We start from the raw sequence: 57,671 nt of genomic DNA on the forward strand, positions 1-57,671 counted from the left end.
CAAGGGCGCGCTGAGTCCCACGCCACCGGGAAAAGCGTCATACAGATAGAGAGTCGGGATAAACGGCGCGTGCGGGTCCTGCACTTCCTCGCCCCACCCCGTATGCACGCGTGCATGCCCCGAGCTGTCCGGCACCGCGAACCACGCGCCGTCGCCGCTGCCCACCGCCTTCTGCAGATCGCGCCCCTCGGCCATCACCGCCACGGTGGCGACGGTATGCAGCGCGGTGGAGGCGGCGAGAAAACCGTCGAGCGCGTCCTGGCGCCGCTCGAACGCATCGTCCAGCGTGCGCTGCGCCAAGGCCCACCACACCGAAGTCGTGTGCAGTTCGCTGTCCGGCAGGTTGACGTTGCCGTAGCCGATGTTCTCGTGCGTGTAGTAGCGGATCTTCTTGTAGCCGGCGACGCGCCGCACCACGTGCACTTCGCCGTGATGGCATTCGCCGCGTCCGGAAGAAGACGAGTCGAACCGGTCCAGCACCTTCAGCCTGGTGTAGTCGATCGCATCCGTGTAGTAGTCGGCTTCGGTGCGCGTGACATAGGCCTTGCGCCCGGTCCAGTCCAGGCGCTCCACCTGGTACGGCACCGACTGCACCATATGGATGGCGCCTTCGTACAGCGTGAGCGGCGCCGCGCTGTAGTCGACCTCGGCGATGATGGTCTGGCGTCCGCCCGTGCGGTTGACCACCACGAAGTTGCCTTCCGCCACCGAGCGCAGCGACACCGCATTGGCCGGATAGCTGTCGGCGATCCACTCGAAGCGCTGGCCTTCGCGATGCAGCACGCCTTCTTCGGCCAGCACTTCCAGCCAGGGTTCCACCATCTGGCCGCCGAAGGCGTCGCCGGCGCGGAACGGCAGCTCGAACGCCGCGCAGCGGATATGGTCGAGCAGGATCAGCGGCTGGTCCTGGGCAATCCGCGCGTGCTCCGGCGAGGCGTCGCGGAAATATTCCGGATGGCGCACCAGGTACTGGTCCAGCGGCTCGCTCGATGCCACCAGGATGCCCAGCGAAGGCTGCTGGCGGCGGCCGGCGCGGCCGAAGCGCTGCCACGTCGCCGCCACCGAACCCGGATAGCCGTTGAGCACGGTGACGTCCAGCGCACCGATGTCGACGCCCAGCTCCAGCGCCGAGGTGCTGACGATGCCGTCCACTTCGCCCGCGCGCATGTCGCGCTCGGCCTGGCGGCGCTCGGTGGGCAGATAGCCGCCGCGGTAGGCGCGGATGCGCGGCCGCTTGCGCGGGTCGTGGTCGAACACGTCCTTCAGGTACTTGGTCAGCACCTCGACCATCAGCCGGCTCTGTGCGAACACCAGGGTCTTCAGCCCCGCGCGGATTGCCGTGCGCGCGATGCGGTTGGTCTGGCTGCGCGCCGAGGCGCGCAGGCCGAGATCCGCATTGAGCACCGGCGGATTCCACAGCAGCACGTGCTTGGGGCCGGTGGGCGCGCCGCTTTCCAGGATCGGCGTCACCGGCTGCTCGATCAGCGCCGCCGCATGCTCGGCCGGGTTGCCGATCGTCGCCGAGCACAGAATGAATTGCGGCGACACGCCGTAGAACGCACAGACCCGGCGCAGCCGCCGCAGCACATTGGCTACGTGCGAGCCGAATACGCCGCGATAGGTGTGCACCTCGTCGATCACCACATAGCGCAGGTTCTCGAAGAACTGCGCCCACTTGGTGTGATGCGGCAGGATGGCCTGGTGCAACATGTCCGGATTGCTCACAACCACGTCGCCATGCAGGCGGATGGCCTGGCGCGCATCGCCCGGCGTGTCGCCGTCGAAGGTGAAGGCGCGCACGCCCAGCTCGCCGGCCGCATTGAGTTCCAGCAGCTCGGCCACCTGGTCCTGGGCCAGCGCCTTGGTCGGGAACAGGTACAGCGCCTTGTTGCCCGCCGTCATCACCGAAGTCACCACCGGCAGGGTGAAGCACAGCGATTTGCCGGAGGCAGTGGGCGTGGCCACCACGATGTTTTCGCCGCGCGAGGTGGCCGCCCAGGCCCGGCCCTGGTGCTCGTACAGCCGGGCCACGCCGCGGGCGCGCAGCGCGGCGGCCAGCGGCGCGGGCAGGTCCTCGGGCAGCGGCACATAGCGGCCCTCCTTGCCCTCGACCACGAACTGGCCGGTGACGCGGTCGCCGTAGCGCTGGACCAGCCGCCCGGCCAGCTCCGCGCCGCTCAGCCGCAGCAGGCGCTGGTCGTCCTCGTCCACGATGGGGGCCGGCAAGGGGGCGCGCATGGATAGTCTCCGGGGAAAGCCGCCGCATTCGAATGCTTTCGCGTCTCACGGATTGAGACCGGCGCCGGAGACCAGGCCGACCGGGACTTGAAGGCGGCGAAGCGCCTGCGGCAGCATCGAATTCAAGCCACCGCCGCGGGTTGGGGTGAGCGCAGCGAACCCCAACGGACCCCGCCGGATCGCCAGCCGGCGCCACGTTGGGGTTCGCTGCGCTCACCCCAACCTGTGCCGCGTTTCGATGCATGCGCTTCAACCCCACCCCCGAGGAGTTTGCGATGAAGCTAGCTACCCACGTTGTCGCTTCGGCCATCCTGCTGCTGGCCACCCTGCCCGCCCTGGCGCAGCAGGATGGCCGCAAGCACATCGTCATCGGCCGCACGCCGGCGGAAGTGGCCAAGTCGCCGTGGAGCGATGCGGTGCTGGTCGGCAACACCTTGTATCTGTCCGGCTATATCGGCGTGGATGCGCATAACCAGGTGCCCAAGTCGGCGGAAGAGGAAACCCGGCTGGCCATGGAAGAACTCAAGCACACGGTGGAAGCCGCCGGCATGAGCATGGACGACATCGTCAAGATCGACGTGCTGTGCACCGACCTGAGCCTGTTTCCGCCATTCAATTCGGTCTATCGCACCTACTTCAAGAACGGTTTCCCGGCGCGTACTTTCACCGGCAGTTCCCAGCTGCTGCTGGGCGCGCATTTCGAAATCACCGGCGTGGCGATCAAGGCCGGGAAATAAGCCGCCGCGGCGGGCCGTCGACTTGACGCCCGCCGCAACCTTGGGCCACTTTCCGGCCATTGCATCGAAGCCAAGCCACTGCCACCATGCGCCGCGAGATCGCCATCGTCGTTTTTCCGGGATTCCAGCTGCTGGACGCGGCCGGCCCGGTGGCCGTGTTCGAGATGGCGGAACGCTTCCGGCCGGACAGCTATGCGATCAGCGTGCTTTCTCCCGGCGGCGGCGTGGTGCGCAGTTCGTCCGGCGTGAGCCTGGCGGCCACGCCGATCGAGCCCCGGCATTTCGACACGGTGATCGTCTCCGGCGGCAACCTGGCGCAGGTGGAGGAAAGCCACGCGGACATCGTCGCCTGCCTGGGCGCCGAAGCCTGGCGCCGCGTGGCGGGCGTCTGTTCCGGCGCGTTCTTCCTGGCCCAGGCCGGCCTGCTCGATGGCCGGCGCGCCACCACGCATTGGGCCGCCGCCGAGCGCTTCCGCCGGCTGTATCCGCAGGTGAAGCTGGATGCGGACCGCATGTTCGTCCGCGACGGCGAAGTGTGGACCTCGGCGGGCATCGCCGCCGGCATCGACCTGGCGCTGGCCCTGGTGGAAGACGACCTCGGCCCCGGCATCGCGCGGCGCACCGCCCAGCAGCTGGTGGTGCATCAACGGCGCCATGCAGGGCAATCGCAGTACTCGGTGCTGGTCGAACAAGGCGGCAAGACCGGCCGCTTCGGCGACCTGATCGGCTGGATGCGCAAGCGCCTGGCCGAGCCGATGACCGTGGAACGCCTGGCCGCGCGGGCCGCGATGAGCCCGCGCAACTTCGCCCGCGCCTTTACCGCGGAGATCGGCGCCACGCCTGCCAAGGTGGTGGAAGGCCTGCGCCTGGAAGCCGCGCGCGTCGCGGTCGAGACCAGCCATATGCAGCTGGACCATATCGCCGCTTCCACCGGCTTCGGCGATTCCAGCCGCATGCGCCGCGCCTTCGTGCGCAGCTTCGGCATGTCGCCGCAGTCGCTGCGCCGCAGCGCGGGCGCCTGAAAGCCGCTGGCGGTTTTTGTCCGGAAATTGTCCTTGCCGGTGCCGGCCGGACCGACCATAAAGAGCGCCACCGGGCGGCCCCGATAAGGCGGCGCGCCCGCAGCATCGCTCCATTCTTCGCCATGAGGTTCCGCATGCGCCCGACCCTGATCGCCTCGGCCTGCCTGCTGTCGGCAGGCCTTGCCCACGCCGCACCCGCACCGGCTCCGACCCGGCTCGACCATATCCTGCTGTGGGGGCACGGCATCGACCAGATCACCTCGGTAATGGCGGTGAAGCTGGGCTTCCAGGTCCGCCCCGGACGCGATCCCGACGGCGTCGCCAACCGCTATATCCGCCTGGCGGACAGCAGCTTTATCGAAATCCTCGGCATCACCAGGCCGAACCCCAAGTTCGATCCGGGCATGAAGGAAGACCAGGAAGCGCTGAAAGGCGGCCCTGGTTCGCGCGCCTTCGGTTTCCGCAGCTCCCGGCTCGACGCCATCCGCAGCACGCTGCAGGCCAAGCAATATGCGGTGACGCCGTTCTTCTCCGGCCCCGACAGCGCCAAGCCCGGCTGGCGGCTGTTCGCCTTCGACAAGGCGCCGCTGTCGAGCAATACCTTCTTTATCGATTACAAGGCTGATTACGCGCCGGATCAGTTCGACCCCGCCAATACCGCGGATTATCGGGTAACGCGCGAACACCCCAACGGCGCGCGCGAGCTTTCCTCGATCTGGCTGGTGTCGGCGGATGCGGATGCCGATCGCAAGCAACTGGAGAACATGGGCTTGGGCCATGCGGTGCCGGTGAAGCTGCCGGAGCTGGGTGCGAGGGGGTTCTGCGTGCCGGTGGGGCCGACGGCATTGCTGGCGTTGCAGCCGGATGGCGCCGGACTGGCGGCACAGGCGATGGCTGCGGGGCCGCGCATTCTCGGCGTCAGCTATGGGGTGACCGATCTTGGGCGTGCGCAGCGGTGGGTGGAGCGGGGGTATCAGCAGAAGCTGACGACGTATCGCGGCTTGTCTGGCGAGTCGGTGCTGGCGCCGACCGTGGACGATCTGGGCTTGTCGGTGGAATTCCATGCGCTGAAGCCGGGCGGTTCGCCCTGCCCGGCTGCGTAAGTCGTCCGGTGATCGGCGCCCCTGCGGGCGCCGGTCGATCACTCGCCCCTGGCCAGCAGCGCGGCCTTCGCCACCTTCGCGGTGTGGTGGTCGCCATCGTGGCTCCAGCCCGGCGGCATGATCAGGTACAGCAGCTTGTTGTGCAGCCCTGGCGCGCGCCACACGTCGCGGCCCAGCAGCCAGAATTCGCCGAGATAGGCATCGAGCACGCTGTAGCGCTTCACCGGCCGCGTGATGCCGTATTCGATCCGGATATCGTCGCGCGCATCCATGTAGGTGCCGAACACGCGGTCCCAGATCGGCAGCAGATTGCAGAAATTCGTATCCATGTAGAGCACGTTGCGCGCGTGGTGCACACGGTGATGCGAAGGCGTCAGCAGCACGCGATGCAGCGGGCCCAGCTTGCCCTTGGGCAGCACGTTCTCGCCCAGGTGGATCAGCTGGCCCCAGAAGCTGTCGATGATCATGATCAGGATCAGCAGCGGCGGGCTCACCCCCAGCAGCATGCAGATGCTGGTGCGTACGAAATCGGCGTACGGGCCTTCCAGAAAGATATGCGCGTAATTCACCGACAGGTTCATGGCCACCGGCGCGTGGTGCGTGGAATGCAGGCACCACAGCAGCCGCACCTTGTGCGCCAGGAAGTGATAGACGAAATGCGCCAGCTCCCACACCACATAGCCGTAAATCAGTCCGTACCAGGTCAAGCCCGCCTGGAAGGGCGCGAACCGGTTGAACAGGCCGATGCAGAAACCGACCATGGCGATGGTGAGAAAGCTGCCGATAAAACGGTTCAGCACCATCACCAGCAGCGGCACCTGGTAATCCTCGCGCCGGGTGCGGCGCAGGATCACGCCGCGCACCAGCTCGAACACCAGCAGCAGCGGGATGATCGGACCCAGCAGCTTGCCGAAGCCATCGACGGTGAGCAGGCTCCGGTAGTTGCCGGACGCAATCACGTCCAGCCAGGCGCCCAGGCCGAAGAAATCGGCCAGCTGATGGCGGATCCAGTCCAGGACAAGCATGCAGCCCCTCGGCGGTGACGGCGCAGGCGTCGATCGCACGCTAACTTGTCACGATCCAATCCTGCATACAAGCAAGCTGAGCACTCCACGCGCCGCCGCTGCGCGCGGTCCGCGGCGTTGCGGACCGCGCGGCGGCAGCGCTATCGTGCCGCCCTTTGCAGCGGGGCCCGCACGCGCGCGGCGCCTTCCTGCCCATCCGCATGGGAGCAAGCCATGAAGCGAGTCACCGGCATCGGCGGCATCTTCTTCAAAGCCAAGGATCCGAAGGCGCTCGGCGCCTGGTACAAGACCCATCTGGGCATCGAAGTGCAGGCTTGGGGCGGCGCCGCCTTTCGCTGGAAGGGACCGGACAATCCCGATGGCGGCGGCACCACGGCGTGGAGCCTGTTCGCCGCGGACACCGATCACTTCGCCCCGGGCCAGTCCTCTTTCATGATCAATTACCGCGTCGACGACCTGCATGCGCTGCTCGCCGCGCTGCGTGCCGAAGGCGTGCAGGTCGAGGACAAGGTGGACGAATCGGACTACGGCAAGTTCGGCTGGATCGTCGATCCGGAGGGCAACAAGGTGGAGTTGTGGGAACCGCCGGCCGGCATGTAGCTCTCGGTTTTTTTATTTTTTTAATCAATGCATTACAATAATAATTGAATGTAGTTTAGCCTGGTCGTGCAACCGCTCGTGCGCAAGGATGCGCGCCGCCCGTTCGTGGCGGTACTCAAGTCCGCCGCGCATCGGCCGATGCAGACTGCGTAGCCTGAGCAGGAACCCGAGTGAACGTCAGTTTCAGTTTGTCCGGCGCGATCGCGCCCTTCCCCGTCAAACCCGGCGGCGCCCCCACGGCGCAGGCCGCCAGCTCGCCGAAGAGCCATTCCGTCACCGCCACGCTCAGCGCCGCGACCTCCGGCACGCGCCCGTCGGCCAGCAAGAGCAACAGCGATTCGGACAGCGGCAGCATCACGGTGCAGACGCTGCGCAAGCAGCTCGAACGCCTGCAGAAGCAGCTCGCGCAGCAGGAACGCCAGCTGCGCTCGGCGGTGGCGCGCGACAAGGACAACGATCCGGCCAATGCGCCGCGCATCGCCGCGCTGCAGTCCGCCGTGGCCACCACCATGGGGCAGATCGCCGAGACGGTGGCCAGGCTGGCCGCGGCGATCATGGCCGAGAGCGGCAGCAGCAGCGGCGGGCTGGTCAGTTCGGCGGCCTGAGCGCCCCGCGCGCTCGCCCCGGCGGAAAAAACATAAGGCGGCATGGCCGATATCTGATAAGCCTTGGGCTTCGTCAGATGCCGGCGATGCGCGATGATCGGGCGCCTCGCCTTTCCCACTGAGGGGTTCGAACATGCCCGATGCTTACTCGTTGCCGCGCCGCCTTGGCCTTGCGCTCGCACTCACCCTGGCCTGCTCCCCGTTGCTTGCCGCGGATGCACCGCCGGTGGCGACCGTCGCCACCGGCCGCCTTGCCGGCATCCACGACGCGAAAACCGGCCTGAACGAGTTCAAGGGCATTCCCTACGCCGCGCCGCCCGTCGGCCCGCTGCGCTGGAAACCGCCGCAACCGGCGCTGGCATGGAAGGACGCACGCAAGGCCGACCGCTTCGGCCCGCGCTGCATGCAGCGCCCGATCTTCAGCGACATGGTGTTCCGCTCCGGCGGCATGAGCGAGGACTGCCTGTACCTCAACGTGTGGGCGCCCGCGAACGGTGCCGGCAAGAAGCTGCCGGTGCTGGTGTATTTCTACGGCGGCGGCTTCGTCGGCGGCGACGGCTCGGAGCCGCGCTACGACGGTGCGGCGCTGGCCCAGCGCGGCATCGTGACCGTCACGGTCAACTACCGCCTGGACGTGTTCGGCTTTCTTGCCACGCCGGAGCTGGCCGCCGAATCGCCGCAGCACGCCGCCGGCAACTATGGCCTGCTCGACCAGGCCGCGGCGCTGGCCTGGGTGAAGCAGAACATCGCCGCGTTCGGCGGCGATCCGGACCAGGTCACCATCGGCGGCGAGTCGGCTGGCTCCATGTCGGTGTCGGCGCTGATGGCATCACCGTTGTCGAAAGGCCTGATGCGCGGGGCGATCGGCGAAAGCGGTTCCGTGCTCGGCAATCTCGAACCGCGCCCGCTGGCGCAGACGCTGCAGGAAGGCAGCGCATTCGCGCGGCGCGTCAACGCAAGCTCGCTGCAGCAGTTGCGCAAAGCCAGCGCACAGTCGCTGCTCGATGCCGCCGGCCAGAAGGACGTGCCGGAGTTCGGCCCCACCGTCGACGGCTATTTCTTCCCTCGCTCGCCCACGGCCATCTATGCGGCCGGCGAGCAGACGCATATCCCGCTGCTGCTCGGCGCCAACTCGCAGGAAGGCAGCTACGTCAACCTGCTCGACAAGGCCGCGCCGGATCCGGCCCATTACCGTGCCGCGGTACAGAAGCAGTTCGGCGAACACGCCGATGCCGCGCTCAAGCTCTATCCCGGCACGAACGAGGCGCAGATCAAGGCCAATGGCACGGCGCTCGCGGGCGACAAGTTCATCGCCTACTCGACCTGGGCGTGGATGCGCGCCCATCGCCAGACTGGACGGGCGCCGGTGTTCTATTACTTCTTCAACCAGGCACGCCCGGCCAAGCGCGACGGCAGCGCCGGCCCGGATGCCGGCGCGGTGCACAGCGGCGAAATCGAGTACGCGCTGGGCAATCTGCCGGGCAATGCCGTGTATGCGTGGACGCAGACCGATCGCCAGGTCTCCGAAACCATGCAGGGCTATTGGGCGCAGTTCATCAAGACCGGCACGCCGAACGGTCCCGGCCTGCCGCACTGGCCGGCCGCGGCGGACAAGGATGGCGGCCTGCTGCGCCAGACCATCGGCGCGGACACGCGTACGCAGGTCGATCGCGATGCGGCGCGCTACGAGTTCCTGCAGCGCGCGCTGGCCGGCGAGCATCTCTAGGGTTGGGGTGAGCGCAGCGAGCCCCAACCCTGCGGCAAGCTGCGGTGCCTGTTGGGGTTCGCCTTTGGCTCACCCCAACCTACGGGTGCCGGATAGCGTCAAGGTATGCCCTGCCGTCCAGGGACGCAGGTTGGGGTGAGCGCAGCGAACCCCAACGTTGCGGCAAGCTGCGGTGCGTGTTGGGGTTCGCCTTTGGCTCACCCCAACCTACGGGCGGCGGAGGGAGTCTCAGTCCGCGTAGTCTTCCGCGTGGCTCACGTCGTCGGTCGGCCACCAATAGCGGCCGTTGTCAGCCGGCGACAGGTTGGTATTGCCGTCGCCGGGCCGCGCCTGGTAGACGTTGTTGCGCCACACCGATCCCTGCGCCGTGCCGCCCCACAGGCCGCCGTACACCGGACCCCACAGTTCCTTCAGCTCCGCCGAGAACACATTGCCGGTCACCGTGAGGTTGGTGGCGTTGTTCTTCACGCCGAAGCTCAGCGCATAGCCATAGCCCGACACATAGTTGTTGGTGAAGCTGATGCGGTCGTAGACGCCGTCGCCCTGCAGCGCCAGCGCATTGGTATTGCCCAGCGAGGCGATGGTGTTGTGGTCGATGATCATCGGCCCGCCGTCGCCCTCGCTCTGCGGCCCGATGCCGTCGTGGTGGTAGACGTTGTGCGAGGTGTCGGCCGCGTCGTGGATGTAGTTGTTGGTCCACGTCGACGGACGGTCCGGAAAGCCCGTGGTCATCTCCAGGCCCGCATTGCCCCAGATATCGTTGTGATCCATCGTCGCCACCGCTTCGTTCATGGTGGTGACCAGCTGCCAGGACTGCTTGAACGGCGTGCCGGGCGTGGTGTGCGAGGAGGACACCGTGCCGTCGTTGCCCGGCGGCAGCGCATAGGCGCTGGGCTTGAAGGTGGAATAGCGGAAGGTGACGCTGCTGGCCGCATACAGCTGCACCAGGTTGTCGTTCGGGCTCTTGCCCTCGAACAGGCAGCCGACGAAGGTGAGGTCGTCGCCGTAGATCACCACTTTCGAGGCCAGGAAGCGGGTGAAGGCGATCACGCTGTGATCCGGATAAGTGACGATGATCGGCTTGCTCGCGCTCATGCTCGCGGCGTAGTCGGTGAGGTGTCCCGGATACGCGCCCAGCCCCAGGCCGCCGGTATTCGCGGGCGTGTTGGCATAGCCGGTATTGGAGAAGTCGGGCCAGTAGCCGGAGCCGTCGTTGGGCCGCGCCGTGAGCGCGGTGGCGGCAGTGGCGTAGCGGCTCAGCGGATCGGAGCCGGGCGGCGCCGCATGCGCCGCGAAGGGTATCTGCGTCAGCAGAACGGCGGTGAACAGCTGGGAACAGGCAACGGTACGCGCTGAATGCATGGCTGATTCCTTGTGGACTTCAAGGTGGGAACACGGCGCGGCGAACAGCCGGCCTTGGATGAAGACTTCCAACCACGGATGTACGGCGCTTCGCGGCAAGCGGCTGCCGCGAAACTGATGACTGGACGAGACAGCGGCCTTGCCTGTGACAGGCAAGGCGATATGAGCGGTATGGATGGCCCCCGCGGGCTTCGTGAAGCCCGAGTCAAAATGACTATACACAGTGTATATGTTGGGCCGGGCGGCCTGGCTGTCGACGCGCTCACACATTCCGCGAAGCGCATTTTTCCGTCGATTACATCCGGGTGGTGGCAAGCGCCAGCTTCAATCCGAGGACGGCGAAACCCAGGGCAAACACGCGTCGCAACCACGTCGTCACTCGCGGGCGCTCGAGCACGTGCGCCCGCATGAAGGACGCGAACGCGCCATAGATCGCGAACACGATCAGGGTCATCAGCATGAAGGTGCCACCGAGTTGCAGCAGGCTGGCGACCGGCGATGCATCGTCCCTGGCCATGAACTGCGGCAGGAAGGCCAGGAAGAAGATCGGCAGCTTCGGGTTGAGCAGGTTCAGCAGGATCGCCGAGGCCACGATGCGCAATGGCGAGCGCGCGGCGGTGGCGTTATCAGGATCGAGCGCACTGCGATCCCGCCACGTGCGCCACGCCATGTACAGCAGATAAGCCGCGCCGGCGTACTTGAGCAGCTCGAACGTCACGGCGCTGGCCTTGAACACCGCCGCCAGGCCGCATACCGCGGCCGCCATATGCGGCACGATGCCCAGCGTGCAGCCGAGCGCGGCCAGCAGGCTGGCCCGCGTACCGCGCGACAGTCCGGTCGACACCGTGTAGAGCACGCCGGTGCCGGGCGATGCCACCACCAGCAATGAAGTGAGCAGGAATGCAACGCTCATGCAGCCTCTCCTTGAATGAGGGAGGCGCGACCATCGCAAAGGAAGCGCGGACGGTCTTGAAGAAAATTGCGTGGCTCAGCGCAGCGCGTCGCGGTAGCGCCCCGGCGTGATGCCGAACTGGCGCAGGAAGGCGCGGGTCAGATGGCTTTGATCGGCAAAGCCGGCGAGCTGCGCGGCTTCGGCCAAGGCATGGCCCTGGCGCAGGTAGCGGCGCGCCAGGCGCACGCGCCACTGGATGCGGTAAGCATGCGGCGTGGTGCCGACGTCGCGCAGAAAACCGCGGATCAGCTGGAAGCGGCTCACGTCGCACGCGGCCGCCAGCTCCGACAGCGAGGTCTCGGCAGCGGGCTCGGCGTCGATCCATTCCAAGGCACGCGCCACCGAGGGCGAAGCGCAGGCCAGCCGTGGCCCGCTGAGGCGATGCTGCTTCACCACCCGCACCAGGCAGGCCAGCAGGAGTTCGTCGGCGTGGCCGTCCGGCGATGGCAGCGCTTCCAGCAGCTGCGTCACTTGCTGCGCCAGGCCGCGGTCGTGCGCCACCGGCTGGAGCACGACGTCGCTGCCGCCGAATTCCGCTGCCAGCTCCCGCGCCACCAGCGCGGGCTCCAGATAGGCGATCCGCCAGCCGCGCGGCCCATCGATCGGCGCGCCGTCATGCACCTCGCCGGGATTGACCATGATCACGTCGCCCGCCACCGACTGCACCGCGCCGACCACGCTCCAGGACTTCTGCGCGCCCACGGTGATCACGCCGAGGCCGAATTGATCGTGGGCATGGCGGGGGAAGCTGTGCTCGCTGAGCAGGGACAGCGCTTCCACGCCGGGAAGGACGGAGCGGAGTTGCACTACCTGGTGGATTTTCTTCGGCACGAGGCGATCGGGCGCTGCGGCGATAGAACCTAAGCATAGGCTTTCTCGGCCCTCAGCTCACGGCTCTCCCCGGCGGGGAGAGGGGGATGGAGGGCGCGGCGAAAATCGAGCAAAGAGCTCGCGGCGCAGCCGCGGCGTTCCGCTTGCGCGCTTTTGCTCCGGCTCTTGATCCACCGGGTCCCCTTGGCGCCGGCGGTGAGGGCTGGACGAAAAGGCCCCGCAGGGGGCGGGGACACGATGTCCCCGCCTTTTTGATCAGGGCATGGATGCCCTGTCAAAAAGCCCGGCCAGCCCTCACGGACCCTCAGCAGCGCAGCTGCTGAGGGCGCCAAGCAGGGTGCCCTCTCTTTTTGGTTACTTTTTCTCTGGGCACGCAGAGAAAAAGTAACTCGCCCCGCGGCAGCGGGGCGAAACACTCGCCAAAGGCGAGACACCCAACCGTCAACGCAACAACCGAGCGACAAAGTCCCTGGATTCCAGCTTTCGCTGGAATGACGAGCGAGGCCTACGCCGGGATGACGAAGTTGAGACGATGAGGCAAGACCGTTGCTCACCCCAACCCTCTCTCCCACGGGGACTACCTTCGGGTCACCCGGAGGGGAGAGGGGGTACGACGTTCGCCCCTCAGATGGAATGCCGGTAAGGCTTCCCGGACTGGCAATCCTGCACGTCCTCCTGCGTCAGCCGCGCATACGGACGCAGGCTTTCCTCCTTGGCGACCATCACGTCCTGCGTCTGGCGCATCTTCTCCAGCGAGGCGCAGAACTGCGGCGAATGCGGGATCTTCTCGGCATCGGCCTCGATGCCTTTCGATGCGCCATCGGTGCCGTGGATCATCGAGCCGAACAGCAGCCGCGGCACCGCATACCTGGTCAGGCGCGAAGCGGCATCGAACGAGATGTCGATCACTTCCAGCGAGGCTTCGCGGTAATCGAGAACGGCCGCGCGCTGATCGGCGGTCAGCGCCAGCGGCTGCTTGTCGATGGTCACGCCGCCGGTCACGTCGATATAGGCCTTCGGCACGTCCTTGTCGCCGCGCAGTTCCAGCGGCTCCTGGTGCATCTTGATACGGTCCGCTTCCATATCGCGCCTGGCCGCGCCGGAACACCCCGCCAGCACGAGCGCGGCAACGGACAGCAGGAGGAGGGGACGAACTTCCATGGCGCACTCGCATCGGCAAGCAAGGCGCAGACGATAAAGACGCGCCGCACCGCCTGCCCCGTGCCAAAGGTCGCCCTCCCCCAGAAGTCAGGGCCGCGCCAGGGCCTCGGCCAGCGCCGTGCTCAGCGGCTTCATGTAGTAGCTGTCCGCCGGCACCGCGTGGACGCGCACGCCATGCTGCGCGAGTGTGTCGGCCACCACCGGCCCGACCGCGGCCACCACGACGCGCGACAAGGCCTCCTTCGACACGTCGGCGCCGGCCAGCCGGAACAAGCGCTCCACCTGCTGGATGCTGGTGAATGCGATGGCGTCGATCTCGCCCTGGCGCATGCCTTCGAGCATGGCCAGCACGTCGGCATCGTCGGCCGCATCGGCGTAGCGGTAAGGCGCCACCGGCAATACGTGTGCGCCCGCCTCGGCGAGAAACGCCATCAGCGGCGCATTCGGCTCGGTGCCGTACAGCTGCACGCCGACCTTGCGTCCGCGCAGATCCAGCTCGCGCAAGCAGGCGATCACGCCCGGGGTCGTCGCCGGTTCCGCCACCAGGCTGGGGCGCAAGCCCAGTTCGCGCAGCACGCGGCCCGGCTTGGGGCCCCGCGCGATGATCCGCACCCGGGCCAGGCGGGCGATAAAGCGCTCGCCCCACTCCGGTGCGTGCCGATCCAGCGCATCCAGCAAGCGGCTCAATCCTTCGCCGGTAAACAGCACCAGATCGTCGCAGGCGCCGTCGTTGAAGCGGCGCAGCCAGTCCAGCACCGGCGCTGGATCCGCGGCATCGCGGATCTCCACCAGCGGACAACGCAGCACGGTGGCGCCGCGGCGTTCGAGCAGCGTGGCGAAGACGTCCAGCGCGCGCGATTCCGGCACGGCGATGCGGCGTCCCGCCAAGGCCTGTTCGGGCGCCGCCATCAAGCCACTTCCATGCACGGCAGCGCCGCGGCGGTTTCTTCCGCCACCAGCGTGCCGAACCAGCTGTGTTTGCGCGCAAACGCGGCCACCTCGCCCACGATCAGCAAGGCCGGCGTGCCCACCGCATGCTCCCTCGCCAGCCTGGGCAGATCGCGCAGCACACCCGTCACCACGCGCTGCCGCGGCAGGCTGCCGTTCTCGATCAGGGCCACCGGGGTTTCCGGATCGCGCCCCCGCGCAAGCAGGCGCGCCGTCAGCATGCCGATCCGTTCCACGCCCATATAGACGGCCAAGGTCTGGCGCGGCTGGGCCAGCATGGCGTCGCTCAAGGTTTCCGCCGCATCCTTGCCGTGCGCCGTCACCAGGCACACCGACTGCGCCAGCTCGCGATGCGTCAGCGGGATGCCCGCATAAGCCGCGCAGGCCACGGCGGCGGTGATGCCGGGCACGATCTCGCAGTCGACGCCATGTTCGCGCAGAAAGGCCAGCTCTTCGCCGCCGCGGCCGAACACGAACGGATCGCCGCCTTTCAGCCGCACCACGCGCCGCCCGGCCAGCGCGTGCGCGAGCATCAGCTCATGCGTCCGTTCCTGCGGCACCTGGCGGCCACCGCAGCGCTTACCCACGTCGATGCGCTCGGCATCGCGCCGCGCCAGTGCCAGGATGTCGTCGCCGATCAGCTGGTCGTGCAGGATCACATCGGCCTGGCCCAGCGCACGCAGCGCCGCCAAGGTCAGCAGGCCGGGATCGCCTGGGCCGGCGCCGACCAGCGCGACGGAACCACGCGGCTGCACATCCTTATCGCCACTCAAGGCATCGAGCAGCACCCGCTCCGCCTCCTCGTGGCGCGCACGCCGCAGCAGCTTCAGCACCGGGCCGTCGTGCAGCCAGCCATAGAAGCCGCGGCGCTGCGCCAGATCGCCGTAGCGCCGCGCGATGCTGCCGCGATGGCGCTGCGCCAGCGCCACCAGCGAACCCAGCGCATGATCCAGCACGCGCTCCAGCATCTCGCGCACGCGGCTGGCCAAGGCCGGCGCGGCGCCGGCGGTGGAGATCGCCACCATCAGCGGCGCGCGGTCGATCACCGCCGGCACGTGGAAGCGCGACAGCACGGCATCGTCGACCACGTTGACCAGTATCCGCCGCGCCCCCGCATCGGCCGCGATCCGCGCATTGACCGCCTTGTCGCCGGTGGCCGCCACCACCAGCCACACCTCGTCGAGCCAGCCCGGCTCGTAGTCGCCGCGCAGCCATGCCACCGCGCCGTCCTGCGCCAGGCGCGCCAGCCCGGCATCGAGCTGCGGTGCTCCCACTCGCACCAACGCACCGGCCTCGCGCAAGGCGGCCACCTTGCGCCGCGCCACCGTGCCGCCGCCCACCACCAGCACCGGCAAGCCCTGCAGATCGGCAAACAACGGATACAGCTTCATCGGTACGCCCTCCAGCCGCATCCGTGCCCGCTCATGCCGCGGTAACCGCGCGCGTCTCGGCGATCAGCCGCCGCAACTCAGGAATACAGGACCCGCAATTGCCACCCGCACGCAGCTCGGCGGTGATCTGCGCCGGCAGGTCCATATCGTTCGCGCGGATCGCCTCGAGAATGGTGTTGCGCCCCACGCCGAAGCAGGAACACACCACCGGCCCGGGATCGCCGCCACCGCCCGGCGGCTCGCCCGACAACAGGGCCAGCCGGTCGGCTTCGTCCAGCCGCTCGCGCGCGAACAGCGAGGACAGCCATTGGCGCGACGGCAGGTGCGGTTGCGCCGCAAGGAACAGGCAGGACTCGATGCGGCCATCGCGCAGGTGCATGGCGCGGTATACGCCGGTCTCGCGATCCTCGAAGGCCAGCCAGTCCGCGCCGGTTTCATCCGCCCCCAGCCAGCCCTTCGCCCAGGCATCGCAATCGGCCGGCCGCTCGCGGTGCGCCAGTTCGTAGCGCAGAAAGCGGTCGCCGCGGATCAAGGTCCAATAGCTCAGCGCCGACGCCGGCAGCGCCTGCCGCGCCAGCGCAAAGCCATACCAGCGCACCGCGAACGGCTCGACCCGCACCGGCGTGTGCTTGAACTCCGGCTCGCCGGAGACCGGATCCACCGCCGGATTCACCACCCCGCCCACGCGCGCATCCGAAGCGAATTGATCGCTCCAGTGGATCGGCACGAACACCTGCCCCGCCAGGATGCCGCCGCCATGGCGCACCCGCCCCACCATCGCCCCCCAGCGCGAACTGACCCGTGCCAGCGTGCCTTCGCGCACGCCGCAGCGCAGCGCATCGTGCGGATGCATGTCGATAAAGGGTTCGCCGATATGGCCGTTGAGCCGCGGCGAGCGCGCGGTGCGCGTCATGGTGTGCCACTGGTCGCGGATGCGGCCGGTGTTGAGCACCAGCGGATACTCGCGGTCGACGGCATGCACCGGCGGACGCGAAGCCGTGGCGACGAAACGCGCGCGGCCATGGGCATGGCTGAAGCGGCCGTCCGAAAACAGGCGCGGCGTGCCCTCGCCCGCTTCCGTCACCGGCCACTGCACCGGCGCGAGCGTGTCGTAGGCTCGCCGATCGAGCCGCGCCAAGCTCCCAAGATGCAGGCGCCTGTACGCAGCCGGCACACCATCGGCGGCAGGCTCGCGGTTGCGGAAGGTCGTGAGCTGCGCATGCTCGACGAAAATCTCGTGCGGGTTGCCGAACTCGAAACCGCGCTCGAAACCCATCCGCCGCGCCACCTCGCACACCACGCGCCAATCCGCGCGCGCCTCGCCCGGCACCGGCAGGAACGGCCGCTGCCGCGAGATGCGCCGCTCCGAACTGGTCACCGTGCCGTCCTTCTCGCCCCAGCCCAGCGCCGGCAGCAGCACGTGGGCGAAGGCATTGGTGTCGGTGCGCTCGACGATGTCCGAGCACACCACCAGCTCGCAGCGCGCCAGCGCGGCGCGCACCTTGTCCGCCTCGGGCAGGCTTACCGCCGGATTGGTCGCCATGATCCACAGCGCCTTGATCCGCCCCTCGCCCACCGCATCGAACAGCTCCACCGCCTTCAGGCCCGGCTTGTCGGCCATGCGCGGCGACTGCCAGAACGCCTGCACGATATCCCGGTGCGCCGGTTCGCCCAGCTCCATATGCGCCGCCAGCATGTTGGCCAGGCCGCCGACTTCGCGCCCACCCATCGCATTGGGCTGTCCCGTGATGGAGAACGGCCCCATGCCCGGCCGGCCGATGCGCGCGGTGGCGAGATGGCAATTGATGATGGCGTTGACCTTGTCGGTGCCGCTGCTGGACTGGTTCACGCCCTGCGAAAACAGCGTCACCACCTTCTCGTGCCGCGCGAACAGGCGATAGAATGCCACCACGTCCGCCGCCTGCAGGCCGCACTGCTGCGCCACCTGGGCCGGGTCGCCCGCCTCCGCCTCGGCGGCCGCCAGCGCCGCATCGAAGCCTTCCGTATGCGCATCGATAAACGCGGGATCGATCACGCCATGGCGGAACAGAAACGACAGCAGGCCGTTGAACAGCCGCACGTCGGTGCCCGGGCGGATCGGCAGGTGCAGATCGGCGCCTTCGCAGGTGGCGGTAAAGCGCGGATCGATCACCACCACGCGCGGACCGTCGCGGCCGTCGCGCGCCTGCGTCACGCGCTGGAACAGCACCGGATGGCACCAGGCCGTATTGGAACCGACCAGCACCACCAGCTCGGCCTGCTCCAGGTCTTCATAGCAGCCCGGCACCACGTCCTCGCCAAACGCGCGCTTGTGGCCCGCCACCGCGGAGGACATGCACAGGCGCGAGTTGGTATCGATATTGGCCGTGCCCAGATAACCCTTGGCCAGCTTGTTGACGACGTAATAGTCCTCGGTCAGCAACTGCCCGGATACGTAGAACGCCACCGCGTCCGGACCGTGCTCCGCCACCACGCGCGAGAAGCCGTCCGCCACGCGCTGGATCGCTTCATCCCAGCCCGCACGGCGCACCACGCCATCCGCCTCGCGCAGCAGCGGATGCAGCAGCCGCCCTTCCATCCCGACCGTATCGCCCAGCGCCGAACCCTTGACGCACAAACGCCCGCGATTGGACGCATGCGCCGGATCGCCCGCCACCCGCGCCGCGCCGTCCGCGTCCACACTGGCCAGCACGCCGCAACCGACGCCGCAGTAGGGACAGGTGGTGCGTACCGCTTCGCTCATGTATCGCGCCGCTCCACCTGCACGTCCTCGCCCTGCCGCCGCACCGCCCAGGTGCGCACCGCCTGCTGCGGTTGCTCCAGGCATTCGCCGGTACGCAGGTCGAAGTGCTGCTTGTGGATCGGCGACGCCACCACCACGCGCTCGCCGAGGCTGCCGACCAGCCCGCGCGACAGCACCGCCGCGCCCGAGCAGGGATCGAGATTGTCGATCGCGTAGAGCTCCTCGCCGATGCGGAATACCGCCACCTGCTCGCTGCCCACCAGGGCGCAGACGCCGGTGGACGGCACGATGTCGCCGATGGCGCAGATGGACATCCAGCCTGCCTGTTCGCTCGTCATGGCCTCACTCCGTCTCCACCACCACGGGAATGCCGCGCAATGCGCGCTTCTCCTGCACCGTCGCCGGCCGGATCTGCCCGCGCTCCGGCACGAAGGCCACGCGGTCGTCGCCGGCTTCGCTGTTGACGAAGTGGCGGAAGCGTGCGCGCACCGCGGGATCGGTCACCGCACGCTTCCACTCGCAGGCATAGGTGTCGACCACCAGGGCCATTTCGGCTTCGAGTTCCGCGGCCAGGCCCAGCTTGTCGTGCACGACCACGTCGCGCAGATAGTCCATGCCGCCTTCCAGCCCATCGCGCCACACGCTGGTGCGCTGCAGGCGGTCGGCGGTGCGGATGTAGAACATCAGGAAGCGGTCGATATAGCGAACGAGGGTGGCCGTATCCAGGTCGCCCGCCAGCAGCTCGGCGTGCCGCGGCTTCATGCCGCCATTGCCGCAGACGTAGAGATTCCAGCCCTTCTCGGTGGCGATCACGCCCACGTCCTTGCTCTGCGCCTCGGCGCATTCGCGCGCGCAGCCGGACACGGCGAACTTCAGCTTGTGCGGCGAGCGCAGTCCCTTGTAGCGGTTTTCCAGGTCGATCGCGGTGCCCACCGAATCCTGCACGCCATAGCGGCACCAGGTGGAACCCACGCAGGACTTCACCGTGCGCACCGACTTGCCATAGGCATGGCCGGATTCGAAGCCCGCTTCGATCAGTTCCTCCCAGATCAGCGGCAGCTGCTCCAGCCGCGCGCCGAACAGATCCACGCGCTGGCCGCCGGTGAGCTTGGTGTACAGGCCGTACGACTTGGCGATGCGGCCAATGGCGATCAGTCCATCCGGCGTCACTTCGCCGCCGGCCATGCGCGGCACCACCGAATAGGTGCCGTCCTTCTGGATATTGGCCAGGAAGTAGTCGTTGGAATCCTGCAGCGAAGCGTGTTCCTGCTGCAGCACGAATTCGTTCCAGCACGAGGCCAGGATGCTGGCCGCCACCGGCTTGCAGATATCGCAACCCAGCCCCTGGCCATGGCGCGCCAGCAGTTCGTCGAAGCGGCGGATGCGCTCCACGCGCACCAGGTGGTACAGCTCCTGCCGCGAATACGCGAAGTGCTCGCATAGATGGCTGGTCACCGCCAGGCCCTGGCGCACCATCTCCGCCTTCATGATCTGGGTGACCAGCGGCACGCAGCCGCCGCAGGTGGTGCCGGCGCGCGTGGCCTCTTTCAAGGCGCCGATGCTGGTGGCGCCCTCGCCCACCGCCTTGCACAACTGCCCCTTGGATACGTTGTTGCACGAACACACCTGGGCCGAGGCCGGCAGCGCATCGACCGCCAGCCCCGGTTTCGCCTTGCTGTCCGACGCGGGCAGGATCAGCGATTCCGGCGCCTCCGGCAGCTCCATGCCGTTGAGCATCATCTGCAGCAAGGTGCCGTACTCGGCGGCATCGCCCACCAGCACGCCACCGAGCAGGCGCTTGCCGTCTTCCGATACCACCAGCCGCTTGTAGACCTGGCGGCGCTCGTCGCTGAACTGATAGCTGCGGCTGCCCGGCGTGGCGCCGTGCGCATCGCCGAGGCTGGCCACGTCCACGCCCATCAGTTTGAGCTTGGTCGACATGTCGGCGCCGGCGAACTCCGGCAGGTCGCGCGCTTCCTCGCGCGTCAGCAGGGCATGCAGATGCTTGGCCACCACGCGCGCCATCTCGTAGCCCGGCGCCACCAGGCCGAACACCTTGCCGCCCCATTGCGCGCATTCGCCGATGGCGTAGACGTCGCGGTCGCGCGTGCGGCAGAAGTTGTCGACCATGATGCCGCCGCGCTGGCCCACGCCCAGCTCGCATTGCCGCGCCAGTTCGTCGCGCGGGCGGATGCCGGCGGAGAACACGATCAGGTCGGTCTCCAGGGTGCTGCCGTCGGCGAACTTCATGGCGTGACGTGCGCTGGTACCGTCAATGATCTCCTGTGTGTTCTTGCCCGTATGCACCACCAGGCCGAGTTCCTCGATGGTCCGGTGCAGGATGCGCCCGCCACCGTCGTCCACCTGCACCGCCATCAGGCGCGGCGCGAATTCCACCACGTGCGTTTCCAGGCCCATGTCGCGCACGGCCTTGGCGCATTCCAGCCCCAGCAGGCCGCCGCCGACCACCACGCCACGTTTGGATTGCGCGCCCCATTCGGCCAGTTCGGCGAGGTCGTCGAGCGTGCGGTAGGTGAGGCAGCCGCGGCGGTCGTTGCCGGGGATCGGCGGCACGAACGGCGTGGACCCGGTGGCGAAGACCAGCTTGTCGTACGGAACGACGTCGCCGTCGGCGGTGGTGACCCGCTTGAAGGCGCGGTCGATGCGCGCCGCGCGCGTGGCCAGGCGCAGATGCAGGCCGGGATGATCGAAGAAGCCGGGCGCCACCAGCGACAGCTCGTCCGCGCTGCGGCCGGCGAAGTAGTCGGACAGGTGCACGCGGTCGTAGGCGGGCCGGCTTTCCTCGCACAGCACCGTGATGTCCAGGCCGGGCGTGCCCAGCGCCACCAGTTCCTCCAGCAGCTTGTGGCCGACCATGCCGTTGCCGATCACCACCAGTCTCGTCGTCATGCGCGTCGCCTCAGTCGATGGCCAGGGCCGGCGCCGGCGTATCCACCGGCCCTTGCCGCAATACCCGCTCCTCGGCCACGTGTTCGCGGCTGAAGCGCACGGCGAGCGCGCACAGCGAGCCGGCCAGCACGAAGCCGCCCAGGTACATGAAAGTGAGCTGCACCGAGCCCAGCGATTTCTGCAGGAAACCCGCCGCCACCGCGCCCACGTTGCCGCCGGCACCGACGATGCCGGCCACGCCGCCCAGCGCCTTGCGGTCAATAAAAGGCACCAGCGCATACGTCGCGCCGCAGGCCATATGAGTGAACAGGCCGAAGGCGAGCATCGCGGCCACCGCGGTGGCGGCGCCCTGCGCGCTGGAGAACCACAGCAGCCCGATGCCTTCGAAGAACATCAGCAGGCACAGCAGGCGTGCGCGCGCCGGCAGGCCGTGCCGGCGCACCAGCCGGTCGGAAGCGATGCCGCCCAGCGCTCGTGCGAACAGGGCGAGCAGGCCGAAGCCGCCGACGGCCAGCCCCGCATCGCGCAGGCTCAGCGAGAAACGATCCACGTAGTAGCTGGCGGCCACGCCATGCACGAACAGCTCGATGCCGAAGCAGCCGGCATAGGTGACGAACAGCAACCACACGCGATAGTTGCGCGCCGCCGCGCGGAACGCCGCCCAGCCGCCGGGCTTGCCGCCGTCGATGGCGATGCCGCGCGCGCGCAGCTGGCGATAGTCGCCTTGCGGGCTGTCCTGCGTGCAGCGCCAGTACAAGATGCCGACGACGACCATCAGCACGCCCGGCAGCAGCATCGCAAGACGCCACCCCAGGCCCTGCCCCACGCCCAGCGCCAGCACACCGGCCAGCACCCATGGCATCGCCGCCTGCGCCGCGCCACCGCCGGCGTTACCCCAACCGGCCGCCGCCGCATTCGCCGTGCCCACGACCTGCGGCGCGAACATCACCGAGGTGTGGTACTGCGTGATCACGAAGCTGGCGCCGATCATGCCGATCGCCAGGCGCATGACCAGCAGGGATGCGTAGTCGTGCACCAGCAGCATGCCGAACACCGGCAGCGAGCCGAGCAGCAGCAAACCGGTATACACGCGGCGCGGCCCGAAGCTGTCGCACAGCGGTCCGATCAGCAGCCGGCCGAAAATGGTGACCGCGACCGCGGCGATATTGATGTCCGCGACCTGGCCCGGACTCAGATGCAGCTCGCCGCGTATCAACGGCATCAGCGGCGCGACGGAAAACCACGCGAAGAAACACACGAAGAACGCCAGCCAGCTGAGATGGAACGCACGCATCTGCGGCGTCCGCCATTGCAGCAGCTCGATCCGAGTCGCCTTGCCCGACATGCGCTTTCCCCCGCAGAGAACGAACACGTTGTGCTGCTATGCAACACGTGTGCCATGGGAGAAAAGCGTTGGAATTGCGGTGTTTGCTGAAAAGCTGGCGGATTCAGGCGGCTATTTGTGCACCAAGTTCATTCGTGCATGGAGGGCTTGCACCAGTGCAGTGCAGCATGCACCACCGCCGTAGGTTGGGGTGAGCCGGAGGCGAACCCCAACAAGCCCGCCATGCATCGCAACGTTGGGGTTCGCCTCCGGCTCACCCCAACCTACGGCGGTAACGGCGCTATCTCAGCGTGCCCCGCCCGTCTGCGAAAAACTCAACTCCGTGCACTTCTGCGCGCGCGCCTGCTTGTCCGTATCGCTGCCCGCCGCCATCGCCGCGCCCAGGCAATTGGTATACGCGTCGGTCGCCGCCGCGCGCCCCGCGCCTTCGGCCAGGCTCTGCGCCGCGATGCCGGTGGAGAACACCTTGCCGATCGCCAGGCCCACCGCGGTCGTCCCCGCATCGCTCTTGCCGTCGAAACGTCCATACACCGACAAGGCATCCTCGCGCACCAGCCCAAGCTGCTTGGCGGCTTCCAATGCGGCGGGCCGCTTGGCGGAAGCGGCCTGTTCGGCCGCCGTCAGCGACGGTGTCAGCTGCTGGATCTTGCTGTCGATGGTCTGGTTGCTCGCCTGCGCGCTCGCCAGCTGGCCCTTGGCATCCTGCAGCTGGCTGGCGGCTTCCTTGGTGTCCAGCCGCGAGGCCTTCAATTGCGTCAGCCGCGACGAGGCCAGCGCGAGCTGGCTTTTCAGCGGCTCGATCGGCGTCTTCTGGCTGCTCAGTGCCTGGATCGAACCCTTGGTGGTCTCCGCTGCCTTGGCCGCATTCAGATAGTCGTTGACCTTGGCCAGGTTCGCCGCGTCCGCGCTCTGCGGTTCCAGGTCGTTGGAGTTCGAATACTTGGCGCGGACCTGCTCCAGCACGAGATCCGAGGTGCCCGCCTTGTTCGCGCCCGCCACCGATACCGGCACGTAGGCCGCATCCAGCTGGTCGTAGCCGATGCTCAGCGTCGCCCCCGACGCGCTCGCCGGATTGGACGTGACGGTGACGCCGAAACTCACCCGCGACGAATACACCAACGCCGCCTGCGGCAACGGCGCGCACGCCGCCAGCGCCAACAGGCTCAATGCCACTGCCGTCCTTGCACGAAGATCCATGTCATCCCCCTTGATGTGTGTTGACCTCACAGACGTGCTCCAACGAACCACCGCCCTTGCGCAATTGCTCCCTGATCGCTGCCGCCTCTTCGGCGCTGCGGATGATCACGATCAGCCGGCACTGGTCCGGCTCCTTGCTGCTGACCACCAGCTGCCGCGCCCAGCCCAGCGAAGTGCCGTAGGCCACCGGCACCATGCCGAAGCCCGCGGTTTCGACCAGCAGCAGGGACGCGCCCGGATCGGGCTCCAGGCGCAGCACGCCGAGCCGGTAGGACACCGTGGTCTTGCCCCCTTGCACCACGCGCACCTGGGTGCAGGCCGCCAGCGCGACGCATACGGCAGGCACGGCAAGGCGCACGGCCCAGGCCCGCACCCGAAGGCGCGGGCAGTCGCGCAGCTTGAACAAGGCATTCCCCCTGATGGAATGGCCGCGGTCGAATAACACAGAAATCGATAGCCGGGCGTGAAACCGGGCTGCCCGGCGCCTAGGAATATTTCTGGCCGCCAGCAGCTGGCCAAGCCGCCGAAGCGCCGCCCGCGGCTGGCCCGAAACGACAAATCCAAGCCTTTCAGGCACATCCCCGGGCGCCCCGGAAACCGCAAAAACTTACGTCGATCAGACCCTTGCCGGCGCAGGAACGAGCCGCTAATTTTTGTGAGCGCGGACACGCTTGGACGGGTCACAGGGGGCTCGTCGGCGGCGTCCGCGACTGAAGGGGGACAAAGGAATGACTCTTACGGCTGGGCCTTCGGGCCGCCGCCGGGCATGGAACCGCCCGTGCATGGCGCGCGCTTGCGCGCCTGCGAAACGCCACCGCCATCTGCTGCCCCTGTGCGCCCTGCTGGCCTGGTCCGCGGGTTCCGCGCAGGCCGCCAATCCGCCGTCCTACGACTGCCTGATCGAGCCGACCCAGACGGTCGAGCTGGGCGCGCCGGTGAGCGGGCTGATCGACCGCGTGCTGGTCAAGCGCGGCGACCGCGTGGCGCACAACCAGATCCTGGCGACGCTGGAATCGCATGCCGAACAGGCGGCGGCAGATCTTGCGCATTACAAGTCGCAACTTGCCGGTCCCAGCCAGCAGGCGCAGAGCAAGATCGAATTTTCCCAGCGCAAGTTCGCCCGCCGCCGCGACATGGCGGCGGAAAAACTCATGTCCAGGCAGGACAGCGACGATGCCGAGGCCGAGCTGAAACAGGCCCAGGCCGAACTGGTTACCGCCAAGGAAAACCGCGAGGTGGCGCGCCTGGAATACGTCCAGCAAAGCAGCCAGCTCGCGCTGCGCACCATCCGCAGCCCGTTCGACGGCGTGGTGGTGGACCAGATGATGTGGCCCGGCGAAATCTTCGAGCCCGGCGCCACCAAGCACGCCGTACTCAAAGTTGCGCAGCTCAATCCGCTGCGCGTGCGCGTGGTGATGCCGCTGCGCGCGTTCGGCGAACCCGCGGCCGGCATGGAGGCCAGCATCGCACCGGAGATTCCCGCCGGCAGCCATTACAGCGCGAAGGTGGCCAGCGTCGACCGCATGGTGGACGCCGCCAGCGGCACCTTCGTGGTCTTCATGGACCTGCCCAATCCCAAGCTCGACATCCCTTCGGGCGTGAAGTGCAAGGCCACCCTGGCCAAGTAAGCCAGCACCGATTCGAAACGGCGACGCCAGCGCGGCGCCGGCATGCAGCACCGCACGCACCCTATTCATCTCAACGTCGATCGGCCACCGCGCATGCGCGGCAGGGCCTGCCAAGAGGGCAACATGGAACAGTCGCACGGCAACAGCAACGGCAAGCTCAACGAAACCTCCGCCGCGGAAGCGATCGACACCGCACCTGCTTCGAACACACCGGCCATCCGCTTCGAAGCGCTGGAACCGCGCGTGCTGCTGTCCGGCGACGTCAATCCCGCCGCGCTGTCGATCAACGGCGCGCTCGATGCGCCCGGCCAGCAGAAGCAGTACCAGTTCACCGTGCAGGACACCAAGCGCGTCGTCTTCGACAGCCTGACCAACCGCTCGGATCTCAACTGGACGCTGACCGGCCCGAACGGCACCGTGGTCAACGGCCGCCAGTTCTCCGACGACGGCAACAGCAGCAGCATGCCGGCGTTCGACCTCGGCAGCGGCACCTATACGCTGACCGTGGCGGGCTCCGCCGATGCCACCGGCAGCTACGCCATGCGCATCGTGGACGCCACCGCGGCCGCCAATCTCACGCCCGGCACGGCCGTGTCCGACACCCTGGTGCAGGGCAACGAGACCAGCGTCTACCGCTTCGACGCCAGCGCCGGCCAGCAGTTCTTCTTCAAGAGCAACAGCGTCAGCGGCGGCTCCGCCTACTGGCGCCTGATCGATCCGTACGGCCGCCAGGTCGGCCCGCACTACAGCATCGGCAGCGACCCGGACACCTTCAGCGTGCCCAGCAGCGGCGAATACCTGCTGCTGGTGGAAGGCGCCTCGTACAACACCGCGCCGGTGAGCTACAGCTTCACGCTCAACCCCGTGGTGAATCCGCAGCTGCCGCTGACGCTGGACCAGGTCACCACCGCGGTAACCCAGCCCGGCCAGACCAACTACTACAGCTTCACGCTCAACGCCGACACCCAGATGGCGTTCGACGCGCTGAGCAACAATTTCAACTGGGGCCTGAGCGGCCCCAACGGCGACATCGTCGCGCCGCATAACCAGTCCGAAACCAGCAACGCCTTCGAACTGTCGGCGGGCACCTACACGCTGGCGGTGCGCGGCTACAACGGCCAGGCGGGCAGCTATGCCTTCCGCATGCTCACCGATGCCTCCGCGCACACGCTGGCCGTCAACACGCCGATCAGCGGCACGCTGGACCAGCCCACCGGCTCGACCATCTACAAGGTGGCGCTGACCCAGGGCCAGAAGCTGTACCTCGGCAGCCAGTCGCCCACCGGCGGCACGGTCTACTGGCGGCTGCTCGATGCCTACGGCAACCCGGTGCAGAGCAGCTATCTGGGTTCGGGCACGGCGCCGTTCACCGTGGCCTCGACCGGCACCTACTGGCTGATGCTGGACGGCTATATCTACAACTCGCCCACCGCGGCCATCGGCTACAACTTCCAGCTCAACCAGGTGCCGGATCTCACTTCCGCGCTGAGCATCGGCACCGCGGTGAACGGCTCGATCCCGCTGGCCGGCCAGTCGGCGGTGTACTCCTTCCATCTGGCCGCGGCCACGCAGCTGGCCTTCGATGCGCTGTCCAGCCGCGGCGACATGCTGTGGTCGCTGGCCGGCCCGCGCGGCCAGGAAGTCAACAGCCGCTCGCTGAATTCCTCCGACGGCAACTCGGGGCAGAACGTACTGGCGCTGCCGGCGGGCGACTACACGCTCACCGTGCAGGGTTCCGGCGATGCCACCGGTGCGTTCGCATTCAACCTGCTGGACCTGTCCACCGCCGCGGCGCTGGCGCAGGGCGCGCCGCTGTCCGGCACGCTGTCGCCGGGCAACAGCAGCAGCGCGTACCAGTTCACCGCCGCGGCGGGCGACAGCGTCGCCGTGCATGCGGCCAGCGCCACCGGCGGCAGCGCGGTGTGGCGGATCGTCGACATGTTCGGCCGCACCATCGGCACCGGCAATCTGTCCGGCGACAGCGCGGCGGTGAGCCTGGCCAATGCGGGCAGCTACACGCTGCTGATCGAAGGCTATGCCGGCAACACCGCGCCGGTGAATTTCCAGGCTCGCCTGGACAACACCGGCAACACCGCCCCGGCGCCGCTGCCGGCAGGCGATCCGCTCACGCTCGGCAGCGTCACCGCCGGCACCTTGGCGGCGTGGAACAGCACGCAGACCTATCGCTTCACGCTCGGCGCCACCACCCAGCTGCTGCTGGACGCGCAGCAGTCCGGCAACACCTACTGGAACCTGCAAGGTCCGCGCGGCACCGAATTCAATACCTGGGTTTCCAGCGGCGACCAGATCCTCACCCTGCCCGCCGGCGACTATGCGCTGACCCTGCAGGGCGCGCCGTCCAGCGGCTACAGCGCCGGCGCCTACGCCTTCAGCGCGGTCGACCTGTCCACCCTGCCGAACCTGCAGCTGGGCCAGCAGACCATCGCCCAGCGTTCGCCGGGCAGCGCCGCCGCGGGCTACCGCGTGCAGGCCAGCACCGGGCAGACCCTGCTGCTCAACACCGACTACATCTCCGGCTACAGCCCGACCTGGCGCCTGGTCGGCCCGCAGGGACAGGTGCTGCCGGCGCAGTCCGGCGACAACATCGGCACGCTGTTCCGCGTTCCGGCGGACGGCACCTACACGCTGCTGGACCTGGGCTACTACTACGACAGCTACGCCACCGACCGCGACACCTTCACCCTCAGCGCGACGGACACCAGCACCACGCCGCTGTCGTTCAACGACGTCGCCCACGCCACGCTGGCCGGCCGCCAGTCGATCGCGCAGTACAGCTTCACCCTGGACCATGCGCAGACCGTGGTGCCGGACTTCCTCGCCGGCGCCAACGGCAATCCGTCCAACCTGCAATGGATGCTGCGCTCCACCGCCGGCACCATCGTCGGCTGGCAATGGGCCAGCTACGACCAGGGCACCATGCAGCTGCTGCCGCCGGGGCAGTACACGCTGCTGTTCCGCAGCAGCAACGACACGCCCACCGACCTGTCCTTCCGCGTGCTCGACCGCGGCATCGCGCAGGAGCTGCAGCCCGGCACGCCGGTGCAGACCACCCTGGTCACCGACCAGACGCAGCTCTTCCGCTTCAACGCCAGCGCGGGCGACCACTTCTACCTGCAGAGCGACCCCAGCGCGCAGACCAACAATGCCGACTGGCGCATCCTGGCGCCGGGCGGCGCCGTCATCGCGTCGGGCTCGATCTACAACGGCTACGACAACGCCGACATCGCCGCGACCTATACCGGCGAGTATCTGCTGGTGGTCTCGCCCTATGTGGGCAACAGCGCGCCGAAGTCGCAGCCGCTGAACTTCACCCTGGGCCTGCGCAGCGCGCAGAACGCCGCGCTCACGCTGGGCGCCGATACCGCCGGCGCGATCACCCAGCCCGGCCAGAGCATCCAGTATAGCTTCACCCTGGACGCGCCGACCTCGGTGCTGATGAACACGCCGGTCAACAACGGCTCCTACCTGCGCTGGAGCCTCACCGGCCCGCGCGGCCCGGAAGTGTCGCAGCGCGATTTCAGCTATTCGAGCCAGAACCTGCTCGACCTGCCCGCCGGCACTTATGTGCTGACCGTGGCCTATGGCGACCTCTCCACCGGCAATTTCCATTTCAGCCTGCTCAACCAGGCCGCCATGCCCGCGCTGGCGGCCGACACGCCGACCACCGCCACGCTGCCGGCCGCCGGGCTGCCGGCGCCGTACCGCTTCGACGTGGCCGCCGACGGCGACTTCCGCCTGGAAGGGCCGCAGGACGGCAACTCCGAACAGTGGCAGGTGCAGAACGCGCAAGGCCAGGTGATCGCCAGCGGCAACAGCAACTACGACAACGCCACGCCGTTCCACCTCGCCGCCGGCAGCTATGTGCTCAGCTGGCAGAACGCATGGAACGCCAGCACCGACGCCGCGGTGAACTTCGTGCTGCGCCACGTCGTCACCACGGTGCAGCCGCTGGTGCCGGGCACGCCGGCCACGGCCGCCATCGCCACGCCAGGCCAGCGCTACGCATACGACTTCGCGCTCGGCGCGCCGGGCGCGGTGCTGTTCCAGAGCCTGGCCCACCGCAGCGACCTGAGCTGGCAGCTGCAAGGCCCGCTCGGCAGCGTGGTCAACAGCGCGGCAATGGACGGCAGCGGCGACCTGCTGCTGCAGCTGGCCGCCGCGGGCAACTACCGGCTCACCGTCATCCCCAATGGCGCGGCCACCGGCGCCTTCGCCTTCAACCTGTTCGACTTCAACAGCACGGCGGCACTCAGCCTGGGCGCGGCGCAGACGGCGCGCATCGCACCGTCCGGCAGCAGCGTGCTGTACGCCGTGCAAGGTGCGGCCGGCGATTACCTCACGTTCCACTTCGACAGCATCACCGGCAGCGGCGCATCCGCGCGCGTGCTCGATGCCAGCGGCAACGTGGTGCTGAACTTCGGCAACGTGGCCGCCGGCCAGGACCTGCTGTTCAAGCTGCCGCACGACGGCCGCTACCAGCTGCAGCTGAGCGGTAATGGCGATGGCGCCGAAACCGACATCGGCTACAGCGCCGCGCTGACCACGCCTGCGCATGCCAGTCTCACGCTCGGCACCGACGTGCAAGGCCACAGCAGCGTGGCCGGCGTGCCGGACAGCTATGCCTTCGCCATCGCCGCGCCGACCACCGTGCTGGTCGATGGCTTCGGCGACGCCGGCCAGCGCTGGAACATCCGCGCCGCCGACGGCAGCCTGGTGCAGACCGGCCACACCGGCACGGCATCCGCCTGCCTGCTCGGCCCGGGCACCTACACGCTGGAAGTGCTCGCCGACGATGCGTCGCAGCTCGGTGCCTACGGCGTGCGTATCGTCGACTTCGCCAGCGCGACCGATCTCGCCATCGGTTCGTCCAGCGTCAGCGCTGCCGACAGCCACGCCCTGGTCTACCGCCTCACCGCGGGCGTGGACCAGTCGGCGATCCAGCTCGCGGTGAGCACCGCGCAGGGCAGCGGCGCCAGCATCCGCGTGTACGACGCCGGCGGCCGGCTGGTCGCTTCCGGCAGCGGCGCGCTCGCCGCCACCGCGATCGCGCAGAGCGTCGCCGCCGGCACGCAGCGCTATCTGGTGATCGATGGCGCCGCCGCCGACTACACGGTGACCTCCAGCGAAACGCAGGCGCCGCCGGCGCCGCCGCTGGCCTGGGGCGGTTCGGTCAATGGCAGCTTCAACTTCGTCGGCGACAGCGCAAGCTACCGGGTGACGATCGGCTACGCGCAGACCCTTGCCATCGCCAACCTGCTGCGCGACCTCGGTTCGCACGGCGTGCACTGGCGCCTGACGCCGGCCGGCGCTTCCAGCGAGAACCCGTGGTCCGACGAGGACGCCAGCGCCTACGCCGCGCTGCCCTATGCCGGCGACTACGTGCTGACCATCGCCGCCACCGCGGACCAGGCCAGCTACGCGTTCCAGACCGTCGACACCGCCGCCGCAGCTGCCTTGCCCACGGGCACCAGCAGCGGCCAGCTTGCCGCCGGCCAGGCGGCCGTGGTCTACCGCTACGAAGCGAACGGCTCCGGCGCGCTGCATATCGCGCTGGACGCCAGCGGCGACAGCTCGCTGGCCTGGTCGCTGTACGACCTGGGCGGCAACCTGGTCGCCGATGGCGCGGCCGGCACCGCGGTGGATACGCCTGTGCTGGGCACCGGCTCCTACCGCCTGCTGCTCGCGCGCACCGGCAATACGGATGCCGCGTTCGCGCTGCACGTCGACGCCGTGGCGCCGCCGGCCGCGCAGCCCGGCGACAGCCTCGCCGGCAGCACCGATCCGGTCACCGGCTTCGCGGTCTACCGCATCACGCTCGACCACGACATGCGCGTGCTGCTGCACAACCTCGGTTCCGACGGCGACATCCAGTGGGGCCTGACGCCGATCGGCGGCGAGCCTGCGCTGGCGTGGCTGCAGAACAACAATCCGGGTTCGCTGGATGTGGAAAACAGCGCGCCCTCGCTGCAGCAGCTCACCGGCGGCAGCTACGAGCTGTGGATCCGCAGCGACAGTCCGGGCGCGCATTACGCCCTGCAGCTGCTCGATCTGTCCGACGCGCCGGCGCTGCCGGCCGGCGGCGTGCCGGGCAGCATCGCCGGCGGCGCGGCCGCCGTGGCCTATCGCTTCACGCTGGCCGCGCCCAGCGCACTGCACCTGGCGTTCGGCGTGGCCGACGCCTCGTCGCTGCGCTGGAGCCTGTTCGACACCTACGGCAACCTGATCGCGCAGGCCGTCGACGGCAGCGACACCGACCTGGCCACCCTGCCCGGCGGCGACTACGTGCTGGTGCTGAAGGGCCAGGATCCGGAGGGCGCGGACGTCGCCTACACACTGGCGCAGAGCGCCGCCACGCTGCCGCAGATCCAGCCGGGCCAGTACGTCAACGGCACGCTGAGCGGCAATCCGGACAACCCACAGGGTTACCGCCTCAGCCTCGATCACGCCACCAACCTCCTGCTGAGCCGGCTGGTCGACGGCGGCAACATCCAGTACAGCATCTACTACAACGGTTACCCCTACGACGCGCAGGTCCAGGGCGACCGCTATTTCCTTCCGCCGGGCGACTACGACATCCGCGTCACCGGCAACTGGAGCGGCGAGAGCTACGCCTTCGCGCTGACCGACCTGTCGCAGGCGCCGTCGCTCGATGGCGCCGGCAGCGCGCAGGCGCAGTTCGACGCCAGCCACACCACCGCGGCCTACACCTTCACCAGCGACGGCCAGTCCGCCTACGACTTCGGCGTCGCCGGCGGCGACGAGGCTGTCGGCGTCGAGTGGGTGCTCTACGACGAAAACGGCTACGCGGTCACCTCCGGCAGCAGCGGCTTCCATCGCCAGCAGCTGTCCTCCGGCACCTACACCCTGCTCGCCTACCCCGACACCGTCGGCGGCACGGATCCGATTCCCTATACGGTCAAGGGTGCACCGGTTGCAGTACCGGTGTACGCGCTGACGCCCGGCGCCGACCAGCCGATCGTGCTGGACGAGGCAGGCAACTACCACGCCGGCTACAGCTTCAGCCTGGACGCGCCAGGCCGCTTCATCGCGGTAGCTGCCAATCTGCCCAACCAAGCGATCTATTTCGACGTCGTCGACGCCACCGGCCAGATGTGGAGCAACGGCACCGTCTACCTGTCGAACGGCCAGACCACGCTGCTGCAGTTGCCGAAGGGCACTTACACGCTGCGCATGTACAGCTACGGCCCGGTCGGCACCGACAGCAGCTCGTCGCCCAGCTTCCGCCTGATCGATGTGGATACCGCGGCGGACCTGTCGCCCGGCACCACCGCCAGCGCCGACCTGGCCGACACCTCCGGCGCGCAGGTGTGGCATTTCACCGGCCATGCGGGCGACAGCATCGGCCTGTCGCTGCAGGCCAGCAGCACCAGCATCGGTTCGCCGCAGGCGCTGTGGTACCTGTTCGCGCCGGATGGCAGCGTCATCTCCTCGGGCTGGGTCGGCACCGGCCTCGCCCAGCTCAGCCTCGATCTGTCGGCCACCGGCAACTATGCGCTGGTGCTGTCCCATGCCAACGGTCCGCTGACGATCACCGCCGGCAACACGCTCACCGGCCATATCGATCCGCCGGTGCTGCCCACCGCGCCGCTCACGCTGGGCCAGGCCAGCAGCGTCACGCTGACCAACAACGACGCGCGCGCCTACACCTTCACGCTGGACCAGGCCGCGCTGGTCTCGGTCAACGGCTGGGCCACCAGCTGGGGCATCCAGTGGCGCCTGCTCGATGCCAACGGCCAGGTGCTGTCCGGCAACTTCCCCGGCTACGAAGGCAACTTCATGCAGCCCGAGCGGCTGGCGGCGGGCGACTACACGCTGGAGATCGACGCCTCGCTGGACGGCTCGGCGGATCTCGACTTCAGCGTCGCCACGCAAGCCCAGGCCACCGTCGCCGACGGCGCACTCGCGGCGCCGGCGGTGCTCGGCCTGTACGGCTTCAAGGTCAAGGCCGGACAGGACTACTACGTCACCGGCGCGCCCGGCAGCCAGGTGCAGCTCTACGACGCCAGCCTCAACGCGCAAGGCTCGTACTGGTTCAACGACAACACCGGCTACTACGTGGTGCACGCCGACAGCGACGGCACCTGGTACGCCGCGCTCACCAACACCTATTTGAACGACAACACGGCCACCGCGCTGCGCATCGCGGCGCCCACGCCGCTGCTGTCGGGCCAGCGCCTGGCGGATACGCTGCCGGCCGAAGGCGGCGTGAAGCTGTACAGCATCGACCTGGACCACGACCAGGTGATCAGCCTGTGGATGCCCAGCTACAGCGACGGCGTCTCCGCCGAATTCCAGCTGCCGGGCCGCAACTACCAGCTCAACAGCAACGGCTACTACACGCTGTTCCTGAGCAAGGGCCACTACGTCATCCCCGTCACCAGCCGTGGCAACGGCGGTGGCGGCGGCGAATCCTTCGCCGCGGCGATGAGCGAAGGCGCCAACCCTGGCGACGCCAGCTACACGCTGATGTTCCAGAGCTTCGCCGACGCCATCGCACTGCCGCTGGATACGCCGGCCACCGTGACGCTCAACCCCGGCCAGCTGCAGACCTACGCCTTCCAGGCGCAGGCCGGACAGCGCCTGCACTTCGTGCCGCAGGCCGGCAGCAGCGGCGACGGCGCGTGGGAGATCTTCGACGCGCAGGGCCAGAACGTGTGGAGCGACAGCTCCTCCAGCAACGACGCGCTGCCGGCCTTCGCCAGCAGCGGCACCTATTACCTGGTGTGGTCGGCCACCGGCGATGCCGCCGGTCCGGCCAGCTACGGCTTCGCGCTGGATAGCACGCAGCCGGCCGCCAACGGCACGGCGCAGCTCGGCGACACTTTGCAGGTCGACACCCAAGGTACGTCCGACACGGTCTATTACGACCTCAACGTCGCGGCGCCCACGCGCCTGCTGCTCGACGCGCTCGCCAACACCGGCGCCGGCTACGACTGGCAGCTCACCCAGAACGAGAACTACCTCGGCTGGGGCAGCTGGATGCCCGGCAATGCCGCGGTGCAAGGCATCACCCTCGCCGCCGGCAGCTACCGCCTGACCCTGCGCGCCAAGGGCGCCGATGCCAGCCACCTGTCGCTGGCGCTGCTCGACGCCGCCGTCGCGGCGCCGCTGCCGCTCGATGCACCGCTCAACGACAGCATCGCCCCGGGCCAGGCCAAGGCCTACGCGTTCGACGGCAACGCGGGCGACACCTTGCACGTGGCGTCGCTCGACCACGGCACGCTCAGCGGCCAGTGGATCCTGCTCGACCCGAACGGCAGCATCGCCGCCAGCGGCGACCTCACCAGCGCCACCGACGTGGCGCTGAATGCGAACGGCCGCTACGTGCTGCTCTACCAGGCCGATGCCGGCAGCGGCACCGCGCCGGTGGCGTTCCAGTTCGAGCTGAGCCACGTGCGGGTGCAGCTCGGCGACGTGCTGCGCCCCACCGGCCCGGCCACGTACAGCTTCCACCTCGACCGCGCCACCCACCTGCTGCTGGACCTGGGCTATCTCAACTACGACGGCTACCTCAACTGGCACATCGCGCGGCACGGCCAGACGCTGCTCGACAGCCAGGACGACGCCGCCCAGCCCGACGCCGCCTTCGAGCTGGAAGGCGGCGACTACCAGCTGGTCATCGACAGCATGCCGTACGGCTTCGACAACGCGCGCCTGCGCCTGCTGGACCTGGGCACCGCCACCGCGCTGACGAAAGGCGCTGCCACCACCGGCGACACCGTCGCCGGCAATGCGGAGCTGTTCCGCTTCGACGCCAACAGCGGCGACACCGTCACCCTGGACAGCAGCGACAACTTCAGCTGGACGCTGTACGACGAGTTCGGCCACTACCTGCAGCAGGTGCAGGGCGCCGGCAGCATCGCCAACCTGCCGCGCACCGGCAGCTATTACCTGGTGCGCGAGACCCAGGACGACGGCAGCGCCGCCGCGCAGAACTACAGCTTCACCCTCACCACCTCGCACCTGCTGCCGGCGCTGCCGGTGGGCGGCGCCGTGCAGGGCCTGCTGCAGAACGGCAGCCTGGCTTATCAGCTGCAGGCCAGCCAGAGCACGTCGCTCCTGGTCACCATGCCGTCCGAACAGAACGTACGCATGGACGTCTACGACGGCCAGGGCACCCTGCTCTATTCCTTCGATCCGCACAGCGCCAACCGCGCGGTGATCCTGCCGGGCGCGGGCCTCTACACCTTCCGCTTCGTCGATCTCAACGGCAATGCCGGCACGCGCTGGATCAACTTCAACGCGCTGGACCTGTCCACCGTGCCCGCGCTGCTGCCGGACGTGCTGACCACCGGCACCTATACGCCGAGCAACGGCCCGCAGGTGTTCCAGCTCAACCTGGCCCAGGCCAGCGAGTTCTGGTTCGACCCGATCAACACCACCGGCCAGCAGAGCTATCTGAACTGGCACCTGGTCTCGCCCTATGGCAGCGAGGTCGCCTACGGTTCGATGTACTACCAGAGCGGCGCGCTGCCGCTGGCGGCGGGCAACTACTACCTGGTGATCGACAACCCCGGCTACGTGCCGTGGAGCTCGGTCAACTACAGCTTCGCCATCAAGGCCGGCTATACCGCGCTGCAGCCCAACACCGCCGTCAGCGGCACCGCGCCGGCCTCCGGCGTGCCGCTGCAGTACACGGTGCACCTTGACCACGACTCGGTAGTGGCGTTCGACGCCCTCAACCTGCCCAACGGCGCCTACTGGAAGCTGACGAGCGCCAGCGGCTCGCAGGTGTTCTACCAGCAGATGGGCTACACCTACTCGTACAACTACAGCTACGACTTCAACGGCCTGCTCGCCGCCGGCGACTACCTGCTGACGGTGTGGAGCAACAACAGCAGCGCCAACCCCTTCAGTTTCCGCATGCTCGACGCCGCGCACGCCACGGCGGTGACGCCCGGCACGCCGGTCAGCACCACCATGGACACCGCCGGCGGCCTGCAGCTGTACAGCTTCGACGTGGAGGCCGGCGCGCATTACTTCCTCGACGCGCTGCCGGGCCTGAGCGCCACCAGCAGCGGCTACGTGCCGACCTGGACCCTGCTCGATCCGCAGGGCCGCACCGTGTTCTACCAGCAGAGCATGGGCAACGATTACGGCAGCTGGAACGGCAGCAACTACACCTACCAGTTCAACGGCAGCGGCATCGACCTGGGCCACCTGCTGGTCGGCGGCCGCTATACCCTGGTGCTGGCCAACTCCAGCTACAACAGCGGCGGCAATGTCACGCCGAACGTTTCGTTCAACGTGGTGCGCGTGCCCGACACGCCGGTCACCGTGCTGGACACGCTCGTCGTCACCCCGGCGCCCGACCTCACCGTCACCTCGGTGAACGTGTCGCCCGCCGGCACGCTGCAGACCGGCCAGACCGTCGACGTGCAATGGGTGGTCGCCAACCAGGGCGTGCTGCCGGCCAGCGGCAACTGGAACGACCGCATCGTCATCCGCAACGTCGCCACCGGCGTGATCCTGGCCGACATCAGCGTGCCGTACGACGCCTCCGACGCGGCCAACGGCCCGATCGGCGTGGGCGATGCGCGCACGCGCCACCAGCAGATCCGCCTGCCGGACGGCTCCTACGCCGCCGGCACCATCAGCATCACCGTGCTCACCGACGCGGACAACGTGGTCAAGGAGAGCAACAGCGCCGGCAACGCGGAAAGCAACAACGCCGCCAGCATCACCGCCACGGTGCAGCTGTCGCCGTATGCCGACCTCACCGTGCAGGATCTCAGCCTGCAGCCGTCGAGCGCCTTCCAGCCGGGCCAGAGCGTCAACGTGAGCTGGAGCGTCGGCAACCAGGGCAACGTCGCCGTGGCGCAGCCGTGGAGCGAAACGCTGGAGGTGCGCAACCTGTCCACCGGCAAGGTGGTGGCCACCGTCACCCTGCGCGACCTGCTCGACAACGGCCCGCTCGCCGCCGGCGCCACGCGCCAGCGCACGGCCAGCTTCACCTGGCCGACCGGCGTGGATGCCTCCGGCAACTTCGCCATCCGCGTGATCGCCGACAGCCTGGGCGAGATTCCCGAGGCCAATGCCAATGGCACCGGCGAGAGCAACAACGTCGCCGAGATCGACCAGGCGGTCGGCCCCGACCTGCAGGTGCAGAACCTGCAGGTGGTCAGCACCACCGTCCAGGCCGGCGGCCTGGTCACCATTACCTGGGAAGACTGGAACCAGGGCGCCAGCGCCACCGGCACCGCGTTCAACGACCGCATCACGGTCAGCCGCGTCGACAACGGCATGAGCGTGCTCGACACCAGCCTGGTGTACGACCCAACCGCGCTGGTCAACGGCCAGGTCAACGGCCCGATCGGCCCCGGCGAGCATCGCCTGCGCAGCTTCACCTTCCGCCTGCCGGATGGCCTCAAGGGCACCGGCAACTTAAGCATCACCGTCACCGCCGACCAGAACGCGGCCGGCGTGGGCGTGCTCTACGAAACCAATCTCACCCACGACGCCGAGAGCAACAACAGCGCCGCCACCGCGGTGGTCTCCGCCGCCGTGCCGTACGCGGATCTGCGCGTGGACAGCATCGCCACGCCGCCGAACGCGATCGGCGGCCAGCCGGTGACGATCAGCTGGACCGTGGCCAACCACGGCCAGGCGCCGACCGGCGATGCCTGGTCCGACGAGATCGTGCTGAGCTCCGACGCCATCATCGGCAATGCCGACGACATCGTGATCGGCACGGTGCGCCGCAACGGCGCACTGGCGGTGGGCGGCAGCTATACGCAGAGCGCCACCCTCAACCTGCCCCTGCTCAACGACGGCCACTATTACCTGGCCGTGCGCGCCGACAGCCAGGGCGAAGTGCTGGAACCGGATACGCGCGGCAACAACGCCAGCGTGGCCAAGCCGATCACGGTAGCCGCGGCGTACGCCGATCTCGGCGTGGTGTCGGTGAGCGCGCCCGCTACCGCGATCAGCGGCGAGAACGTGCAGGTGAGCTGGACGGTGTCCAACACCGGCAATGCGCCCACCAACCTGGCACTGTGGAACGACCGAGTGGTGCTGTCGCGCACCGGCGTGCCCTCGGCCGACGACATCGTGCTGGCCGGCTCGGTCACGCATGCGGGCGTGCTCGCCAACGGCGGCGCCACCTATACCGCCACCGCGACGCTGACCCTGCCGCGCGACCTGGTGGGCGACTACTACATCCTGGTCACCACCAACCTCAACAACACCGTCACCGAGAACGGCCACACCGGCAACAACGCCGGCGCCACCACGGTGCCGCTGCACATCACCATGGCGCCTTCGGCCAACCTCACCGTCAGCGACGTCAGCGGCCCGGCCGCGGTGCGTCCGGGCGATGCGGTGAGCCTGAGCTATACCGCGCACAACACCGGCACCGGCGACGCCACCGGCGTGTGGCGCGACCGCGTATATCTGGACGACGGCCAGGGCCACCAGATCGAAGTGGCCAACCAGTTCTTCACCGGCGGCCTCGCCGCCGGTGCCAGTACGGCGCGCAGCATCGCCTTCAGCCTGCCCGCCGGCTTCACCGAGGGCACCTACACCTTCGTGGTGCGCACCGACACCGACAACACGGTGTACGAGCGCGACGGCGAGAACGACAACAGCGCCTCCGCCGCCACGCCGGTGGTGGTGGCGCGTCCGGATCTCTCGGTCAGCAAGGTCAGCGGCCCCACCCTGGTGCTGTCCGGCAGCAACCTGCACGTGCAGTGGACGGTGACCAACAACGGCGGCAACGCCAGCGGCAACTGGCTCGACCGCGTCTACCTGTCGCACAACGGCACGCTGACCCAGGTCGCCGAGCTGGCGCACAGCGGCCCGCTCGCCACCGGCGGCAGCTACGACGCCGCGGCCGATATCCAGCTGCCGCTGGATGCCAATGGCGACTACGAGATCGTGGTGGTCACCGACGCCGCCAGCGCCATCGACGACCACAGCCGCGCCAACAACACCGCACAGCAGGACCTCACCGTGCAATTGGCGCCCTATGCCGACCTTGCGGTGAGCGCCGTGCAGGCGCCGTCCACGCTGATCGCCGACCCGGCCACCATCGACGTGAGCTGGACGGTCAGCAACAACGGCACCGGCGCGGGCAGCACGTCGCAGTGGGTGGACCGGGTGATCCTGTCCACCGACGGCGTGCTCGGCAACGGCGACGACCGCGTGATCGGCGAAGTCGCGCACAACGGCGCGCTCGCCGCGGGCGCCAGCTACAACGGCGCGCTCAGCGTGATGCTGCCGCCGGGCACCACCGGCCGCTACAAGCTGTTCGTGGTGACCGACGCCACGCACCAGGTGTTCGAGAACGGCAACACCGCCAACGACACGGCCCTGCTCGGCCACAACGTCGACGTGATGCCCAAGCCGTACGCCGATCTGCAGGTGAACTCCGTTTCCACCCAGGGCACCCCGGTCAGCGGCCAGCCGCTGACCCTGACCTGGACGGTGAGCAACCAGGGCATCGGCATCACCGACAGCTCGGAGTGGTCGGACCAGGTGTGGCTCAGCGCCAACCCGGACGGCACCGGCGTGATCGCGCAGTTCGGCAGCGCCAGCCATATCGGCCAGCTGGCGGTGAACGACAGCTACACGCGCAGCATCACCGTCACCCTGCCCAACGGCATCCAGGGCAATTACTACGTCAATGTGCGCACCGGCGGGCCGTTCGAGTTCATCTACGGCGACAACGACACCGGCCACAGCGCGGCCGTGCCGGTCACGCTGGCGCCCTCGCCCGACCTGATCGTCAACTCCGCCGGCATCGCCCCGTCCTCGCCCGACAGCCTTGCCGCGGACGGCACCAGCCTGCTCGAAGGCAGCCTGGCCGACGTGACCTGGACGGTGAGCAACCAGGGCCAGGCCGATGCGGTCGGCCCGTGGACCGACACCGTCAAGCTGGTGCCCGCCAGCGGCACCGGCGCGGCCATCGTGCTCGGCAGCTACACCTACGACCGCCCGCTCAAGGCCGGCGAAAACTACAAGCGCACCGAGCAGATCCGCCTGCCGGCGAAGATCGAAGGGCTGTACCGCCTGCAGATCACCACCAATGCCAACTTCGGCGGTGCCGGCGCGCAGGTCTACGAGTACGGCGCGGCCGCCGGCAACGACGTGCTGCTGGCCAGCAACCCGACCCCCATCGCGCTGCAGCCGCGTCCGGACCTGCAGGTGGGCGCGGTCAGCATTCCCGACCACGTCACCGCCGGCACCACCGTCGGCATCCAGTACACCGTCACCAACCTGGGCACGGTGCCCGCCAGCGGTCACTGGCGCGACAAGGTCTACCTGTCGCACGACGGCACGCTCAGCGGCGACGACCAGCTGGTCGGCACCTTCGACAACGGCAGCGCGCTGGCGCCGACCCAGAGCTATTCCAACATCACCGGCAGCATCAGCATCCCGATCCGCTTCCCGGGCGATGCCTACCTGATCGTGGTGGCCGACGCCGACAACAACGTCGACGAGTACCCCAGCGACGGCAACAACGCCAAGGCGGTGCATTTCTACATCGACCCGGTGCCGTTCTCCGACCTGGTCACCAGCGGCGTGACCGCGCCGGACCAGGCCGTGCACGGCGGCACCATCGACGTGCGCTACAAGGTCAGCAACCTCGGCAGCGCCACCACGCGCGGCCTTACCGCCGACGTCAACAGCTGGACCGACACCGTGTGGCTGGCCAAGGATCCCAAGCGTCCGGGCGCCAACAAGGGCGACGTGCTGCTGGGCTCGATGGTGCACACCGGCAATCTCGCCGTGGGCGAGGATTATCTCGGCGACATGCAGGTCGCCATCCCGGATGGCACGCTCAGCGGCCAGTACTACATCACCGTCTGGACCAACACCTACGGCACCATCCTGGAAGACACGCTGGCGTCCAACATCAACCAGGACGACGCCACCCAGATCGACAACAACGACTACAAGGGCCGCCCGATCAGCGTGCTGGGCATCACCCCGCCCGACCTGGTGGTGACCCAGGTCAACGCGCCGGCCAGCATCGACGCCGGCAGCCCGGTCAGCTTCAGCTACACCGTGCAGAACCAGGGCGACCTGTTCACCGGCGGCTGGACCGACACCATCTACGTGGCCGACAACGCGGACCTGAGCAAGGCCACCCGCATCTGGACCATCGGCAGCTACACGCAGAGCCGCACGCTCAACAACGGCGAGAAGTACACGGTCAACCAGACCGTGCAGCTGGCGCCGGACATCGTCGGCAGCTACATCATCGTCAAGACCGATGCGCTCAGCCAGGTGCGCGAACTCAACGAAGCCAACAACGCCACGCCTTTCGCCGCGGCGGTGATTCCGCACCCGGCCGACCTGCAGGTGACCGCGGTGCAGGTGCAGCCGCAGAACTACTCCGGCGAGCTGACCCCGATCAGCTGGACCGTCACCAACTTCGGCCAGTCCGTATGGCCGGGCACCGTCAGCTGGCAGGACTCGGTCTTCATCAGTACCGACCCGACCTTCATCCCCAGCCGCGCGATCGCCCTGGGCAAGTTCGAACACCAGAACACCAACGGCCTGGCCGCCGGCGCCAGCTACACCACCACGGCCAACGTGGCGCTGCCGCCGGGCACCAACGGGCGCTACTACATCTACGTCATCACCGACAGCGCGCGTCCGGACAGCTCCGGCCTGCCGCCGCGCGCCGCCGACGAACTGCTCGGCGGCGGCGAAAACACCTGGGGGCTCAACCTCTACGCCAGCTCGGTCTACGAAGGCAGCGCCAACAACAACAACGTGGGCAGCAGCCCGCTGGACATCACCTATCGCGAAGCCGACCTGCAGATCGACAGCATCCAGGTCTCCAACCCGGCGCCGAAGTCCGGCGACCAGATCACCGTCACCTGGGTGGTGACCAACCGCGGCAATCGCGCCACCCGCGTGAGCAGCTGGAACGACGGCGTGTACCTGTCCAACGACAGCTCGCTCGATCCCACCGACTACCCGCTGGTGGAAGGCTCGCTGTACAGCAACCCGGGCCGCGTGCAGCCGGTTTCCCTGCTCGACGCCAACGGCAAGCCGCGCTTCCTGCAGCCGGGCGAGTCGTACACGATGTCGGCCACGTTCCACCTGCCGCAGTCGATCAGCGGCAACTACAACGTCATCGTCAAGACCGACACCGCCACTACCAAGGACTGGTACTACAGCGAGCCCAGCTCGATCCGCGACGGCCTGGACGTGGTCACCGGCAACGGCCCGGGCGCCGTGCTGGAGTTCCAGAACGAGGGCAACAACGTTTCCTCGATCGCGCTGCCGATCACCCTGGCCACGCCGCCGGACCTGCAGGTGAGCCTGGTCAGCGCGCCGGCCTCGGTGGTGGCCGGGCAGAGCTTCAGCGTCGACTACCACGTGACCAACGCCGGCGGCGACACGCCCAGCGACCAGGGCCAGTGGAACGACCTGATCTATCTCTCGCGCGACCGCTTCCTGGACGTCAACCAGGACCGCTATCTCGGCTATCTCGGCCATAGCGGCGGCCTCGCCGCGGGCGGCGGCTACGACGGCCACTTCTCGGTGACCGCGCCGCGCGACCTGGACGGCCCGTACTACGTGTTCGTGATCACCGATCCGGCGCGCGCATTCGGCGCCGGCCCGTACGGCCAGGTGCTGGAATTCGGCAACGACCAGAACAACGCCACCGCCGCGCCGCAGCCGATGCTGGTGCAGACGCCGCCGCCGGCGGACCTGAAGGTCACCGACGTGACCGTGCCGCCGCAGGCGCAGGTGGGCGACACCGTCACCGTCAACTACACCATCGTCAACGACTCCACCAATCCGGCCTACGGCCAGTGGACCGACGCGATCTATCTGTCGATGGACAACGTGTGGGGCCTGGACGACATCCTGCTGGGCAAGGTCACGCACAGCGGCGACCTGGCCGGCGGCGCCAGCTACAGCGGCAAGCTCACCGCGCAGCTGCCGCCGCTGAAGGACGGCCACTGGCGCATCATCGTGCGTCCGGACCTGTACAACGAGGTCTACGAAGGCGGCATCAGCTACGGCCCGAACGGCCTGGTGATGGCGCCGGGCGAGGCCAACAACCTCACCGCCTCGGCCGCCACCATCCAGACCCAGGTGCCGCCGCTGGCCATCGCCAGCCCGCTGCAGACCACGCTGTCCAGCGGCGACGTGCAGCTGTACAAGGTGACCGTCGCGGCCGGCCAGACCCTGCGCGTGATGCTCGACGCGATGGCCGCCAGCGGCGACAACGAGCTGTACATCCGCTATGGCGACATCCCGACCACCTACGCCTACGACGCGGCCTACAGCAATCCGTCCGCGCCCGACCAGCAGGCGCTGATCCCCAGCACCCTGGCCGGCGATTACTACATCCTGGTGCGCTCGCGCAGCGGCAACGCGGTGCCGGCGACCCTGCGCGCCGACCTGCTGCCGCTGTCGATCACCAGGATCACGCCCGACAACGGCGGCGTCAGCGACGACGACCACCGCTGGGTGACGCTGGACATCTACGGCTCGGCCTTCCAGGCCGGCGCGCTGGTGAAACTCAGCCGTCCAGGCGTCTATGAGGCCGAACCGGACCGCTGGCAGGTGCTGGACGCCACGCATATCCGCGCCATCTTCGACACGCGCAACTTCCCGCTGGGCCTGTACGACGTCAGCGTGATCAATCCCAATGGCCAGAGCGTGACCGAAGCGAACCGCTATCGGGTCGAACGCGGCATCGAGGACGACGTCACCATCGGCATCGGCGGCCCGCGCAATCTCAACCCGGGCGACGGTGCGACCTACTCGGTCTCGCTGCAGAGCCTGACCAACGTCGACACCCCGTACGTGCGCTTCGACGTCGGCGCGGTGGAGATGGGCTACAACCAGTACCTGCTCGACGGCCTCAACCTGCCCTACGCGATCTTCGGCTCCAACGTCGGCGGCTCGCCGTTCGGCAACGTCAGCGGCTCGCCCGCCAACAACCAGGCCTACGGCCAGACCGGCTCCACCCTGCCGCGCACGGATATCCCGTGGGCTGCGCTGGACGGCACGCTCAACACCGCCGGCTATAACCTGGCGCCGGGCTATGCCTTCGACGTGGCCGCGCACGGCTTCGTCGGCATGAGCTTCCGCCTGCAGACCTATCCGGGCCTCACCGCCTGGATCAACCGCGACTTCGCCGGCCTGCGCGACGCGCTGTACGCCACCCATCCGGACTGGAAGGCGCAGGGCATCCTCGATGCCGGCGTCAGCGGGCTGGACAAGATTTCGCAAGGGCTGACCGCGCGCTTCCTGTCCACCGACCCCGAAGACATCATCTACAAGATCGAAGCGCTGTCCGAGTCGTTCCAGCTGAACGTGGTGGCCGCCGCCACCGCGCTCACCCGCGACGAGTTCATCGCCGAGCAGACCGCGTACGCACTGAAGCTGCGCACCGCCGTGCTGGCCGACCCCGGCGCGCCGAGCAACCTGGCCACGCTCGCCGCCAACGCCTCGCAGTGGGTGAACGGCTGGCTGGCCGCGCTGGAAAGCGCCGGCATGCTGCTGCCGGCCGACCAGGCGCCGCCGATCACCACCAATCCGCAGGTGGTCAGCCTCAACGCCACGCTCGCCGCCGGCATTCTGATGTCCAAGGGCGGCGACAGCTACCGCACCCAGGCGGACCTCCTCGGCTTCTTCGCCAAGGTGCAGCAGTGGTACGGCGATACGTCCACCTATGCCGGCGATCCGAATGCTGCCAAGGGGCCGATCGACCACTACGAAACGCGCACCGACGACGACGGCGACGAGATCGAAGTGCCGGTGCCCGCGCTGGCCGATCCGGCCGACTACGACCAGCACGCCGGCCGTACGCTGCAGTTCGAGAACTTCCAGATCTTCGTCGGCAGCCAGGCCGAGCTGGAATACCTGCGCGCGCAGGGCCTGCTCGACGACAAGTTCAATCCGCTGCCGGGCAAGAGCCTCAACCTCACCCAGTACCTGCAGTTGGTTGCGCAGCAGGCCGGCGCCACCAATGCGGCGATCAGCGTGCAGGGTCCACAGGGCCAGGCCGTGGCCGCCGATGGCAGCGTGTACGTGCCCGCGGGCACGCCGCTGCCGTATACCTTCGCCTTCAGCAATCCGACCGGCCAGGGCGTGGGCCAGATCCGCATCGTGTCGCCGCTGGATGCGGACCTCGATCCGCGCTCGGTGCGCCTGGGCGACCTGAAGATCGGCGACATCAACATCCACATTCCCGCCGACCGCGCCAACTTCCAGGGCGACTTCGACTTCACCGGCAGCAAGGGCTACATCCTGCGCGTCAGCGCGGGCGTCGACGCCGAAACCGGCATCGCCACCTGGCTGCTGCAGGCGATCGATCCGATCACCGGCGAAGCGATGCAGGACGCCAGCCGCGGCCTGCTCGCCGGCAGCAACGCCGGCGGCTTCGTCAGCTTCACCGTGGCCGCCGCGCCGGGTGCGGCTTCCGGCGCGAAGATCGCCATGCAGGCGCGCGTGTTCTTCGACGACACGCCGCCCATCGACAGCGCCACGCTCAACGTCACGCTGGACGCCAAGGCGCCCAGCACCACGGTCGCCGTCACCTCGCTAGGCAACAACGCCCAGGGTGCGCCGACCTACGACGTGAAGTGGAACGCGCAGGACGACGCCAGCGGCATCCGCTTCGTCACGGTCTACGTCGCCACCAACGGCGGCGACTTCAAGATCTGGCAGCGCCAGGTCGCCGCGGGCACGAACGAAGCGGTGTTCACCGGCGAAGCCGGCAACCACTACGAGTTCCTTGCCGTGGCCACGGATCTGGCCGGCAACCGCGAGGCGGCTTCGGTCAGCAATGCGGTGCTGCCGGACGACGGCGCGCGCCAGCAGGTGCTCGACGGCCTGGGCGTCACCCCGGGCGTGGACCAGACCGCGCAGGTGCCGCAGGCGCCGCAGGACCGCGACTACCCGGCCAACCCGCTGTTCCAGCAGGCCACGCAGATGCTGCCGGGCGCGGTGGCCGGCGTGAATGCCGGCGATCTGAAGAACGTGCTGGCGCCGTTCGCCGTGCGCGGTTTCGCCGACGGCTTCGCCACCGGCGCGGCCGACATCGGCGCGATGGCCATGGTGCAATTGCCGGATCAGTCGATCCTGGTCAGCGCCGGCCAGCAGCGCAACGAGGTGTACCGCTACGGCAAGGACGGCGGCCACGGCACCACGCCGCTGTTCGTGCTCGACCAGCCCGTGCTCGACATGGCGGTGGACGCGTACGGCCAGCTGTGGGTGATGACCGGCAACGAACTGCTGCAGGTGGACGCCGGCAGCGGCGCCATCGTGCGCCGCATGCAGGGCCCCAGCCAGCAGCCGCTGACGCATGCGCTGGCGATCCAGCCCGGCACCGGCGACATCTACGTCTCCGACGGCGCCGGCATCGAGGTGTTCCACCCGAACCAGACCGACCCGAACAAGGCCTGGCAGCACTTCAGCAACACTCGCGTCGGCGACCTCGCCTTCGGTCCGGACGGCCGCCTGTGGGGCGTGCGCTGGACCGGCAGCGACATCACCGCGGCGGACCCCAACGGCACGACCGACATCGTCAGCTTCCCGATGAGCGGCATCACGCTCGGCCGCGCCGAGCTCGAATACCGCATCAAGGGCGTGGTCGACAGCATCGCCTTCGGCGCACCCGGCTCGCTGCTCGACGGCATGCTGGTCGCTTCCGGCGCGCTGCCGCAGCACGTGCAGGTGGCCGGCGTAGCCGACGCCACCAGCGGCTCCTCGGTGTGGACCATCGAACTGGCCACCCGCCGCGTGCTGCAGCTGGCCGGCGGCGGCACCCAGGGCGAGGCGATCCTCACCACCGCCGACGGCCGCATCCTGGTCGCCGAAACGCACCACATCGACGAGATCGCCCCGGCGCGCGCGCCGAAGGTGCTGGCCACCAGCGTGCCGGACGGCGCGCTGATCCCGCTGCCGGTGGGGCAGATCGCGGTGCAGTTCGACCAGGACATGTGGCTGGGCACGGATGCGCAGTCGGCGCTGAGCGACGCGTCGAGCGTGCTCGATGCGGACAACTTCCAGCTGATCGGCGCCACCACCGTCACGCCGCACAGCGTGCGCTGGGATGCCGCCACGCACACGGCTTACCTCGATGTCTCCGGCCTGCCCGCCGGCCACTGGCAGCTCACCATCAGCGGCAATCTGCGCAGCTCCGCACAGCTGCGCATCGGGCAGGACACCGTCAGCGGCTTCACCGCGCTGCTGGACATGAGCACGCAGGTGCAGCTCACCTTCAGCAACACACGCTCCGACCAGAGCACCGGCGCGGTCAGCTACGACGTCAGCCTCAAGAACATCGGTACCGACGACCTGCACGGGCCGCTGATGCTGCTGCTCGATCCGGGTGCGTATTTCGGCATGAACATCGGTGGCGCGACGCAGGGCACGGGCGATCAGTCCGACCTGTGGGTGCTGGATCTGACCAGCGCGCTGCAGGCGCTCGGCGGCAAGCTGGCGGTCGGCGCCACGCTCGCCAACCAGACCATCAGCGTGGTGCCGGCCAGCCACTTCGGCGGCGGCCTGGCGGACCTGGCGAAGTTCAACCTGGGGCATGGCGTGTATGCGGTGCCGCAGGCGAATCTGCCGCCCAGCATGGCGATCTCCAGCAGCGGAGTGGTCGTCGCCGCCGATCCGGCCGGAGACACCGGCGACGATGCGGGCGACAACGTGGGCGATCCGTCCGGCCTGGTACCGGATCCCTCCACCGATACCTTCCAGCCGGCCATCATCGGCCAGCCGTGGAGCGCGCAGATCGAAGCCAGCGACAGCGACGGCACCTCGTTCTTCTGGCAGCTGGTGCAAGGCCCTGCCGGCCTGACGATGACGCCGCCCGACGGCTACAGCGCCGGCGCCGACGGCGTCTACCGCTCGACGGCCACGCTGAACTGGACGCCGGGCATCGGCGCCTCCGCCGACAACCTGGTGGTGCTGCGCGTGCAGGACAGCCGCGGCGGCGTCGCCCTGCGCACCTTCCACCTGCCGGTCACCGGCGGCAACCGCGCCCCGGTACTCGCACCGCAGGACACGGTGAGCCTGAGCGAAGGCCAGTCGCTGACGCTCCCGCTGATCGCCGCGGACGCCGACGGCGACGCGCTCACCTTCAGCATCAGCAACCTGCCACCGGGCGCTTCGTTCGATGCGCGCAACGGCACGCTCAACTGGACGCCGTCGTACAACCAGGCCGGCACGTATCACGTGATCGTCCGCGCCAGCGACGGCAGGCTCACCAGCAGCGAAGGCTTCGACATCGTCGTCAACCAGGCCTGGACCGCGCCGGTGCTCGGCGCCGTGGCGAACCAGGTGCTGCGCGAGGGCGACAGCTTCGGACTGCAGCTGCCCGGCAACCTGCCCGGCGGCCTGCAGCTGGCCGACGGCACCAGCGCGACGCTGAGCTACAGCGCACCCAACCTGCCGGCCGGGATGACGCTCAATCGCGACACCGGCTGGCTGAGCTGGACGCCGGACTACAACCAGCACGGCAACTACGACGTGCTGGTGGTGCTGACCGCCACCTACGACCTGCCCAGCGGCGAGCAGACCGTCACCTCGGTGCAGCAGACGCTGCACTTGAACGTGCTCAATGCGAACGGCGCGCCGCGCTTCGACGGCAACCTGGGCGACGCCTGGAACATCCTCGAAGGCCAGCCGCTCAGCATCAGCGTGTTCGCGTTCGATCCCGATAACCCGGGCTTCCTGCCGAAGGCGCGCCTGGGCGACGACGGCCAGTCCGCGGACCAGGGCTCCGCCGCGCCCGCCAGCGTGAGCTACCAAGTGCTGGGGCTGCCGCGCGGCGCCACCTTCGACCCGGATACGCTGCAGATCAACTGGACGCCAGGCTACGACCAGAGCGGCAGCTATCAGGTCACGGTAATCGCCACCGACAACGGCGACGGCACCGGCACGCCGGCGGTCGCCCAGGTGGTGATCCCGATCGTGGTGGCCAACACCAACCGCGCCCCGGTGATCGCCCCGATCGCCAACGCCACCATCGACAAGGGCGGCTCGCTGGACATTCCGGTGGACATCGTCGACGTCGACGGCGACCCGATCACCGTGGCGATCAACGGCCTGCCGCGCTTCGCCACCTACACCCAGAATCCGTCCAGCGGCAACGGCCACGTGACGGGCACCATCCACCTGGCCCCGGGCGACAACGACCGCGGCGACTACACCATCACCGTCGCCGCGCACGACAACGGCAATGGCGATCCGAATCGCGTGATGGCGCAGGCCGTCAGCTTCGTGGTCACCGCGCGCGCCGTCACCGAGCCGCCGGTGTTCAACCTGCCGCAGCAAATCGTAGCGGTGGCCGGCCAGCCGATCAGCCTGCCCATCGCGATCAGCGACGCCGACCAGGATGCGCTGCACCTGAGCGCAAGCGGCCTGCCGCAGGGTGCGCAGTTCAGCCAGCAGGTGCAGTACGGCCAAACGCTGCTGACCTGGACGCCCACCGCCGACGACGTCGGTCCGCACGACATCGTGCTGACCGTCACCGACAGCGGCCTGCCGCCGCAGGACCAGGGCTACACCAACCCCGCCAACCCGGTGCCGAACGTGGTCAGCCACACCATCCGCATCGTGGTGCGCGCGGCCGACACGCCGCCGCAGCTGCTGGGCCTGCGTCTCAACGGCAACGCCGTGGCCGACAGCGGCGACGTGACGACGCCGGTGGTGCTGAGCGCCAGCGAAGGCGCACCGCTCACGCTGGACCTGTTCGCGGGCGACGCCGACGCCGACCTGATCAACTGGACCGCCAGCGGCCTGCCGCAAGGCATGCTGCTGAACATTCCCGCCGCCAACAACGGCGGCCAGGCCACGCTGAGCTGGACGCCGGGGATGTTCGCCGCGCAGAGCGACAACCTCAACGGCAGCAGCCCCGGCACCTACCGCTTCAGCGTCACCGGCAGCGATGGCGCGGCCAGCTTCACGCGTAACTTTGAAGTGCACGTCGCCAACGTGAACCAGGCGCCGCAGATCCTGCCGATGCCCATGCAGCTGGTGAACGAAGGCGACACGCTGTCGTTCAACCTGCGCGCGATCGACGCCGACGGCGATCCCACCCACCTGAGCCTGATCTACGACGACAGCACCCCGGCCGGCGTGGCCTTCGACAACGTCACCGGCCATTTCGAATGGACGCCGGGCTACGGTGTGGTCGACAACGCCGTGGCGGGGAACCGCAACTTCAGCTTCACCTTCAAGGTCACCGACGGCAGCCTGGTCACCACCCAGACCGTGCAGGTGCGCGTGTTCGACGTGAACCGTGCGCCGACGCTCGCCGTCAGCAGCCACGCCGTGACGGTGGGCCAGACCGTGAGCCTGCCCGTGCAGCTCGGCGGCACCGACAACCAGCAGGGCATCTACGCCAGCGATCCGGATGGCAGCGTGCAGACGCAGGGCCTGAGCGTCAGCTTCAGGGGCCTGCCGGAAGGCGCCAGCTACGACGCGCAGACGATGCGCCTGAACTGGACGCCCGGTCCTGGCCAGGTCGGCGACTTCGTGGTCACCGCGCAGGTCAGCGACGGCCATGCCACGGTGCAGAAGACCTTCACCCTGCGCGTGGTCGCCGATGCTTCGGCCAATGCGCCCAATGTGCTGATCGACAGCGTGCCGAGCACGCCGGCCCTGCCCGGCCAGACCGTGCTGGTCACGGTGCGCGCCAGCGGCTTCAGCGCGATCACCGGCGTGCAGGTGCAGGTGCGCGGCACCGGCCTGGGCAGCGACCAGTGGCAGACCGTGACGCTGGACAGCAGCGGCCGCATGCACCTGCAGGCGACCCACCCCGGCATCATCGAAGTGCGCGCCACCGCCACCGACGCGGATGGCTTCGTCGGCACCCGCGACAGCCAGCTGCTGATCCGCGACCCGGCCGACACGCAGGCTCCGCTGCTGAGCTGGAGCGGCCTGCTCGCCGGCGCCGATGCGACCGGCCGTCCGCTCGAGCTCACCGGCCCGGCGGCGCTCCAGGCCACGTTGCAGGACCTGCAGCTGACGGGCTACCGCCTGCAGATCGCCGCCGCCGGCAGCGACAGCTGGCAGACGCTGGGCAGCCAGTCCTTCGGCGCGGTCGATACCTCGCTGTCGGCGACGCTGGCCACCCTGGATCCGGCGCAGTTCGCCAATGGCGTGTATCGCCTGCGGCTGACCGCGTGGGATCTGGCCGGCCGCACCAGCGAGCTGGACACGCAGCTCATCGTCAACACCGAACAGAAGAGCTTCGACCAGCAACGCGCCGCCGATGTGGTGTTCCAGCTCGGCGGACACGCCGTGGCGATCGACCGCAGCGTCGCCGCGCAAGGCGGCGCCGACTTCGGCAACTGGACGCTGGACGGCTTCGACCTGCACCTGACCACCGACCAGCCGGCCACCACGTCCACCGGCGCAACCGCGGCCTGGACCGTGGGCAGCCACGTGTGGCTGCAGGTTCCGGGCAGCCTGGGCGACCCCAGCGCGCCCACGCGCTATCTCAGCTTCACCCTGGGCACCACGGGCAGCGCCTTGCCCGGCGGCCCCGGCGCACCGGTGGTGTACAGCGCCGGCTTCGGCGCCGACCAGGGCTGGCAGCTGGCGGCGGTCGACGGCGATGCGCTGCAGCGCCAGGGCACGCATCTCTACAACCAGCTCACCGGCCTGCCCTGGGTGCCCGACGGCTATGTGCTGACCGCGCCCGACGGCACCAGCTACAGCCTGGATGCCAGCGGCAAGCTCACTGGCGTGAACTTCGCCGATGGCAGGCAATGGCTGGTCTCCGATGCCGGCATCGCACTGGTCGGCGGCAGCGATGCCGACCGCGTGAGCATCGTGCGCGATGCGCAGGGCCGCATCGTACGCATCGCCGGCCCGCTCGGCGGCGCCGGCGGCCAGCGCACCATGGTCTATGCGTACGACGAGCAGAGCCGCCTGGTGCTGGCCCGCGCGCTCGACGGCACCGGCCTGGGCACGCCGTACGGCTACGGCGCCGACGGCAAGCCTTATGCCGACACCGTCGCGGCCAACCTCGGCACCGCTGCCAACTGGATGGGCAATGCCAACGCCAACCAGTGGAGCGGCGACCTGCAACCCGGCCAGTCCACCTCGCTGGCCTTCCAGATCCGCGACAGCGAGCTGGCCTCCACCGTCAAGGTGCCGGGTGCCGGCGGCGCGCTGATCGTGGCGGTGAGCGTGCAGTTCGAGCAGGCGCAGTCCGACCTGCAGGTGATCGGCGGCGACGTGCTCGGCCAGACCCTGCTCAACGGCGTGCGCACCTTGCTGGTGCGCGTCACCGAAGCCGGCCTGAAACTGCTGCGCCTGAGCGGCAGCGGCCATGCCACCGTGCGCGTGTCCATCGCCGGCGATCTCAACGGCGACGGCCGCATCGATGGCGCCGACAGCTCTGCCTGGACGCAGGACGCCGCCAGCGGCAACCTCGGCGGCGACCTCAACGGCGACGGCATCGTCGACCAGAGCGACCGCCAGGTGCTTTACGCCAACTACGGCTGGCGCGCCAACCTGCCGCCGGTACCGGTGGTCAATCTGCCGGCCACGGTCACGCACACCGACCTGCCGACCAGCATCGCGCTGGCCGCGGTGGCGCAGGACTACGAAGGCGACGCGCTGTTCTGGCGCGTGCTGAGCGCCACCCACGGCACGGCCACGCTGAGCAGCGACGGACGCTCGGTGATCTTCGTGCCGGAAGCCGGCTACAGCGGCCCGGCGAGCATCTTCGTCGGCGCCGACGACGGTTTCGGCAGCAGTGCGCCGATCCAGCTCAACGTGCAGGTCAGCGGGGCGCGCCTGACCGCGATCCACCTGCAGCCGGCCGGCCTGCTCGAACCGGGCCAGGCCTATGCGATCAAGGCCACGGTGGACTTCGAGGACCAGCTCGGCGTGGATGTGAGCACGGCGCTCGGCTACCTCAACCTGTCGCTGGCCGACCTGGCCGCGCTGGGCGCGACCTCGCCCGCGGCGGTGACCCTGGATGCGGCGCGCGGCCTGCTGATCTGCAATGGCTCCGGTCCTGCCCTGCTGCAGGCCAGCCACCAGGATGCCGACGGCCATGTGGTGCGCACCGAACAAGCCATCAACGTCGATTACCTGCAGGACGACAGCGGCAGCAACTCCGGCGGCGACACCGATACCGACGATGGCGACGACGCGGCGGCCGCCCCGGGCGGCCCCGCGATCCTGATCCCGGACGTCTATCCGGACACCATCTCGCTGCAGGCCGACGGCACGCGCCAGCTCAAGGTGCACGTCAGCAATCCCGATACCGGCGTGACCATCGATGCCAACCAGCCGCTGCCGCCCGGCTACGCGCTGCTGTATCTCTCCGGTGACGACAACATCGCCACGGTCAGCGCCTCCGGCCTGATCACCGCGCAGCATCCGGGCGTGGTGACCATCAGCGTGGTCTACCTGCGCAGCGAAACCGACATCTTCGGCAACATCGTCAACCAGACCATCGGCCAGCGCGACATCGTGCTGCACGTGGACGTGGCGCAGTTGGTCGACAGCGACGCTGGCACGCCCGCGCCGCAGAGCGTGCAGGTCCACAAGGACGAAGGTGCCGTGGTGGCCGCCGCCACCGGCGAGACGGTGATGATCGGCGCGGGCGTGCTCGCGGCCGATACGGCCGTGTCGATCCAGCGCATCGACCTTGCCTCGCTGCAGGCCGCCACCGGCATGGCCGCGCCGGCGCCCTCGGTGCTGCAGGCGCTGGGTGCGTTCCACCTGGACATCGGCCAGGCCGCCAGCCAGTACCCCTTGCAGATGGCCATTCCCGTGCAGGGCAGCGGCATCGCCCAGCCGGGCGACGAAGTGCTGTTCCTGCGCCGCGGCACCGTGATGGCGCCGGACGGCACCATGCACGACACCTGGTGGCTGGTCGACAACGGCTACGTCGGCGCCGACGGCGTCGCGCGCACGGCGAGTCCGCCGTACGACGGCCTGCAGGCTTCCGGCGACTACGTGGTGTGCCGCCGCCTGCCGGGCGTGATCGGCAGCATGTTCGAACTTGGCGTCGGTGCCGGTGACTGGGCCACGTTCGGCGGGCTGGGCGTGAGCCTGGCAGGCGGCCTGATGGGCGCGGACATCACCTCGGAGATGATCGGCATCCTCGCCAGCGCGGCCACCGGCTTCACCGCCGGCAGCTACCACTTCGGCGTGCCGCAGTTCGCCGACATCCCGCTGCCGCAGCTGGATCCGGGCCAGAACTACTCGCTCGACGTCAGCGCCCTGCTGCCGCCGGCGCCGACGGTGGCGGGCAACATCGTGCTGCCGAACATCACCGACATCTCCTACGACACCGGCGCGCAGAAGCTGCACGTCAATCTCGACAACAGCAACCCGGGCGACTTCAAGGGCGACATCGTCGTGCGCGTGCTGTTCCCCGACGGCAGCCACCGCGACATCCAGACCCTGGCCGGCGACGCCAACGGCGACGTGGCCATCGACGTGCCTGCAGGCATCGCCATCGGCAGCGTGCGCTGGCAGCTGGTGCGGCGCATCCCGAACCAGAGCATGGACGGCTCCGGCAACCTCACCGGCACACCGCCGCTGGAGTACGCCGGCAACATCGCCGCGGTGGTGCTCAAACCCGACATGGGCGCCGTGCTGACCCGCACCGGCGTGCAGTTCATCCAGGAGAACCACGTCGTCGGCGAAACCAACCTGCTGGACATGCTGGGCACGCCGAACGATTTCGACGGCACCTACCTGACCGGCACCAAGGTCAACCCGATCGCCTTCTCCGGTGACCTCAGCCGCTGCTACGTGGGCGGCAACGGGGTGATCTACGTGATCGACATGGTCAGCTTCCGCCTGATCGACACCATCAGCACCGGCGACGGCAAGAACATCACCAGCCTGGTGGCGGTCGGCAACGTGCTGATCGTCGGCGAAGGCAACGGCTATGGCGTCGGGGCCGGCAACAACCGCCTGCTCGCCATGGACATCGACCCGGGCAGCCATTCGTACAACGTGCCGGTTTCGATCAAGGGCACCGGCATCGAGGACTCCACCTACGGCGTCACCGGCATGGCGCTGGGCGCGGACAAGAAGACCCTGGTGGTGGCCGTGCCGCGCAATCCCAACAGCGTGATGCTGGGCAATCCGAGCAAGCGCGGCGACGTGCTGATCCTCGACCTGAGCACGCTGGACTTCGCCACCGGCGAGATCGCCGCGCCGGTCGTCGCCCTGCTTCCCGGCGACGGCTTGAGCGGCAAGGCGCCGCAGATCGTCTCGGCCACGCCGGACCCGGACCGCTACCTGGTCTCCAACGTGGCCGACTACGACCGCGGCCTGTCCACCCTCACGCTCACCCGCGACGCGGACGGCAACGTGGTCAGCGCGACCATGTCGGCCATCGACATGTCGCAGCCCACCAATGCAATCCAGATCGACCGCACCAACATCCAGCGCGCGCAGAGCGCAGTGCTGGTCGAGCAGGACGGCGTGGAGTACGCGATCGTCGCGGACGACAACTACAACTTCAACGACCCGTACTGGAAGGCGATGTTCGAGGCGCCGGACTTCCTGTTCCCGCCGTTCGGCCCGCCGATCGCCGTGGGCGGCAGCGCCAGCGCGAAAAAGGTGGCGGTCGGCGGCAAGCTCGGCATCGTCAAGGACCCCTTCGGCAAGCTCGGCACGCCGCAGTACCTGGGCGCGACCCTGCCGCTGGACGGCTACGGCATCATCAACCTCACTGTGTCCGAAGACGGCCGCGTGCTGGTAGGCCAGCTCAAGGGCGGCTTCGGCACGGTCGACCAGAACCAGCAGAACCCGAACCAGAACGCCGCATGGAACGTGGCGGAACTGATCCAGGCCGCGCTGGCGATGCCCGACGGCCAGGGCGACAGCAAGCACATTCCGCTCCCGGGCGATGCCCAGCAGCAGATCCCGCCGCCCTCGGGCGGCTCGGCCAGCGCGCCGGCCGGCGCCTGGTTCGACGATGGCCCGCTGCACGTTTCCACCTCCGGCGACATGGGCGACGTCATCCAGGTCGACGTGCGCGACCTGGTGGCGAGGCAGTTGCTGATCAGCGCGGGCACACTGGCGGCCAACCTGCTCAACCTGCCGTTCACCAGCCTGCCGCCAGCCGCGCAGGCCGCGGTCACCGCGCAGATGGCCAAGCTCGGCGGCTTCGACCTGTTGCCGAACGAAGCGCAGACCTTCTCGGTGCCCGCCTCCGGCACCAACAGCAAGGCGCTGAACCTGATCACCCAGGCCGGCCCCAAGAAGAAGGGTTCGCCGGCGACGCTGGACGTGGTGTCGCGCGACGCCAACGGCCAGCCGGTCTCGTTCAAGGACCAGGGCACGCTGTTCCTGGTGCCGAACCTGACCCAGGCCGACGAGGATGCACTGCGTGCCGGCCATACGGTGGGCGCCAAGAGCATCGACGACCTCGCCGTGATCTTCTACGTGGAAGTCACCGGCGCCGACGGCAAGGTCACCAAGGAACAGCGCAGCGTGGTGCTGAAGGTCACCGCCAACGACTACACCAAGGCCTCCGGCACGGTGCTGTTCGGCGACCGCCCCGCGTCCGATCCGGGCTATAGCGCGATCCACCTGAGCGGCGCGGTGGGCATCGGCCAGAAGAACGACATCGTCGACGTCTACCGCATCGAGCAGCGCCTGAAGTACCTGGGCTATCCGGCGCTGGGCCTGACCACCGCGAGCGCGGACGCGCTGCAGGACTTCAAGGTCGACGGCAAGTTCGGCGAAGCCGAAGCACGCGCGCTGTCGCTGTTCGAGGAGGTCACCGCCGGCACCGCCAGCTCCTTCTCGTACTCGAAGAACGCCTCCATCAACAACGGCGCCGCGCTCGATTGGCTCAACGCCTACAACGCGCCGCACTGGATGCAGTTCTTCGCCAGGAGCGGCGACGGCTACGCGCAGACCAATGCCGACCTGCCCAACTGGAGGAACCTGCAGACCGATGCCGGCGGCGCCGTATTCGGCACCAGCTGGCTGTTCGACCTGATGGTCGCCTCGTCGCGCGCATCGGTGGGCGCCAAGGGCAACCAGCCGCTGCTGTTCGACGGTTCGGAACAGGCCAACCTGGTGACCGTCACGGTCGGCAAGAAGAACAACACCAGCACCAACCATCTGGGCGCCAACTTCAAGCTCGGCGTCGACAACCAGTACATCTCCGACAAGAA

The 57,671-nt window shown here is 68.7% G+C and carries 22 protein-coding genes (2 of these 22 cut by a window edge); 8 read left to right on the forward strand and 14 right to left on the reverse strand.

Annotated features, from left to right (window positions below):
• A protein-coding gene (locus FHW85_RS14140) for a DEAD/DEAH box helicase (RefSeq protein WP_168648661.1) crosses the window boundary here: on the reverse strand, positions 1-2,238 show its 5' portion. Its footprint begins 171 nt before the window's first position; only the first 2,238 of its 2,409 coding nucleotides appear in the window; its start codon is at positions 2,236-2,238; the stop codon falls past the left edge of the window.
• Positions 2,239-2,513: 275 nt separating this feature from the next.
• Here FHW85_RS14140 and FHW85_RS14145 point away from each other — a divergent pair, with 275 nt between their 5' ends.
• From FHW85_RS14145 to FHW85_RS14155, 3 genes are all read left to right on the forward strand, one after another.
• Entirely contained in the window at positions 2,514-2,975 is a 462-nt protein-coding gene (locus FHW85_RS14145) for a RidA family protein (protein WP_168648662.1), read from the forward strand.
• A gap of 86 nt (positions 2,976-3,061) precedes the next feature.
• Positions 3,062-3,997, forward strand: a complete 936-nt coding sequence (locus FHW85_RS14150; protein WP_168648663.1) for a GlxA family transcriptional regulator — start codon at positions 3,062-3,064, stop codon at positions 3,995-3,997.
• 134 nt (positions 3,998-4,131) lie between these two features.
• The gene (locus FHW85_RS14155; protein WP_168648664.1) at positions 4,132-5,100 is read left to right on the forward strand and encodes a VOC family protein; all 969 of its coding nucleotides are present in this window, start codon (positions 4,132-4,134) and stop codon (positions 5,098-5,100) included.
• 38 nt (positions 5,101-5,138) lie between these two features.
• On the opposite strand, the gene FHW85_RS14160 is transcribed toward FHW85_RS14155, so the two are convergent.
• Positions 5,139-6,125 (reverse strand): sterol desaturase family protein, encoded by a 987-nt coding sequence (locus tag FHW85_RS14160; RefSeq protein ID WP_167258264.1) that lies wholly within the window; start codon positions 6,123-6,125, stop codon positions 5,139-5,141.
• Positions 6,126-6,338: 213 nt separating this feature from the next.
• On the opposite strand from FHW85_RS14160, the gene FHW85_RS14165 reads away from it, so the two are divergent.
• The 3 genes from FHW85_RS14165 (at position 6,339) to FHW85_RS14175 (ending at position 9,056) form a co-directional block, all read left to right on the forward strand.
• A complete protein-coding gene (locus FHW85_RS14165) occupies positions 6,339-6,725 on the forward strand; it encodes a VOC family protein (RefSeq protein WP_168648665.1) in 387 nt (128 codons plus the stop codon).
• Between the two features lie 170 nt (positions 6,726-6,895).
• Positions 6,896-7,330: a hypothetical protein gene (locus FHW85_RS14170; protein WP_168648666.1), complete on the forward strand. Its 435-nt coding sequence runs from the start codon at positions 6,896-6,898 to the stop codon at positions 7,328-7,330.
• 133 nt (positions 7,331-7,463) lie between these two features.
• The gene (locus tag FHW85_RS14175) at positions 7,464-9,056 is read left to right on the forward strand and encodes a carboxylesterase family protein (RefSeq protein ID WP_168648667.1); all 1,593 of its coding nucleotides are present in this window, start codon (positions 7,464-7,466) and stop codon (positions 9,054-9,056) included.
• Between the two features lie 228 nt (positions 9,057-9,284).
• Here the strand turns inward: FHW85_RS14175 and FHW85_RS14180 are convergent, their stop codons facing one another.
• The 12 genes from FHW85_RS14180 to FHW85_RS14235 all read right to left on the reverse strand — a co-directional run bounded on the left by FHW85_RS14180 (position 9,285) and on the right by FHW85_RS14235 (position 24,302).
• Complete coding sequence (locus FHW85_RS14180) at positions 9,285-10,418, reverse strand: hypothetical protein (RefSeq protein WP_168648668.1); 1,134 nt, start codon at positions 10,416-10,418, stop codon at positions 9,285-9,287.
• 295 nt (positions 10,419-10,713) lie between these two features.
• Positions 10,714-11,331: a LysE family translocator gene (locus tag FHW85_RS14185; protein WP_168648669.1), complete on the reverse strand. Its 618-nt coding sequence runs from the start codon at positions 11,329-11,331 to the stop codon at positions 10,714-10,716.
• 75 nt (positions 11,332-11,406) lie between these two features.
• Positions 11,407-12,201 (reverse strand): AraC family transcriptional regulator, encoded by a 795-nt coding sequence (locus tag FHW85_RS14190; RefSeq protein ID WP_168648670.1) that lies wholly within the window; start codon positions 12,199-12,201, stop codon positions 11,407-11,409.
• A gap of 624 nt (positions 12,202-12,825) precedes the next feature.
• A complete protein-coding gene (locus FHW85_RS14195) occupies positions 12,826-13,362 on the reverse strand; it encodes a hypothetical protein (RefSeq protein WP_168648671.1) in 537 nt (178 codons plus the stop codon).
• Positions 13,363-13,449: 87 nt separating this feature from the next.
• Positions 13,450-14,271 carry a uroporphyrinogen-III synthase gene (locus tag FHW85_RS14200; protein WP_167256083.1) on the reverse strand — a complete coding sequence of 274 codons (822 nt, stop codon included), beginning with the start codon at positions 14,269-14,271 and terminating at the stop codon, positions 13,450-13,452.
• On the reverse strand, positions 14,271-15,701 hold the full coding sequence (gene cysG / locus FHW85_RS14205) for a siroheme synthase CysG (RefSeq protein WP_167256085.1): 1,431 nt from the start codon (positions 15,699-15,701) through the stop codon (positions 14,271-14,273). The genes FHW85_RS14200 and cysG overlap by 1 nt, the downstream gene beginning before the upstream one ends.
• Before the next feature lie 31 nt (positions 15,702-15,732).
• Entirely contained in the window at positions 15,733-18,444 is a 2,712-nt protein-coding gene (locus FHW85_RS14210) for a nitrate reductase (protein ID WP_168648672.1), read from the reverse strand.
• Positions 18,441-18,782 (reverse strand): nitrite reductase small subunit NirD, encoded by a 342-nt coding sequence (nirD, locus tag FHW85_RS14215; protein WP_167256089.1) that lies wholly within the window; start codon positions 18,780-18,782, stop codon positions 18,441-18,443. Before nirD ends, FHW85_RS14210 begins: the two co-directional genes overlap by 4 nt.
• 4 nt (positions 18,783-18,786) lie before the next feature.
• Positions 18,787-21,354 carry a nitrite reductase large subunit NirB gene (gene nirB / locus FHW85_RS14220; protein WP_168648673.1) on the reverse strand — a complete coding sequence of 856 codons (2,568 nt, stop codon included), beginning with the start codon at positions 21,352-21,354 and terminating at the stop codon, positions 18,787-18,789.
• A gap of 10 nt (positions 21,355-21,364) precedes the next feature.
• Positions 21,365-22,699 (reverse strand): MFS transporter, encoded by a 1,335-nt coding sequence (locus FHW85_RS14225; RefSeq protein WP_167256093.1) that lies wholly within the window; start codon positions 22,697-22,699, stop codon positions 21,365-21,367.
• A 285-nt stretch (positions 22,700-22,984) separates the two neighbouring features.
• Entirely contained in the window at positions 22,985-23,896 is a 912-nt protein-coding gene (locus FHW85_RS14230) for a hypothetical protein (RefSeq protein WP_168648674.1), read from the reverse strand.
• Between the two features lies 1 nt (position 23,897).
• A complete protein-coding gene (locus FHW85_RS14235) occupies positions 23,898-24,302 on the reverse strand; it encodes a hypothetical protein (protein ID WP_168648675.1) in 405 nt (134 codons plus the stop codon).
• Positions 24,303-24,678: 376 nt separating this feature from the next.
• Between FHW85_RS14235 and FHW85_RS14240 the strand changes: the two genes are divergently transcribed.
• Together FHW85_RS14240 and FHW85_RS14245 are read left to right on the forward strand one after the other, a co-directional pair.
• Positions 24,679-25,524: an efflux RND transporter periplasmic adaptor subunit gene (locus FHW85_RS14240; protein ID WP_168648676.1), complete on the forward strand. Its 846-nt coding sequence runs from the start codon at positions 24,679-24,681 to the stop codon at positions 25,522-25,524.
• Positions 25,525-25,647: 123 nt separating this feature from the next.
• Positions 25,648-57,671, forward strand: partial view of an Ig-like domain-containing protein gene (locus tag FHW85_RS14245; protein WP_168648677.1) — the 5' portion only. Its footprint extends 6,388 nt past the window's final position; the window shows 32,024 of its 38,412 coding nt (coding positions 1-32,024); its start codon is at positions 25,648-25,650; its stop codon lies off the right edge, out of view.

It is taken from the genome of Dyella sp. SG609 (genome assembly GCF_012275375.1).
GTDB lineage: Bacteria > Pseudomonadota > Gammaproteobacteria > Xanthomonadales > Rhodanobacteraceae > Dyella_D > Dyella_D marensis.

Coding starts and splice junctions, on each gene's coding strand:
- FHW85_RS14145 (WP_168648662.1), top strand. CDS start 2,514: ATGAAGCTAGCTACCCACGTTGTCGCTTCGGCCATCCTGCTGCTGGCC.
- FHW85_RS14150 (WP_168648663.1), top strand. CDS start 3,062: ATGCGCCGCGAGATCGCCATCGTCGTTTTTCCGGGATTCCAGCTGCTG.
- FHW85_RS14155 (WP_168648664.1), top strand. CDS start 4,132: ATGCGCCCGACCCTGATCGCCTCGGCCTGCCTGCTGTCGGCAGGCCTT.
- FHW85_RS14160 (WP_167258264.1), bottom strand. CDS start 6,125: ATGCTTGTCCTGGACTGGATCCGCCATCAGCTGGCCGATTTCTTCGGC.
- FHW85_RS14165 (WP_168648665.1), top strand. CDS start 6,339: ATGAAGCGAGTCACCGGCATCGGCGGCATCTTCTTCAAAGCCAAGGAT.
- FHW85_RS14175 (WP_168648667.1), top strand. CDS start 7,464: ATGCCCGATGCTTACTCGTTGCCGCGCCGCCTTGGCCTTGCGCTCGCA.
- FHW85_RS14180 (WP_168648668.1), bottom strand. CDS start 10,418: ATGCATTCAGCGCGTACCGTTGCCTGTTCCCAGCTGTTCACCGCCGTT.
- FHW85_RS14185 (WP_168648669.1), bottom strand. CDS start 11,331: ATGAGCGTTGCATTCCTGCTCACTTCATTGCTGGTGGTGGCATCGCCC.
- FHW85_RS14195 (WP_168648671.1), bottom strand. CDS start 13,362: ATGGAAGTTCGTCCCCTCCTCCTGCTGTCCGTTGCCGCGCTCGTGCTG.
- FHW85_RS14200 (WP_167256083.1), bottom strand. CDS start 14,271: ATGGCGGCGCCCGAACAGGCCTTGGCGGGACGCCGCATCGCCGTGCCG.
- cysG (WP_167256085.1), bottom strand. CDS start 15,701: ATGAAGCTGTATCCGTTGTTTGCCGATCTGCAGGGCTTGCCGGTGCTG.
- FHW85_RS14210 (WP_168648672.1), bottom strand. CDS start 18,444: ATGAGCGAAGCGGTACGCACCACCTGTCCCTACTGCGGCGTCGGTTGC.
- nirD (WP_167256089.1), bottom strand. CDS start 18,782: ATGACGAGCGAACAGGCAGGCTGGATGTCCATCTGCGCCATCGGCGAC.
- nirB (WP_168648673.1), bottom strand. CDS start 21,354: ATGACGACGAGACTGGTGGTGATCGGCAACGGCATGGTCGGCCACAAG.
- FHW85_RS14225 (WP_167256093.1), bottom strand. CDS start 22,699: ATGTCGGGCAAGGCGACTCGGATCGAGCTGCTGCAATGGCGGACGCCG.
- FHW85_RS14230 (WP_168648674.1), bottom strand. CDS start 23,896: ATGGATCTTCGTGCAAGGACGGCAGTGGCATTGAGCCTGTTGGCGCTG.
- FHW85_RS14240 (WP_168648676.1), top strand. CDS start 24,679: ATGGCGCGCGCTTGCGCGCCTGCGAAACGCCACCGCCATCTGCTGCCC.